At 31.8% G+C, this 57,671-nt stretch carries 57 protein-coding genes and 2 riboswitches (1 of these 59 only partly in view); of the genes, 47 read left to right on the top strand and 10 right to left on the bottom strand.

The window, feature by feature from the left end; genetic code table 11:
- Window position 1: 1 nt before the first annotated feature.
- The 9 genes from BMX03_RS01205 to BMX03_RS01165 all read left to right on the top strand — a co-directional run bounded on the left by BMX03_RS01205 (window position 2) and on the right by BMX03_RS01165 (window position 8,813).
- Window positions 2-952 carry an ABC transporter substrate-binding protein gene (locus BMX03_RS01205; RefSeq protein ID WP_022228673.1) on the top strand — a complete coding sequence of 317 codons (951 nt, stop codon included), beginning with the start codon at window positions 2-4 and terminating at the stop codon, window positions 950-952.
- Window positions 949-1,689 (top strand): ABC transporter ATP-binding protein, encoded by a 741-nt coding sequence (locus tag BMX03_RS01200; protein WP_022228672.1) that lies wholly within the window; start codon window positions 949-951, stop codon window positions 1,687-1,689. The genes BMX03_RS01205 and BMX03_RS01200 overlap by 4 nt, the downstream gene beginning before the upstream one ends.
- A complete protein-coding gene (locus tag BMX03_RS01195; protein ID WP_091693302.1) occupies window positions 1,679-2,425 on the top strand; it encodes an ABC transporter permease in 747 nt (248 codons plus the stop codon). The genes BMX03_RS01200 and BMX03_RS01195 overlap by 11 nt, the downstream gene beginning before the upstream one ends.
- A 522-nt stretch (window positions 2,426-2,947) precedes the next feature.
- Complete coding sequence (locus BMX03_RS01190) at window positions 2,948-3,550, top strand: cytidylate kinase-like family protein (protein WP_015562438.1); 603 nt, start codon at window positions 2,948-2,950, stop codon at window positions 3,548-3,550.
- Between the two features lie 109 nt (window positions 3,551-3,659).
- The gene (locus BMX03_RS01185) at window positions 3,660-5,084 is read left to right on the top strand and encodes a glycoside-pentoside-hexuronide (GPH):cation symporter (RefSeq protein ID WP_091693299.1); all 1,425 of its coding nucleotides are present in this window, start codon (window positions 3,660-3,662) and stop codon (window positions 5,082-5,084) included.
- Window positions 5,085-5,383: 299 nt separating this feature from the next.
- Complete coding sequence (locus BMX03_RS01180) at window positions 5,384-5,983, top strand: cytidylate kinase-like family protein (RefSeq protein ID WP_022228669.1); 600 nt, start codon at window positions 5,384-5,386, stop codon at window positions 5,981-5,983.
- A 48-nt stretch (window positions 5,984-6,031) separates the two neighbouring features.
- Window positions 6,032-7,444, top strand: a complete 1,413-nt coding sequence (locus BMX03_RS01175; protein WP_022228668.1) for a glycoside-pentoside-hexuronide (GPH):cation symporter — start codon at window positions 6,032-6,034, stop codon at window positions 7,442-7,444.
- Between the two features lie 172 nt (window positions 7,445-7,616).
- Window positions 7,617-8,123 (top strand): hypothetical protein, encoded by a 507-nt coding sequence (locus BMX03_RS01170; RefSeq protein ID WP_022228667.1) that lies wholly within the window; start codon window positions 7,617-7,619, stop codon window positions 8,121-8,123.
- Window positions 8,124-8,267: 144 nt separating this feature from the next.
- Window positions 8,268-8,813 carry a flavodoxin family protein gene (locus BMX03_RS01165; protein WP_075554576.1) on the top strand — a complete coding sequence of 182 codons (546 nt, stop codon included), beginning with the start codon at window positions 8,268-8,270 and terminating at the stop codon, window positions 8,811-8,813.
- Between the two features lie 53 nt (window positions 8,814-8,866).
- Here BMX03_RS01165 and hcp read toward each other — a convergent pair whose 3' ends face one another.
- The 3 genes from hcp to BMX03_RS01150 all read right to left on the bottom strand — a co-directional run bounded on the left by hcp (window position 8,867) and on the right by BMX03_RS01150 (window position 12,651).
- Complete coding sequence (gene hcp, locus BMX03_RS01160) at window positions 8,867-10,501, bottom strand: hydroxylamine reductase (protein ID WP_091693297.1); 1,635 nt, start codon at window positions 10,499-10,501, stop codon at window positions 8,867-8,869.
- Between the two features lie 165 nt (window positions 10,502-10,666).
- Window positions 10,667-11,716 (bottom strand): YeiH family protein, encoded by a 1,050-nt coding sequence (locus tag BMX03_RS01155; protein WP_091693294.1) that lies wholly within the window; start codon window positions 11,714-11,716, stop codon window positions 10,667-10,669.
- Between the two features lie 113 nt (window positions 11,717-11,829).
- A complete protein-coding gene (locus BMX03_RS01150; protein ID WP_091693291.1) occupies window positions 11,830-12,651 on the bottom strand; it encodes a carbon-nitrogen hydrolase family protein in 822 nt (273 codons plus the stop codon).
- Window positions 12,652-12,745: 94 nt separating this feature from the next.
- Here BMX03_RS01150 and BMX03_RS01145 point away from each other — a divergent pair, with 94 nt between their 5' ends.
- From BMX03_RS01145 to BMX03_RS01065, 17 genes are all read left to right on the top strand, one after another.
- Window positions 12,746-13,435, top strand: coding sequence for a DUF305 domain-containing protein (locus tag BMX03_RS01145; RefSeq protein ID WP_022228662.1), 690 nt, complete (start codon window positions 12,746-12,748; stop codon window positions 13,433-13,435).
- Between the two features lie 119 nt (window positions 13,436-13,554).
- Window positions 13,555-14,496 (top strand): 50S ribosomal protein L11 methyltransferase, encoded by a 942-nt coding sequence (gene prmA / locus BMX03_RS01140; RefSeq protein ID WP_008538154.1) that lies wholly within the window; start codon window positions 13,555-13,557, stop codon window positions 14,494-14,496.
- Entirely contained in the window at window positions 14,493-15,233 is a 741-nt protein-coding gene (locus BMX03_RS01135; RefSeq protein WP_022228661.1) for a 16S rRNA (uracil(1498)-N(3))-methyltransferase, read from the top strand. The genes prmA and BMX03_RS01135 overlap by 4 nt, the downstream gene beginning before the upstream one ends.
- A 127-nt stretch (window positions 15,234-15,360) precedes the next feature.
- Window positions 15,361-16,662 (top strand): tRNA (N(6)-L-threonylcarbamoyladenosine(37)-C(2))-methylthiotransferase MtaB, encoded by a 1,302-nt coding sequence (mtaB, locus tag BMX03_RS01130; RefSeq protein WP_091693289.1) that lies wholly within the window; start codon window positions 15,361-15,363, stop codon window positions 16,660-16,662.
- A gap of 191 nt (window positions 16,663-16,853) precedes the next feature.
- The gene (locus BMX03_RS01125) at window positions 16,854-17,201 is read left to right on the top strand and encodes a histidine triad nucleotide-binding protein (protein WP_015562422.1); all 348 of its coding nucleotides are present in this window, start codon (window positions 16,854-16,856) and stop codon (window positions 17,199-17,201) included.
- 132 nt (window positions 17,202-17,333) lie between these two features.
- On the top strand, window positions 17,334-17,516 hold the full coding sequence (gene rpsU, locus BMX03_RS01120) for a 30S ribosomal protein S21 (RefSeq protein WP_008538150.1): 183 nt from the start codon (window positions 17,334-17,336) through the stop codon (window positions 17,514-17,516).
- A 26-nt stretch (window positions 17,517-17,542) separates the two neighbouring features.
- Window positions 17,543-17,992, top strand: a complete 450-nt coding sequence (locus BMX03_RS01115) for a GatB/YqeY domain-containing protein (protein WP_091693286.1) — start codon at window positions 17,543-17,545, stop codon at window positions 17,990-17,992.
- A 79-nt stretch (window positions 17,993-18,071) separates the two neighbouring features.
- Window positions 18,072-19,436 (top strand): MATE family efflux transporter, encoded by a 1,365-nt coding sequence (locus BMX03_RS01110; RefSeq protein WP_091693285.1) that lies wholly within the window; start codon window positions 18,072-18,074, stop codon window positions 19,434-19,436.
- Between the two features lie 125 nt (window positions 19,437-19,561).
- Window positions 19,562-20,194, top strand: coding sequence for an NfeD family protein (locus tag BMX03_RS01105; protein WP_018998978.1), 633 nt, complete (start codon window positions 19,562-19,564; stop codon window positions 20,192-20,194).
- A gap of 23 nt (window positions 20,195-20,217) precedes the next feature.
- On the top strand, window positions 20,218-21,216 hold the full coding sequence (gene floA / locus BMX03_RS01100) for a flotillin-like protein FloA (protein WP_018998979.1): 999 nt from the start codon (window positions 20,218-20,220) through the stop codon (window positions 21,214-21,216).
- 45 nt (window positions 21,217-21,261) lie between these two features.
- Entirely contained in the window at window positions 21,262-21,726 is a 465-nt protein-coding gene (locus BMX03_RS01095) for a hypothetical protein (protein ID WP_091693282.1), read from the top strand.
- 214 nt (window positions 21,727-21,940) lie between these two features.
- On the top strand, window positions 21,941-22,954 hold the full coding sequence (locus BMX03_RS01090) for a PhoH family protein (RefSeq protein WP_091693280.1): 1,014 nt from the start codon (window positions 21,941-21,943) through the stop codon (window positions 22,952-22,954).
- A 47-nt stretch (window positions 22,955-23,001) separates the two neighbouring features.
- Window positions 23,002-23,466: an rRNA maturation RNase YbeY gene (gene ybeY, locus BMX03_RS01085; RefSeq protein WP_022228655.1), complete on the top strand. Its 465-nt coding sequence runs from the start codon at window positions 23,002-23,004 to the stop codon at window positions 23,464-23,466.
- Between the two features lie 15 nt (window positions 23,467-23,481).
- Window positions 23,482-24,378, top strand: coding sequence for a GTPase Era (gene era, locus BMX03_RS01080; RefSeq protein ID WP_008538141.1), 897 nt, complete (start codon window positions 23,482-23,484; stop codon window positions 24,376-24,378).
- A 20-nt stretch (window positions 24,379-24,398) separates the two neighbouring features.
- Window positions 24,399-25,076 carry a DUF502 domain-containing protein gene (locus tag BMX03_RS01075; RefSeq protein WP_008538140.1) on the top strand — a complete coding sequence of 226 codons (678 nt, stop codon included), beginning with the start codon at window positions 24,399-24,401 and terminating at the stop codon, window positions 25,074-25,076.
- A gap of 26 nt (window positions 25,077-25,102) precedes the next feature.
- Complete coding sequence (gene recO / locus BMX03_RS01070; protein WP_008538138.1) at window positions 25,103-25,843, top strand: DNA repair protein RecO; 741 nt, start codon at window positions 25,103-25,105, stop codon at window positions 25,841-25,843.
- A 129-nt stretch (window positions 25,844-25,972) separates the two neighbouring features.
- Complete coding sequence (locus BMX03_RS01065; protein WP_015562408.1) at window positions 25,973-26,395, top strand: universal stress protein; 423 nt, start codon at window positions 25,973-25,975, stop codon at window positions 26,393-26,395.
- Between the two features lie 75 nt (window positions 26,396-26,470).
- Here the strand turns inward: BMX03_RS01065 and priA are convergent, their stop codons facing one another.
- Window positions 26,471-28,897: a primosomal protein N' gene (gene priA / locus BMX03_RS01060; RefSeq protein ID WP_091693277.1), complete on the bottom strand. Its 2,427-nt coding sequence runs from the start codon at window positions 28,895-28,897 to the stop codon at window positions 26,471-26,473.
- A 240-nt stretch (window positions 28,898-29,137) separates the two neighbouring features.
- On the opposite strand from priA, the gene BMX03_RS11080 reads away from it, so the two are divergent.
- Window positions 29,138-29,278: a hypothetical protein gene (locus BMX03_RS11080; protein ID WP_022228652.1), complete on the top strand. Its 141-nt coding sequence runs from the start codon at window positions 29,138-29,140 to the stop codon at window positions 29,276-29,278.
- Window positions 29,279-29,327: 49 nt separating this feature from the next.
- Here BMX03_RS11080 and metK read toward each other — a convergent pair whose 3' ends face one another.
- The 3 genes from metK to clpB form a co-directional block, all read right to left on the bottom strand.
- Window positions 29,328-30,512 carry a methionine adenosyltransferase gene (gene metK / locus BMX03_RS01055; protein WP_091693276.1) on the bottom strand — a complete coding sequence of 395 codons (1,185 nt, stop codon included), beginning with the start codon at window positions 30,510-30,512 and terminating at the stop codon, window positions 29,328-29,330.
- Between the two features lie 96 nt (window positions 30,513-30,608).
- Window positions 30,609-30,713: riboswitch (SAM riboswitch) on the bottom strand.
- A gap of 139 nt (window positions 30,714-30,852) precedes the next feature.
- Window positions 30,853-32,739: a type I glutamate--ammonia ligase gene (locus BMX03_RS01050; RefSeq protein WP_091693273.1), complete on the bottom strand. Its 1,887-nt coding sequence runs from the start codon at window positions 32,737-32,739 to the stop codon at window positions 30,853-30,855.
- Window positions 32,740-33,110: 371 nt separating this feature from the next.
- A complete protein-coding gene (gene clpB, locus BMX03_RS01045; RefSeq protein WP_091693271.1) occupies window positions 33,111-35,699 on the bottom strand; it encodes an ATP-dependent chaperone ClpB in 2,589 nt (862 codons plus the stop codon).
- A 248-nt stretch (window positions 35,700-35,947) separates the two neighbouring features.
- On the opposite strand from clpB, the gene BMX03_RS01040 reads away from it, so the two are divergent.
- Window positions 35,948-36,460, top strand: a complete 513-nt coding sequence (locus BMX03_RS01040; protein ID WP_091693269.1) for a DNA-deoxyinosine glycosylase — start codon at window positions 35,948-35,950, stop codon at window positions 36,458-36,460.
- Between the two features lie 58 nt (window positions 36,461-36,518).
- Here BMX03_RS01040 and lepB read toward each other — a convergent pair whose 3' ends face one another.
- Both lepB and rplS read right to left on the bottom strand, forming a co-directional pair.
- Complete coding sequence (gene lepB / locus BMX03_RS01035) at window positions 36,519-37,055, bottom strand: signal peptidase I (protein ID WP_022227885.1); 537 nt, start codon at window positions 37,053-37,055, stop codon at window positions 36,519-36,521.
- 75 nt (window positions 37,056-37,130) lie between these two features.
- The gene (rplS, locus tag BMX03_RS01030) at window positions 37,131-37,472 is read right to left on the bottom strand and encodes a 50S ribosomal protein L19 (RefSeq protein WP_008538128.1); all 342 of its coding nucleotides are present in this window, start codon (window positions 37,470-37,472) and stop codon (window positions 37,131-37,133) included.
- Between the two features lie 163 nt (window positions 37,473-37,635).
- Window positions 37,636-37,742, top strand: a riboswitch (TPP riboswitch).
- A 65-nt stretch (window positions 37,743-37,807) separates the two neighbouring features.
- Here rplS and BMX03_RS01025 point away from each other — a divergent pair.
- The 12 genes from BMX03_RS01025 (at window position 37,808) to BMX03_RS00970 (ending at window position 52,310) form a co-directional block, all read left to right on the top strand.
- Window positions 37,808-39,034, top strand: coding sequence for a cytosine permease (locus tag BMX03_RS01025; protein WP_091693267.1), 1,227 nt, complete (start codon window positions 37,808-37,810; stop codon window positions 39,032-39,034).
- 320 nt (window positions 39,035-39,354) lie between these two features.
- Window positions 39,355-40,233, top strand: coding sequence for a glycine--tRNA ligase subunit alpha (glyQ, locus tag BMX03_RS01020; protein WP_008538126.1), 879 nt, complete (start codon window positions 39,355-39,357; stop codon window positions 40,231-40,233).
- A 2-nt stretch (window positions 40,234-40,235) separates the two neighbouring features.
- The gene (glyS, locus tag BMX03_RS01015) at window positions 40,236-42,293 is read left to right on the top strand and encodes a glycine--tRNA ligase subunit beta (RefSeq protein WP_091693264.1); all 2,058 of its coding nucleotides are present in this window, start codon (window positions 40,236-40,238) and stop codon (window positions 42,291-42,293) included.
- A 136-nt stretch (window positions 42,294-42,429) separates the two neighbouring features.
- Complete coding sequence (gene cas6, locus BMX03_RS01010) at window positions 42,430-43,134, top strand: CRISPR-associated endoribonuclease Cas6 (protein ID WP_022227882.1); 705 nt, start codon at window positions 42,430-42,432, stop codon at window positions 43,132-43,134.
- A 167-nt stretch (window positions 43,135-43,301) separates the two neighbouring features.
- Window positions 43,302-43,742, top strand: a complete 441-nt coding sequence (locus BMX03_RS01005; protein ID WP_008538123.1) for an FHA domain-containing protein — start codon at window positions 43,302-43,304, stop codon at window positions 43,740-43,742.
- Between the two features lie 5 nt (window positions 43,743-43,747).
- Window positions 43,748-44,455 (top strand): Stp1/IreP family PP2C-type Ser/Thr phosphatase, encoded by a 708-nt coding sequence (locus BMX03_RS01000; RefSeq protein ID WP_091693262.1) that lies wholly within the window; start codon window positions 43,748-43,750, stop codon window positions 44,453-44,455.
- The gene (locus tag BMX03_RS00995; protein WP_018999003.1) at window positions 44,452-45,696 is read left to right on the top strand and encodes an FtsW/RodA/SpoVE family cell cycle protein; all 1,245 of its coding nucleotides are present in this window, start codon (window positions 44,452-44,454) and stop codon (window positions 45,694-45,696) included. The genes BMX03_RS01000 and BMX03_RS00995 overlap by 4 nt, the downstream gene beginning before the upstream one ends.
- A gap of 2 nt (window positions 45,697-45,698) precedes the next feature.
- Window positions 45,699-47,120, top strand: coding sequence for a peptidoglycan D,D-transpeptidase FtsI family protein (locus BMX03_RS00990; protein WP_091693260.1), 1,422 nt, complete (start codon window positions 45,699-45,701; stop codon window positions 47,118-47,120).
- Between the two features lies 1 nt (window position 47,121).
- Complete coding sequence (gene pknB / locus BMX03_RS00985) at window positions 47,122-48,930, top strand: Stk1 family PASTA domain-containing Ser/Thr kinase (RefSeq protein ID WP_091693258.1); 1,809 nt, start codon at window positions 47,122-47,124, stop codon at window positions 48,928-48,930.
- Window positions 48,931-48,982: 52 nt separating this feature from the next.
- Entirely contained in the window at window positions 48,983-49,708 is a 726-nt protein-coding gene (queC, locus tag BMX03_RS00980; RefSeq protein ID WP_022227878.1) for a 7-cyano-7-deazaguanine synthase QueC, read from the top strand.
- A gap of 4 nt (window positions 49,709-49,712) precedes the next feature.
- Window positions 49,713-50,501: a GTP cyclohydrolase FolE2 gene (gene folE2, locus BMX03_RS00975; protein WP_008538116.1), complete on the top strand. Its 789-nt coding sequence runs from the start codon at window positions 49,713-49,715 to the stop codon at window positions 50,499-50,501.
- 162 nt (window positions 50,502-50,663) lie between these two features.
- On the top strand, window positions 50,664-52,310 hold the full coding sequence (locus tag BMX03_RS00970; protein ID WP_091693256.1) for a glycoside hydrolase family 36 protein: 1,647 nt from the start codon (window positions 50,664-50,666) through the stop codon (window positions 52,308-52,310).
- A 1-nt stretch (window position 52,311) separates the two neighbouring features.
- Here the strand turns inward: BMX03_RS00970 and BMX03_RS00965 are convergent, their stop codons facing one another.
- Window positions 52,312-53,157, bottom strand: coding sequence for an AraC family transcriptional regulator (locus tag BMX03_RS00965; RefSeq protein WP_015562384.1), 846 nt, complete (start codon window positions 53,155-53,157; stop codon window positions 52,312-52,314).
- A gap of 181 nt (window positions 53,158-53,338) precedes the next feature.
- Between BMX03_RS00965 and BMX03_RS00960 the strand changes: the two genes are divergently transcribed.
- The 7 genes from BMX03_RS00960 to BMX03_RS00930 form a co-directional block, all read left to right on the top strand.
- Window positions 53,339-54,202 carry a PHP domain-containing protein gene (locus tag BMX03_RS00960; protein WP_022227876.1) on the top strand — a complete coding sequence of 288 codons (864 nt, stop codon included), beginning with the start codon at window positions 53,339-53,341 and terminating at the stop codon, window positions 54,200-54,202.
- 154 nt (window positions 54,203-54,356) lie between these two features.
- Window positions 54,357-54,518, top strand: coding sequence for a rubredoxin (gene rd / locus BMX03_RS00955; RefSeq protein WP_008538112.1), 162 nt, complete (start codon window positions 54,357-54,359; stop codon window positions 54,516-54,518).
- Window positions 54,519-54,608: 90 nt separating this feature from the next.
- Window positions 54,609-55,394: a metal ABC transporter ATP-binding protein gene (locus BMX03_RS00950; RefSeq protein WP_022227875.1), complete on the top strand. Its 786-nt coding sequence runs from the start codon at window positions 54,609-54,611 to the stop codon at window positions 55,392-55,394.
- On the top strand, window positions 55,394-56,239 hold the full coding sequence (locus tag BMX03_RS00945; protein ID WP_091693253.1) for a metal ABC transporter permease: 846 nt from the start codon (window positions 55,394-55,396) through the stop codon (window positions 56,237-56,239). Before BMX03_RS00950 ends, BMX03_RS00945 begins: the two co-directional genes overlap by 1 nt.
- 93 nt (window positions 56,240-56,332) lie before the next feature.
- Window positions 56,333-56,971 (top strand): endonuclease III, encoded by a 639-nt coding sequence (nth, locus tag BMX03_RS00940; protein ID WP_008538108.1) that lies wholly within the window; start codon window positions 56,333-56,335, stop codon window positions 56,969-56,971.
- A gap of 26 nt (window positions 56,972-56,997) precedes the next feature.
- Window positions 56,998-57,450, top strand: coding sequence for an N-acetyltransferase (locus BMX03_RS00935; RefSeq protein WP_018999012.1), 453 nt, complete (start codon window positions 56,998-57,000; stop codon window positions 57,448-57,450).
- A gap of 165 nt (window positions 57,451-57,615) precedes the next feature.
- On the top strand, window positions 57,616-57,671 hold the beginning of the coding sequence (locus tag BMX03_RS00930; protein WP_255361382.1) for a DUF262 domain-containing protein. It continues 1,651 nt past the right edge of the window; only the first 56 of its 1,707 coding nucleotides appear in the window; the start codon lies at window positions 57,616-57,618; the stop codon falls past the right edge of the window.

The following is a 57,671-nucleotide window of genomic DNA, read 5'->3' as shown; positions in this document are numbered from 1 at the left end:
TTTGAAAAAATTATTATTAGTAGCAATTTGTATTTTATCCATGCTATGCATAGCTTGTGGTTCAACTACAGATGAAAAAGAAGTAGCAGATAATACAAAAACAGAAACTTTAAAAATTGGATTAATGCCAGACATTGATTCCATACCATTTATTATTGCTCAAGAAAAAGGTTATTTTAAAGAAGAAGGTGTAGACGTAGAGTTACAGTATTTTAAAAGTGCTATGGATAGAGAAAGTGCCCTTCAAAGTGGCAATTTAGATGGTGGCGTATCTGATATGTTAGCAGCAGGATTTGCTAAAGCTGGAGGATTTGATGTAAAAATAACTTCTTCTACTAATGGCAATTACTGTTTGATTGCAGGTACTGGCAATACTGCTAAATCTTTAGCGGAAATGAAAGGTCAGAATATATCCGTATCTAAAAATACTATTATTGAATTTGTTTTAGATGAAATGCTTGCACAAAACAATATGACTGAAGCAGATATCAATAAAACAGTAATTCCACAGATACCTACAAGATTAGAAATGTTACAAAATGGTAAATTAGATGGTGCAGTACTTCCTGAACCTATGGGCAGTATCGCTATAAAAAATGGCAGTTATTTAGTAAATTCTTCTGAAGCTATGAAAATAAATCCAGGCGTAATGGTATTTACAAATGATAGCGTAGAAAATAAAAAAGAAGCTATAAAAGCTATGTATAGAGCTTATGATAAAGCTATAGAATATCTAAATTCTACTCCTCAAGAAGAATACATGGATTTAGTTATTGAAACAGCAGGATTACCACCAGCAACTAAAGATGCTTTAGTTATGCCAAAATATATGAAAGCTGCATTACCAGAAAAATCTGATTGGGATAAATCTATAAATTGGCTCAATAAAAAAGAATTAGTAACTGAAAAATATAATTATGAAGATATAGTAAGTGATATTTTAACGAAATGATTACCGTAGATAGACTTTATGTAAGATATGATGATACAAATATATTAGAAGATATTAATTTAAATTTGCCAACAGGGATAACTTGTGCAGTGATTGGCCCTTCTGGTTGTGGGAAATCTACCTTATTGAATGTTTTGGCAGGACTACAAAAAAATTATCAGGGTTTAGTGCAAATAAATGGAGAAAATCCTTCCCCTAAAAAACAAACTATAGGTTTTATTCCTCAAAATTATGGATTATTGCCATGGCTTACTGTAAAAGAAAATATTTTATTAGGTTTAAAAATAAAAAAAGAAGCTAAACAAGGTTTGCCTCGAAATTTAGTAGATAATTTAGGATTAAGTAATTTACTAAATCGTTATCCTAATAATTTAAGTGGTGGTCAACAACAACGCGTAAGTTTAGCTAGGGCTTTTGCTTTAAAAGCTGATTTATTATTAATGGATGAACCTTTTTCTGCTTTAGATGCTATTACAAGGGAAGAAATGCAAGATGTATTCATTGATTTATGGCAGAAGCAGAAAGTTTCTACTATATTAGTTACGCATTATGTAGAAGAAGCTTTATATTTAGGGCAAAAAATAATAGTGATGACTAGTGCACCTGGAGGTATCTATAAAATAATCGATAATCCTTTATTTAGTGATAAGAATTTTCGTGATAGAGAAATCTTTAGTTCACTAAGTAAAGAAATAAGAAATTATTTAAAGAAAGCAGGTAGTAAAAATGAAAGATAAATCATGGCATTTTTATTTACCTGCAATGATATTATTGCTTATTTTATGGTATGTTATATCTATAATCGTACATTTGCCAATTATTCCTTCGCCTGTTTTGGTAATGGAAAGATTGGGCAATATTTTTACACAAACAATAGCTATTCATGCACTATATAGTCTTTGGCGAATTATAGCAGGAGTATTTTTAGCTATAATAACTGGTGTACCAATAGCAGTGATGATGGGATATTATAAAAAATGTGATAAGATTTTAGCTCCTATTGTTTATCTGACATATCCTATTCCTAAGATTGCATTATTGCCTATCTTGATGCTTTTAGCTGGTATTGGAGAATTACCAAAAGTTATTATGATATTTTTGATTGTGATTTTTCAAGTGTTAGTTGCTATTCGCGATAGTATAAAAACTATACCAAAAGAAATGTTTTTTCCTTTATATAGTTTAGGTGCATCTTTTAGACAAATTTTCTTAAATATACTATGGCCAGATGTATTACCAAATTTTATTACATCTTTACGTGTAGCAATGGGGACAGCTATATCAGTATTGTTTTTTACAGAGACATTTGGCACTAAATATGGTATGGGATATTTTATAATGGATTCGTGGCTTCGTGTAAATTATCTAGATATGTACGCAGGTATTGTAGTTTTAAGTTTAATAGGTCTATTTTTGTTTGGTTTTTTGGACTTAGTAGAAAATTATTTTTGCAAATGGAAGAAAAAAGTATAAGAAGATATGGTTCTAGTAGCGATATTAGAACCATATCTTTTTTGTAATTAATTTTAATTTTTTATATAATTTTTTGAAAATTGTATATTGACTTTATATAGGGAGATGGGTATAATTAAACCATAACAAGATTGTAAATTTGTTGATGTAAACGTTTGTTTTTTGTATTTATGTTGAGATTTTTATTAAATTCTAGCTTGTTATATAAAATTTTTTGAGAAATATATATTGACTTTAAGTGATGAGAATAATATAATGAAGCTGAGTTAAATGAAAATTTGTAAAAATAAAAACAAACATTTGTTCGAGAACTTTAAGATATGTATAAAATAAGTTCGTATTTTGACAAAACGTGTAAACGTTTTCCATTTTCAATTTTATGAAATTGAATTTTCTAAAAAATCATATGGTTTTATTTATTGATATAATATTGCATTTATAAATAAAAAATATGGTATTTTGAAATATTAACTCGTTATCAATTTCATATTGATAATAAAATAAATGAGTAGGTGATTTTTAATGAAGGAAAACACAGTAATCACGGTTAGTAGACAGTATGGTTGCGGTGGTCGTGAATTAGCTAAAATTTTAGCTAAAAAGCTAAATGTAAAGTTATATGATAGACAAATTGTTCATATAGCAGCAGCTAAATTAGGTATCAATGATTTATCTGAACAGGATTTATTAGAATTAGAAAATACTGTTCATCCATTGACATTGACATTCATGCCATTCCATTCTTTCGGTACTCGCATGGGCGAATCCAGCAGAGGTATGTTCTTATCTGAAGCTAGTGTAGTAAGAAAACTTGCTAACGATGGAGCATGTGTTATCTTAGGTCGTTGTGCTGATTATGTATTAGAAGATATGCCAAATCATTTCTCCATTTTCGTTTGTGCAGACGATGAATATAGAGAAAAAAGAGGTAAAGAAGTTTACGAAGGTAAAACTTTAAAAGAATTAAACGAAGAAAATGAAAAAAGAGCTAGATACTACAATTATTATACAGGTAAAAAATGGGGCGAAGCTTCTAACTATGATTTAATTGTAAATACTAGCAATGCATCTTTAGACAAAATAGCAGATGCTATCATTGAATATATTAATAAAGTTCAAGAATAAAAGAACTAAAGAATATAGAAGGGTAACAGCATAGATGCTGTTATCTACATAAGTTTTGTTAATAATTTTTTTATTAAATATTTATAATTTTATTTAGGAGGACTTATAAATGTCAGGTAATAATGGTAATAAACTTATGCAACGCATATCATATGCTTGTGGTACTTTCGGACATGATATCTTCTATATGATGGTTAGCACATACTTTATCATGTTCATCACAAGTAATCTTTTCAACACAGAAGATCCAAGTCATAATGAATATATGATCGGTATCATCATGACAGTAATCCTTGTAATTCGTGTAGCAGAACTTTTCATTGACCCATTCATTGGTAACACTATCGATAAAACAAACACTAGATGGGGTAGATTTAAACCATGGGTTATTGTTGGTGGTTTCGTAGCAGCTTTAAGCTTAGCAATTTTGTTCACTGACTTAGGTGGTTTAACAACATCTAATCCATTACTCTACTTAATTATCTTTGCTATTTTATACTTAGTAATGGATATCTTCTATTCAGCAAAAGACGTTGCTATTTGGTCTATGGTTCCAGCAATGTCCTTCGACTCTAAAGAACGTGAAATTACAGCAACATTTGCTCGTATTGGTTCCGTATTTGGTGCTCAGCTCGTAACAGTAATGGTTATTCCTATCGTATTATTCTTCTCCAAAGACGCTAACGGCGGTGTTGGTGATGCTAATGGTTGGTTAGCTTTTGCTTTAATCGGTGGCGGTGTATCCTTATTAGGTGCTGTTATCCTTGGTCTTGGTACAAAAGAACAAGCTTCCGCTCTTCGTGAAAACAAAAAAGAAACAACTTTCAAAGAAGTATTCTCTATCTTAGGTAAAAATGACCAGTTAATGTGGATCGCTATTACATTCCTTATCTTCTGCTTCGGTCAGGACTTAGTAAACTCCTTTCAGATGTACTATTTCGCTTACATTTTAGGTGATTCCACTTATTTATCCTTCTTAGGTATTATCAACGTTATCATTGGTTTATTAGCAGTTGCTTTATTCCCTATATTAACAACTAAATTCAAAAGAAGAAACTTATTCTTCTATTCTGTCGTAATCATGATCATTGCATTGATCATCTATGCTTTCGCTGGTACAAACTCTGTATTAGTATTAATCGCAGCTGGTTTATTCAACTTACCACAGCCACTTATATTCTTAGTAGTATTAATGACAATCACAGATACTGTTGAATATGGTCAGTTAAAAATTGGTCACCGTGATGAATCCCTTATTCTTTCCATCAGACCATTAGTTAACAAATTATCCGGTGCTGTAACAAGTGCTATCGTTGGTTTCACAGCTGTTTGGGTTGGTATGTCTGGTAAAGCTACAGCTGATAGCATTACTGATAGCAATAAAATGATGTTCGAATTAATCATGTTTGCTGTGCCAATCGTATTCATGCTCATCGCAACATTACTTTACAAAACAAAAGTTACTCTTACTGAAGAAAAACATGCTGAAATCGTTAAAGAACTTGAACGTACTTGGAAAGATATCAGTAAATAATATATAAATATGAAGATAAAAGAACTGTACTAAATTTTAGTACAGTTCTTTTTTTATAATTTTACATAATATACAACATTTAAACAAATTTTAGCAACATAAAACATTGCTATTGGTAACGATATAAAATATAATAATAACAAAGCTTTTAGATAGAAATGTACATTTCAGGTTAATTGTAAACGTTTTCGAAATAAAAATTTTCGAAAAAATCATATACTTTTATTTATTATTATATATTTGATAAGTTGAGCATTTTCTTATTTATTATATTTTAATATTAAAGAGAGGGATTTAATGTGAACTCAAATACAGTAATTACAATAAGTAGACAGTATGGTTGCGGTGGTCGTGAATTAGCTGAAATTTTAGCTAAAAAATTAAATGTAAAATTGTACGATAGACAAATTGTACATATCGCAGCAGCTAAATTAGGTATTAATGATTTATCTGAACAAGATTTATTGGATTTAGAAAATACTGTTCATCCATTGACATTGACATTCATGCCATTCCATTCTTTTGGTACTCGCATGGGTGAATCTAGTAGAGGCATGTTCTTATCTGAAGCTAGTGTAGTAAGAAAACTTGCTAATGATGGACCATGTGTTATCTTAGGTCGTTGCGCTGATTATGTATTAGAAGATATGCCAAATCATTTCTCTATCTTTGTTTGTGCAAATGATGAATATAGAGAAAAAAGAGGTAAAGAAGTTTACGAAGGTAAAACTTTAAAAGAATTGGACGCAGAAAACGAAAAAAGAGCTAGATATTACAATTATTACACAGGTAAAAAATGGGGCGAAGCTTCTAACTATGATTTAATTGTAAATACTAGCAATGCTTCTTTAGATAAAATAGCTGATGCTATCATCGAATATATTAACACAGTTAAATAATTTTAGTGTAGTCATTAAATTTTTAATAACATAATGGGAGGCCTTTATATGTCAAGATTTTTATCACGTGTGGCATATGCGTGCGGTACCTTTGGGCATGACTTTTTCTATGCAATGATTGGTACTTATTTTATGATTTTCGTAACAAGTAATTTATTTAATACAGATGATACAAGTTATAATGAATATATGATAGGTCTTGTAACAACAGTTATTCTTGTTATTCGTGTTGCGGAACTTTTCATTGACCCATTCATTGGGAATACTATCGATAAAACAAAAACTAGATGGGGTAAATTTAAACCTTGGGTTCTTTCTGGTGCAGTTATTGCCGCAGTTACTTTAGCTATCTTATTCACAGATATTGGCGGTTTAGCTGAAACAAGCCCTATAATGTACTTAATTGTTTTCGCTATCTTATATATAATTATGGATATTTTCTATTCAGCAAAAGACGTTGCTATTTGGTCCATGATACCAGCACTTTCTTTTGATTCTCGTGAACGTGAAATTACAGCTACTTATGCACGTATTGGTTCTGTATTCGGTGGTCAACTCGTAACTATCATTGTTATTCCAATTGTTTTAGCTTTCTCTGAAAATAGCAATGGTGGTGCAGGTGATGCTACAGGTTGGTTCGCATTTGCTGCAATTGGTGGTTTAATTGCTACTGTAGGTGCTATTATTCTTGGTATTGGTACAAAAGAACATGACTCTGCTCTTCGTGAAAACAAAACAGATACATCTTTTGGACAAGTTTTCTCTGTATTAATGAAAAATGACCAGCTCTTATGGATTGCATTTGCTTATCTTATCTTTGGTTTAGGTCAAAACCTTATCAATAACTTCAACCTTTACTATTTCATTTATGTATTAGGTGATTCTTCTCAGTTCTCCTTCTTAGGTGTAATCAACGTTATCATTGGTTTAATGGCAGTTGCTTTATTCCCATCATTAACTAAAAAATTCAGCAGACGTAATTTATTCTTCTATTCTATCGCTATTATGTTAATTGCAGTAGTTATTTACTACTTTGCAGGTCAAAATGTATATTTAACATTACTTGGTGCTGGTTTATTTGCATTACCACAGCCACTTATCTTCCTTGTTGTATTAATGACAATCACAGATACTGTTGAATATGGTCAATTAAAACTTGGTCATCGTGATGAAGCACTCGTACTTTGTGTACGTCCTTTAATTGATAAATTAGGCGGTGCTATCACATCTGCTATAGTAGGCTTCACAGCTGTTTGGGTTGGTATGTCTGGTAATAAAGTTACAGCAGAAAGCATAACTCCTGATGATTTACTCAACTTCCAAATTATCATGTTTGCAATTCCATTTATCTTACTCATCATTGCAACATTCATTTACAAAGCTAAAGTTAAATTAACAGAAGAAAAACATGCTGAAATTGTTAGAGAACTTGAACGTACTTGGGGTAAAGATAATAAATAATTGATGTGAAAGTTATAAAAAGGATATTCTTTAAAAAGAATATCCTTTTTTTTGTTTAAATATAATTATTAAAAATTAAAATTTTATTGAATTTTCATTTAAATAGACGTTTTATAAATATAATGGTATTATTATTAATAGAAATTTGAGGAGAAAAGAGGCCTGGCACTAAATGAAAGTTTATCTCTATATTAATAAACAAGGGTTTAAAGAAAATACTTTTAGAGTAGCTTTTAAAGAATTGGTAAAAGTTGTGAAAGACGAGCAAAGTAAGCCTACTGCTTATTTAGTAGGTAAGTATGAAGTAAGGGATTATGAACATAGTTACGATGTGCCTTATAATAAAAAATACGAAAATAGATATTTTGCTATACCTATCAGCGACAGAGAAAAAGGTTTCTTTAATTTAACAACTATTTTTTGCAATAATGATTTGAGCGATTATGAAGTAATTAATGAAGCAACTTTAAATGCAGTGATTAATACTTTACTTAAAGAAACAGATGAAAGATTATCTAGTAGCATTAGCTTAGAGTATGTAGGTGGACGTTCTAAAGAAAATCAGAATATCATTGAAGATATTTCAGCTTCTTCTTTTATTGCTATGATTAATATGTTAAATACTTGGGCAAAAGAAGAAAAACAGGAAACTGAATTTAAATTACAAATTGAATTTTAATAATATTAATAATGGAATTATATTTAAGGGATTGGCTTTATGCTTAATCCCTTTTTATTTTTGTTTGATTAGTTGTAAAAACAACAGAATTTATATCTTTTTTATTTATAATAATAATTAATTTATAAGAAAAGAGTGTGTATAATGAAAAAATGGTTGATAGTTTATTCTAGTGTAACTGGAAATACAAAACAAATAGCAGAGGCTATTTATGATGGTTTTGGTGAAGATATGGCAAATATTTTTGCTATACGAGATGAATTTAATCTTGAGGATTATGATAATATTGCTGTAGGATATTGGCTTACTCGTGGCGAACCAGATAAAATGGTACAGGAATTATTGAAAAAATTAAATAATAAAACAGTAATTTTATTTCAAACACAAGGGGCAGAATTAAATAGTGAACATTCTATAACTGCTTTTGCTAGAGCTGCTAGTTATTTAGGAGAAAATTGCAAAGTATTGGGAACTTTTGCCAGCCAAGGAAAAATAAATCCAGCAATGCTGGAAAGACGTAAAAATGCTGATAAAAATGATCCTCATGCAGCGACACCTCGTAATCTTGAACGTTGGCAAAAAGCTTCAATGCATCCTAATGAAGAAGATTTTTCTCGAGCAAAAGAATTTGTTAAGGCCATGCAACGAAAAATAGCTTTGAGAGAAAAATATTTAAATATGAAAAAATAAAGAAAATAAAAAAAGACGGTTTTAATACCGTCTTTTTTGTTGTGTTTTAAGTTTTAGATAAGAGATTTAATATCTTCCTCTACACTATTGATACCAGAAATACCGAAGTTATCCACAAGAACTTTAGCTACATTTGGAGATAAGAAAGCTGGGAGTGTAGGGCCAAGTTTTATATTTTTAACACCAAGATAAAGAAGTGCTAAAAGAACGATAACAGCTTTTTGTTCATACCATGCGATATTATAAGCGATTGGTAATTCATTGATATCATCTAAGCCAAATACTTCTTTTAATTTTAAGGCAATCAAAGCGAGTGAATAGCTATCATTACATTGACCAGCATCTAAAACGCGAGGAATACCACCGATATCGCCTAGATTTAATTTATTGTATTTATATTTTGCACAGCCAGCAGTTAAAATAACTGTATCTTGAGGGAGTGCTTTAGCAAAGTCAGTATAATAATTTCTAGCTAATTGACGACCATCACAGCCTGCCATAACTACAAATTTTTTGATAGCACCAGATTTTACGGCTTCAACTACTTTATCAGCAAGAGCTAAAACTTGATTATGGGCAAAACCACCTATGATAGAGCCTGTTTCAATTTGTGTTGGTGGTGGGCATTTTTTTGCATGTTCAATAATAGCAGAAAAATCTTTAGTTTCGCCGATTTCACCAGAAATATGTTTGCAACCTGTAAAGCCAACAACACCTGTAGTATAAATTCTGTCTTTATATTCAGCTTTTGGTGGTACGAGGCAGTTAGTAGTCAATAAGATAGGGCCGTTGAAGGATAAAAATTCTTCTTTTTGTTTCCACCAAGCATTACCATAGTTACCTGCGAAGTTTTTATACTTTTTAAAGAATGGATAGTAATGTGCAGGAAGCATTTCGCTATGTGTATATACATCAACACCAGTTCCTTGAGTTTGTTCAAGAAGCATTTCTAAATCGCGTAAATCATGACCAGAAATCAAGATTGCTGGATTATTGCGAACACCGATATCTACAGATGTGATTTCTGGATTACCATAGCGAGAAGTATTTGCTTCATCTAAAAGTGCCATGACTTTTACACCAAAAGCACCAGTTTCTAAAGCAAGAGATGTTAATTCTTCTCCAGATAAATTATCATCAATTGTTTTAGCTAAAGTAGCTTGCAAAAATGCGTCAATTTCATCATTGAATTTACTAAGAGCATTTGCATGTTTATTATATGCTGCCATACCTTTTAAACCATAAGTGATTAATTCGCGAAGACTGCGAATATCTTCATTTTCAGTAGCTAAAACGCCGATAGTAGCACCTTTTACTAGGTAAGTATTTTCATCATTAGTAGTCCAAAGAGCTACAGGGGATAAATTATCTTTATTTTGTAATTTTGCAAGTAGTTCTTGTTTATAAGTTAAAGTGTCTGTGATGCGTTTTTTGATAATATTATCATCAAAATTAGCGTTAGTGATAGTGATAAAAAGATTTTCACAGATGAATTGATTTAATTTACGACTGATATCTTGTTTTTCTTGACGAAGTTTAGTAGTGATTTCGCAAAGACCTTTAGTTGCATAAATTAATAAATCTTGCAGTGTAGCAGTAGTGGCAGATTTTCCACAAACACCTACACAAGTACAGCCTGTACATTGAGCTGTTTCTTGACATTGAAAGCAAAACATTTTATTTTCCATAATTATCTCTCCAATAATTTTATTTGTGATTTAATTGATATACTTATTATAATTAGCCTTAAATTAAAAGTATGTTGTAAAAACAACAGATTTAAAGATAAAAATAAAAAAGCTAGAATATATCTAAAAAGATGTATTCTAGCTTAATTTTTTTGATTTTATTTTTTACCACAAGCCTAAAAGATGTTGAACTAATAAACTTACACAAGCAATAGCTACCCAACAGCAAAATCCCATGATGATAGGACGACCACCATTTTTTATTAAATCAATAATATCTGTGTGAAGACCGATAGCTCCCATTGCCATGATAATGAAATACTTGCTACAGAATTTCATTAAGGCAAAGAAAGATAAAATAGCAGAAGATATTTCAGTAGAAAAAATATTTCTATCCATAAAATAATTTAAGAAAGTAGTGATAATAGAAGCAATGATAAAATATAAAATAAACATTGGAAATGCAGATTTTACACTAGCTTTGTTTTGACCAGAAGCTTTTTTAGCTTGATAAAAACCTAAAATTAATGTGATAGGAATGATGGCAAGTGTTCTAGTGAGCTTTACGATAGTAGCACTGTCTAAAACTTCTGTACCAGTGTTATGCATGCTATCCCAAGAAGAAGCTGCTGCTGTAACAGAAGAAGTATCATTGACTGCAGTACCTGCAAAGATAGCAAAACCATGATCAGATAAACCTAAAAAATTACCTAAAGTAGGAAAGATTAAAGCAGCGATGATATTAAATAAGAAAATAACAGAAATAGCTTGAGCGATTTCTTTATGATTAGCATCAATGACAGGTGCTGTTGCAGCGATTGCAGAACCACCACAGATAGAAGAACCTACACCGATTAAGATAGAAGATTTAGCAGGAATATTGATTAATTTAAAAATTATGTAGGCTGTAATTAATGAAGTGGCAATTGTAGAAATGATGATTGGCAAAGATGTAGCACCTACAGCGATGACAGTGCTTAAGTTTAGACCAAAGCCCAATAAAATAACAGCATATTGTAAAATTTTTTTAGAAGTGAATGTAATACCACTTTTTAAGATATCTTTTTCGCGAACAAATTTTGATAATAGCATACCAAGTAAAATGGCAAAAACAGGACCGCCAATGATTTCAAATTCTTTACCTAAAAAATAAGCAGGTAAGGCTAAGACGAAACAAAGAAATACTCCTTGAAAGCGGTCTTTAATTAATAACATATAATAATACCTCCTATATTTAATTACCTATTAAATATTTATTTTTAATTGGTAATTTTTATAACAAGGAGATATTTTAACTTATTTTTTTATTTTGTGCAAGTTTATAAGTTTTATTTTTGTGTTAATTCATAGATATCTAAACGACGATGTCTTAAAAGTGGTATCTGTTCACGAACGAGATTAATTTCATTTAAATTTATAGTTGTAAATAAAGCTGTTTCTTCAAAATCTGCTTGATTTAAAATTTTTCCCCATGGTGAAACAATAATGCTATGACCATAAGAATGATAAGAAGCATTTAAATTTCTAGCAGGAGCTGTACCAATGGTGAATACTTGATTATCTACAGCACGACTTTGGAATAATAATTCCCAATGAAGTGGGCCTGTAGTCATATTGAAAGCAGCGGGAACAAGGATAATTTTTGCTCCTAAATCTACCATTAATCGAGCGAGTTCAGGGAAGCGGAAATCATAACAAATGCACAATCCCATTTTGCCCCATTTCGTATCGAAAACAGTGATACTATTTCCAGCAGATAAAGTATCTGATTCTTTAAAACGTTGACCATTGTTCACATCAATATCGAATAAATGCATTTTTTGATGCTTAGCGATGCAATTACCATTATTATCAAAAACATAAGCTGTATTAAATAAATGGTTTTGGGCATCTTTTTCAGGAATAGAGCCTGCACTTAAATAGATATTATATTTTTTAGCTAGATTTTGACAAAATTTGTAAGTAATATCTTCTTCAAATTCAGCATATAAAGGAAAAGATTTATTATCATAAGGGCAGTTAAACATTTCTGGTAAGGTTACAATATCAGGCTGAAGATGAAGAAATTTTTTGAGATAAGTTTCAATGTAATTTAATGTTTGTTCCTTTGAAGATAAGACTTTTGTTTGTAATTGTAAAATATTAAGCATAGATACCTCCAAGAATATTATTGTTATATTGACAATTATAAAGCCAAATCATATAATTTCACTATGAAATATTAAATGATAAGAGGTTGGAAAAATGAAAAAAATAATTTTAGCTATAACTTGTGCGTCAATTATTAGTAGTGTAAATAGTTTTGGTGTGGCAAATGCACATTATCATGATTATCATGGACATCATGATATGAATATAAATACGCAGACAAATCGTCTAAATTTTGACCCATTAATCAATAATGAAATTGTAGATAGTATGCATATGCCGATGATGAATGAAGAATTTGTACAAAGTGGCAATGTGGATAAAGATTTTATTGCTAATATGATACCACATCATCAAGGTGCAATAGATTCTGCAAAATTAATTTTAGAATATGGCAGTAATGAAGAAGTAAAAGCAATAGCTCGTAATATCATAAAGACACAGACAAAAGAAATTGAAGATTTCAATGAGCTTTTAGCTAATGAAGATTTTAGCAATAGTAATTTGAGTGAAAAAGCTTATACTGAATTTGTGGCTAAAGAAAAAGAAAATATGGCAGAAATGATGAATAAAATGATTGCTGTAACTAGAACTCGCGATAAAAAAACAGCAGATTATACTTTTGTTTTGGCAATGAAATATCATCATGAAGGTGCGCTAGAAGCTAGTAAACAGATTTTAGCATATACAAAAAATCCGCAAATAAGAAAAATTGCTAAAAATATCATTAAAGACCAAGCAAAAGAAATAAAACAATTTGATAAATTAATAGAGCAAGGTTTATAATAAATGAGAATGTAAATTAAATATATTTTTTATAATGAATGGTTTACATTTGTCAAAGCAAAACGTATAATAATCTTTATGTGTTTTGATTTAGTATTTATTTAAGGAGGAATTTACCTGTGAAATGGGCTGAAATTAGCATTCAAACTTCACATGAGGCTACTGAAGCTGTAGCAGAGATTTTTCATGAACTTGGAGCATCTGGTGTATTGATTGAAGACCCAGAACTTGTGAATACTTATATTCATTCTGGAGCTTGGGATTATACAGATATACCGCTTGCTGAAGAAACAGAAGTTGTTACAGTGAAAGCATGGCTTCCTACTGATGAGGATTTACCAAGTAAATTAGAACAGTTGCGTTTGCATATTGATGAAATGAGCCAATTTTTAGATAAGGGTTCAGGCGTGATTAATTGCAGTGAAATCCAAGATGAAGATTGGGCTAATAATTGGAAGCAATTTTTCCATCCAGAACGCATTGGTGAAAAAATTGTAGTAAAGCCATCTTGGGAAGAATACACTCCATTAGATAATGATATAGTAATTGAATTAGACCCTGGTATGGCATTTGGTACAGGTACACATGCTACAACATCTATGTGTATTCAATTATTAGAAGAATATGTAAAACCAGAAATGAAAGTTTTCGATGTTGGTACAGGTAGTGGTATTTTAGCAATTGCTGCTTCCAAATTAGGAGCAAAAGATATCGAGGCTGCTGATTATGATAATGTAGCAGTTGATGTTGCCAGAGAAAATATCGAAAAAAATCATGAATGTGAAAATATTAAGATTTTCCAAAGCGATTTATTAAAAAATATGAATGGCAAAGCTGACTTAATTATAGCTAATATTATAGCAGATATAATTATTCGCATGTTTAATGATGTAGATAATTATTTAAATCAGCATGGTGCTATTTTGACAAGTGGTATAATTGCTGACCGTATAGCAGATGTTACTAAAGCTGCTGAAGAACATGGTTTTATGGTAGAAAAAATGAATGAAAAAGCTGGTTGGGCTGCAATTATTTTCCGTCGCAAGGAAGATATGCAATGAGGCGTTTATTTATAGATGAATGTCTAAGTGAAGATATCACGATTAAAGGCGATGATGCCAAGCATCTTCTTTATGCTATGAGGGTAAGACCTGAGCAAGTTTTTACTATTGTTGATAAAGAAAGTAAAGTAGCACAAGCAAAAGTCATCTCTTGTACTAGCGATACAGTACAATTAAAATTATTGCAGTATATAGAAGATGCTGATACAGAAGCACCTATAGAAGTAGTCGTTGCACAATGTTTGCCAAAAGGCGATAAAATGGAATTCATCGTACAAAAAGCGGTGGAATTAGGAGCAGCAAGTGTTGTTCCTGTAGTCAGTCGTCATTGTGTAGTGAAATATGATGAGAAGAAAAAATTAGCTCGTCAACAAAAATGGCAAAAAATTGCTGATGAAGCAGTAAAACAGTGCGGTAGAACAATAAAACCGACAGTAGAAGCTATTGTGAGTTTAGAGCAATTAGCACAAGATTATACAGATTATGCTCGTTTTATTTGCTATGAAGCAGAAGATGAGCAAAGTTTTAAAGAAATGTTACAATCAGCAGATAGTAAAAAATATCTTATCTTGATTGGCCCTGAAGGTGGATTCGCCCCAGAAGAAGTGCAATTATGCAAAGATGCTGGATTTAAAAGTATATCTATGGGAAAACGTATTTTACGAGCTGAAACTGCATCAATTGCAGCACTTACTATCGTCATGTATGAAAAAGGCGATTTAGGTGGCATTTATTAATTTTTGATTTAGATTTAATATTAAAGATTTTTGTTTAGTATAACTATTTTATGGGAAACTATAATTTAGTTATACTAATTTTATATTAGTAGTTTTTTTATTTTATTTTAATTGAGGAAGTGAAATTTTGCCAAAAGTTGCATTAACAACACTTGGTTGTAAAGTTAATCAAGTAGAAACAGAAATAATGGAAGGTCTATTTCGCAATCGTGGCTATGAAATAGTGGATTTTTCTGAGCCTGCTGATTTTTATATTATAAATACTTGTTCTGTTACTCATTTAGGTGAGCGAAAATCTCGTCAATTAATTCGCAGAGCAAATCGTTTAAATGATAATGCTATCATAGCTGTAACAGGGTGCTATGCACAGATTGCTTCTGATGAAATCAGTAAAATTGAAGGTGTTCGCGTAGTAATCGGTACTAAACAGCGTGATAAAATAGTTGATTTGGTGGAAAAAGCAGCTCGTGAAGATGGTTTATTTAATGAAGTAAATGATGTTATGCATATGCATGAATTTGAAGATATTCCTCTTTATGGTACACCACATCGCACAAGAGCTTTCTTAAAAATTCAAGATGGTTGTTGTAATTTCTGTTCATATTGTATTATTCCATATACTAGAGGGCCTATTCGTTCACGTAAATTGGAAAGTATAAAAACAGCAGTAGACCAATTAGTAGAAGAAAATTTCCATGAAATAGTATTTACTGGTATTCATTTAGGTGCTTATGGCAGAGATTTTAAAGGTGAAAATATTTCTTTAAGCGATGCTGTAGAAATTTGTTTAGCTAATGAAAATTTAAAAAGATTGCGACTAGGTTCTTTAGAGTCTATTGAAATATCTCCTAGATTATTAGAATTAGTGAAGACTCATAAACGCTTTACTAAGCATTTACATTTACCACTACAAGCAGGTAGTGATGAAATCTTAAAAGCAATGAACCGCCATTATACTACTGACGAATTTGCTAGATTGATAGAAAATATTCGCCGTGAAGTACCAGATATTGCTATTTCTACAGATATCATTGTCGGTTTCCCTGGAGAAACAGATGAATTATTCCAAAAATCTTTGGAATTTGCTAAATCTATGGGATTTATGAAAATGCATGTATTCCCTTATTCTAAACGAGCAGGTACTCCAGCTGCCAAAATGACAAATCAAGTTGATGAAGCAGTGAAAAAACAAAGAGTTCATTTGATGCAAAAGATGGCAGAACAATCAGCAACTGAGTTTTATCAAAGATTTTTGGGTCGCAAATTAGAAGTTTTATTTGAACAAGAACAAGATGGATGTATGGAAGGTTTAACTTCAAATTATATAAGAGTATATATTAAAAATGATGGAGAAATAACTTCTGGGGATATTCGCTTTGTAAAATTAGTTAAATTATTTAAAGATGGTATTTTAGGTGAATTAATTTAAAATTTGTCTAAATAAAAAAGGATTTTATTAATTCAATAGCGAATATATATAAAGTTATAGAGTTAGTATTAAAGTTTAGGTAAAATTTAAATGAATTATTTTAGATTTTATTTAAATTGAGGTATATGTTAAATATTTATTTGATATATGTCAATTCTATACTAATTAAGCTATAAAAGGAGGTGCCTTATATGTCAGATTGTATTTTTTGTAAAATAGCAAATAAAGAAATTCCAACTCAAGCTGTATATGAAGATGATATGGTCATTGCTTTTAATGATTTAGAGCCACAAGCTCCTGTTCATGTATTAGTTATCCCTAAAAAACACATTGCTAGTCTTCTTGCAACAACTGCTGAAGATAAAGAACTTTTAGCACATATCACTTGTGAAGTAATTCCTATGCTTGCTAAAAAATTGAATATTGCAGAAAACGGCTTCCGTACTGTAGTAAATACAGGGGAAGAGGGTGGCCAAACAGTTCAGCACCTTCATTTCCACTTACTTGGCGGTCGCTCTATGCAATGGCCACCAGGCTGATAAAAAAATCATATCAAATTTGTATATAATTGCAGGTTATGGTTGACAATGCACTTATAAGCAAGGTATAATATTTGGGTATGATTATTAAGTACAACACTCCCGTGTTAGGTGGAGGGGAGGGAAATATAAATGTCATCTGAAATCAAAGTTGGTAAAAACGAAACAATTGATAGCGCTCTCCGTAGATTTAAACGTACTTGCCAGAAAGCTGGTACTTTAGCTGAAGTTAGAAAACGTGAGCATTATGAAAAACCAAGCGTAAAACGCAAAAAGAAATCAGAAGCTGCTAGAAAACGCAGATACAGAGCTTAATTAGCTCACAAACGGAGGTAATTCATATGTCACTTAAAGCCCAGTTAATGGACGACATGAAAGCTGCTATGAAAGCCAAAGAAGACGGAAAACAGAAACTTGCTGTTATCCGCATGGTTCGTTCAGCTATTCGTCAGACTGAAATTGATGGTCAAAAAGAACTTGATGATAACGATATAATTGCACTTATTAGCAAAGAAGTAAAAATGCGTAAAGATTCTATAGATGAATTTAAAAAAGGCGGTCGTGAAGATTTAGTCGCACAGACTGAAGCTGAAATTGCCGTTTTAATGCCATATTTACCAGAACAGTTATCAGAAGAAGAAGTTAGAGCATTGGTTAAAGAAGCAATTGCTGTTACTAATGCAACAACTCCTAAAGATATGGGTAAAGTCATGGGACAGCTCATGCCTAAAGTTAAAGGACGCGCTGACGGAAAAATGGTTAATACCATCGTCAAAGAATTACTAGGTTAATTATGAAAACAGATAAGATTACTAGATAGTGGTCTTATCTGTTTTTTTATATAAATTTATTAGGTGTAGGTGAAGGAATATGCAAGAAAAACAAAACGATTTTACTAAAAATAGTATGGCATATAATATTATGAGTTTAGCTATTCCTATGACCATAGCACAGTTGATAAATGTTTTATATAGTCTTGTTGATAGAATGTACATAGGGCATTTGGCACAAAATTCTACTTTAGCTTTGACGGGATTAGGAATTACTTTTCCTATTATTATGTTAGTTACAGCAGTTACTAATTTATTTGGTATGGGTGGTGGAGCACCACTTTGTTCTATCGCTAGAGGTAGAGGCGATGATGAACGGGCAGAAAAAATAATAGGTAATTCTTTTGCCATGCTGATTATCTGTAGTTGTATTTTAATAATTATTGGCTTAGTGATGAAAAAGTCCTTATTATATTTATTTGGGGCAAGTGATGAAACATATCCTTATGCTAATGAATATTTCTCTATTTATATTTGGGGAAGTATTTTTGTAATGGTAGGACTAGGCATGAATACTTTTATTAATGCTCAAGGTTTTGCCAAAAAAGGAATGCTCACTATATTAATTGGTGCGATAATTAATATTATCTTAGACCCTATTTTTATCTTTGGTTTAGATTTAGGTATAAAAGGTGCTGCTATCGCTACTGTCATTGCACAATTTATTTCAACATCATGGGTATTACATTTTTTATTTAGTGATAAGGCGATTTATCGCATTAAAAAATCTTGCATGAAATTAGATTTTAAATTGATAAAAGAAATTGTTTCTCTAGGATTTTCAGGCTTTGTTTTTGCCACTACAGGAAGTTTAGTGCAGATTGTCTGCAATAATGTATTGTTATTTTGGGGCGGAAATATCTATGTAGGCATAATGACCGTATTAAATTCTATACGTGATGTTTTACAAATGACAATAGAAGGCATTCGCTCAGGTGCTCAACCTGTTATCAGTTATAATTATGGTGCAGGGCAATATTTATGTGTAAGACAGGGCATAAAATTTTTGACAAAGATAGCACTATTATATACAAGTATAGCTTGGTGCATATTAGATTTTTTCCCAGAGTTTTTTATTCATCTATTTAATAGTGAAGAAGAAATGTTATTGCTTGGCGTGCCAGCATTACATATATATTTTTTAGGATTTTTTATGATGGCTTTTCAATCTGCTGGACAGACAACATTTATATCGTTAGGTATGGGAAAATATGCAACATTTTTTTCGCTATTTCGTAAAGTTATTTTAGTTATTCCATTGACGATTTTTTTACCAAATTTATGGGATTTAGGTGTATATGGAGTCTTTTATGCTGAAATGATTTCAAATTTTGTGGGCGGTATAGCATGCTTTTCTACTATGATGGTGGTCGTCTGGAGACGATTAGGAAAATTAAATAAATAAGTAAGAATAAGTAATTTAAACTATTGTTTAGATTACTTATTTTTTTATAAAAAAAGGTTTATTATGAGATATTGTCGAATATATTATTTATATTGCTGAATAGAAAAATAAAAGGAAGTGATAATATGGACTTTATTATAGATTCAAGTATATTGCAATCATTGCTTTTGAGTGTTATATTTCTAGCTATTTTAGTAGAGATAAAAACAGGAGGTACAGGCATAGGGGCATTACTAGGTATCATAGCAGCTGGCGTATTTTTTGGCAGTAGTTATGTGAAAGGCTTAGTCAGTTTATATCAGATTGCAATATTTATTGTGGGGATTATTTTTATCATAATTGAAATATTAACCCCAACAATAGGATTACTTGCAGGACTCGGAGTAGTAGCCATATTATATAGTTTGATTTTAGCTATGGGTGGCGATATTGATGCAATGTTGATGATGGCAATTTCTTTTGTTATTGCGATAATAATTTTTGCATTGATAATAAAAAAATTACCTACGAGCAAATTATGGAGTAAAATAATTTTGACAAAGACATCTTCTAGTGAAGAAGGTTATGTAAGTAGCGTAGATTATTCAAGATATTTGCATAAAGAAGGGATTGTTTTGACAGAACTAAGACCTTCTGGAAGTGTGAAAATTGATGATGATGTATTAGATGTTGTATCTGAAGGTAGTTATATCAGTAAAGGCGAAAAAATTCGTGTAGTAAAAATTGAAGGTATGCGTATTATTGTACGTAAAATCTAAAATAAATTTAAGGAGGATTAATCATGGAAGCGATTATCGGTTCTGGTTTTATCGTAGTAATTGTCATTGTGGCGATTATGTTATTTTTGCATTTTGTACCTATAGGATTGTGGATTTCAGCATTAGCATCAAATGTTCATGTAGGTATATTTACATTAGTTGGTATGAGAATGCGTAGAGTTCCGCCACAAAAAATTGTATTGCCACTAATCAAGGCAAATAAAGCAGGATTAAGTGTCAATGTAAATCAACTTGAAGCACATTATTTAGCTGGCGGTAATGTGGATAAAGTAGTCGATGCACTTATTGCTGCTCATAGAGCACAAATACCACTTCCATTTGAACGCAGTGCAGCTATTGACCTTGCAGGTCGTGATGTATTAGAAGCTGTACAAATGAGCGTAAATCCAAAAGTTATTGAAACCCCTGTTGTATCTGCTGTGGCTAGAAATGGTATTGAATTAAAAATTAAAGCAAGGGTTACAGTTCGAGCTAATATTGATAGATTAGTCGGAGGTGCTGGTGAGCCTACAATTATTGCTCGTGTTGGTGAAGGGATAGTAACGTCAGTTGGTTCTTCAGAAGCTCATACAGATGTACTTGCTAATCCAGACGATATATCTAAAACTGTACTTGGCAAAGGGTTGGATGCAGGAACAGCTTTTGAAATTTTATCCATTGATATAGCCGACGTTGATGTAGGCAGAAATATCGGTGCAGAACTTCAGACAGACCAAGCAGAAGCTGATAAACGTATAGCTCAAGCAAAAGCCGAAGAAAGACGTGCTATGGCTGTGGCTAAAGAACAGGAAATGAAAGCATATACTCAAGAGATGGAAGCTCGTGTAGTTGAAGCTCAATCAGAAGTTCCACATGCATTAGCAAAAGCTCTTCGTGAAGGTAAACTTGGTGTAATGGATTATTATAATTTAAATAATATCAATGCTGATACGCAAATGCGAGAAGCAATAAGTAAAACAGGAGATAGTACAGTCCCACAAGGACAAGTACCAATAAAATAATTTATCATGGAAGGATTAGCACCTTTTCTGCTCTTTTTGTTTTTTATGATAATAAATATCTATACTGGTCAAAAACGTAGAGAGCAAAAGAAGAAACAAAGACAAGAATTTCCTGATATATATGATAATCCACCACCAAGAAAAAATAGAAAAAGAAATCTTGATTATATGATGGCAAAGCCAAGGGGGAACAATGATAATATTGAAATTGTGGCAAATGATTTACAACAAGAAAAAATAAATGATTTAGCACAATATATCGATAAATATGAACAGGATTTGCAAAATAGATATCAAGAAAAATTAAAGCAAAATAGAACTAATCTACAGGCAAAAGATTTTATTCAACAAACAGAGATAAAAGCTGTAGATAAGGATAAAAAAATACAAATAGATATTGAAAAAGAGCATATAATAAAAGCAATAACGTATGCTCAAGTTTTAGAACAACCAAAATCACTGCAATATTTAAAGCGATTTGGTATAAAACGCGTAATTCATAAAGATTAAAATAAAGCTATAATCATTAGGAATTTTAAGAAAAATAAAATTTTGTAATGGTTATAGCTTTTTTATTTATATAATTTATAATAGAAAAGGATTGATTTTCATAAAAGTTGAATAAGAAGTCTTTAAGTAATTTTTTGGTAAAAAGATTTAGCACTATAGAATGAATATGTTATAATGAGAATATGACTATTACTTTAAAAATAATGGAGGGCGAATGCTTTTGCCAAATTTTGCAGAAATAAAAATACCTTTTCAAGACAGAGCAGAAACAATTGGTATTCTTGGTGAAAATGATGAATTTTTGCGAGTTTTAAATGATAGTTTTGCCTGTCGTATTGTTGGTAGAGGTACAGATTTATCAATCAATGGTGAAGAAGGAGAAGTAAATGCTGCCAGTCAAGTCATTGAAGCTTTGTTTTTATTGTATAGACAAGGTACAAAGCTTACAATGCATGAGGTTCGATATAGTATAAAACTGGTTAAAGCAGGTCAATCTAATGAATTAAAATCTTTATTTACAGATGTATTGACTGTTACTTCAAGAGGAAAATGCGTTCGACCAAAGACTATTGGACAGAAAATTTATATTGATGCTATTCGTCGTCATAGCATAACTTTTGGTTTAGGTCCAGCTGGTACAGGGAAAACTTATTTAGCTGTAGTTATGGCTGTTATGGCACTTCGCAATAATGAAGTAGATAAACTTATTTTGACTCGTCCAGCAGTTGAAGCAGGAGAACGTTTGGGCTTTTTACCTGGTGATTTACAAGAAAAAATCGATCCATATTTAAGACCGCTATATGATGCATTACAAGATATTTTAGGTTTAGAAGCTTATCAAAAATTATTAGCTAGAAATATCATTGAAATAGCACCGCTTGCATATATGCGTGGTCGCACATTAGAAAGAGCTTTTGTCATCTTAGATGAAGCTCAAAATACTACACCTAGACAGATGAAAATGTTTTTAACTCGTTTAGGTTTTGGTTCGAAAATGGTAGTAAATGGTGATTTGAGTCAGATTGATTTGCCAAGAGGTAGTGGCTCAGGTTTGACACAGGCGACAAAAATATTAGATGGATTAGAAGGTATTTCTGTGATACATTTTGATGATAGAGATGTTATTCGTCATGATGTTGTTGCACGAATTATTAGAGCTTATGATGCTTATGAAGCTGCTAATCCGCCTAGTGAGAATAAAGATAAGAATTTCTATAAACATAGTTGATAAAGTAATAAATAGCAAAGTTAATTTACTAAATGGGAGATTTTATTATGGAAATAATTTTAAGCAATTTACCTGAAAATCTTGAAGTAGATGAAAAATTAAGTGATACAGTGAAAGAAGCTGTAGAAAAAGTTGGTCAATTATATGCTTTAGATAATGCAGAAGTGAGCATTACGTTTACAGATAATGAACATATTCATGAAATAAATCGTGAATATAGAAAAGTGGATAGACCAACAGATGTAATATCTTTTGCTTTGAATGAAGGTGATGAACCTAATATTGAAGGAGAAATTCCTGTAAATATGTTAGGTGATATCATTATTTCTGTAGAAAAAGCGATAGAACAAGCTGGCGATTATGGTCATAGTATTCGTCGCGAAATAGCATTTTTGACAGTTCATGGTATGCTTCATTTGTTGGGATATGACCATATAGAAGAAGCTGACCGTGTAGAAATGCGAAAAGAAGAAGATTTTGTTATGGAACAATTAGGAATAAGTAGAGATTAAAAAGGAGTTAATTTTTTGGAGAATAAACATTTTAAATCAGGTTTTGTAGCAGTTATTGGTAGACCAAATGTAGGAAAATCTACATTGATAAACAGTCTTATTGGACAGAAAATAGCGATAATGTCTGATAAACCACAGACTACACGCAATAAAATTATGTGTGTATTGACTACAGATAATGAACAAGTAATTTTCTTAGATACGCCAGGTATTCATAAACCTTTGCATAAATTAGGTGAATACATGGTAAAAGCAGCAGAAGGCACATTAAAAGAAGTTGACGCTATTTTATTTGTTGTTGATGCTACTGAAGATTTAGGTGGTGGTGAACGTTACATTATGGAACGTTTGCAAGCTACAAAAAAACCAGTTATTTTGATTGTAAATAAATTAGATTTAATTGATAGACAATCCGTATTGCCGATAATTGAAAAATATACAAAAGCATATGATTTTGCAGGTGTAGTGCCAATTTCTGCTAAAGAAAAAATGAATTTGGATAGTTTACTTGCAGAATTAAATAAATATTTACCAGAAGGGCCACAGTATTATCCAGCGGATACAGTAACTGACCAACCAGAACGTTTGATAGCTGCGGAAATGATACGTGAAAAGGTACTTCATTTGACTCGTGATGAAATACCCCATGCTATAGCTGTAGATATTGAGGAAATGAAATCCCGTGCTAATGATAAAGTTTATATTCGTGCAACTATCTATGTTGAACGTGAATCACAAAAGGGAATTGTCATTGGTAAACGTGGTGCATTATTAAAAGAAATAGGGGCATTAGCTCGCAAAGATATCGAGACAATGCTTGGCTCTAAAACTTATTTAGATTTGTGGGTAAAAGTCAAAAAAGATTGGCGCGACCGCAGTAATGTGCTTCGTGAATTAGGTTTTAGAGATTGATAAAGGAAGACGTGCTTAACATGATGAATAGATTATCACATTATTTTATTAATGGGCTTATAGTATTAGTACCAATTGTTATAACTTACTTTGTAATTGCTACAGTATTTGCCTTAGTAGAAGGTATAGTAGAAAGTTATATACCACTTAAATTTCCAGGTGCAGGTGTAGCCTTATTAATTATCGTTATTTTAGTTGCTGGCTGGATAACATCAACTTGGTCATGGGCTTCTCAGCGAATTATCAGCTATTTTGAAACAGTAGTAGATAAAATTCCAGTTGTAAAATTTATTTACAATAGTGTTAAGCGTGTTTCTACAATGTTATTTGAATCAAAAACGATGTTTAGTCAAGTCGTTTTAATTCCTTATCCACATCCAAATGTAAAAACTATTGGATTTTTAATGCCAAAACCATCATCATTACTTGCTCCATATTTAAGTAAAGATGAAGAATATGAATCTGTATTTTTACCATGGAGTTTAAATATGACTTCTGGATTTAATGTATTTGTACCTAAAAAAGATATAATTTATGTGGATATCTCTGTAGAAGATGCTTTTCAATATATATTGACAGCTGGTGGTGTAATGCCAGGTGCTGATGTAAAAGCAGATTTAGCAAAAATACAAGAAGTTAAGGAAAAAATGGAAAAAGCTCAACAAGAAAAAAATATGGATTCTGTTGAAAACAAGTAAAATATTAAAAGGGAAAATAAACTAATATGGCTATTTATACAACAGAAGTATTAGTTTTAGGTGTAAAAAATTGGGGTAACGCAGATAAAATCGTTACCCTTTTATCACCTACTTATGGAAAAATAACAGCAGCAGCATATGGTTGTCGACGTCCTAAAAGTCCATTAGCAGCATCTATGCAACCTTTTTCATGGTTAGATATTCAATTATCTAAAGGTGAAAAGATGGATACAGTTCGCCAATGTGAACATAAAGGATTTTTTTCTGATTTATATGAGGATTTGACGGCAATGGCATATGCTTCTTTTATTGCAGAATTAGCTAAAGAATTATGCAGTGAAGATGAACCACAAGCAGAGATTTATGAAAAATTATTAAAGATTTTACCTTGTCTAACAAAATTTAATCCTCGTATTTGTGCTTTAGCTAGTGCTTATCAGATTTTTGAATATACTGGCTGTCAACTTCATTATAGTCAGTGTGCATTATGTGGAAGTAAAATCGAAGGCGATTGTCATTTTGATGCTATGCAAGGTGGAGCAATCTGCACATCTTGCAGTCAAGGAAAGCAGATAAATTATCCAGCTTCAGTAAGATTATTTATAGAGCATCTTTTACATTTAGATTGGGATAATCCACCTAAATTTCAAGTAAAAGGTATTGATTTGATAAATGCTGAAAAAATTCTATTAGATTATATACAATCTTTAATTGGCAAGCCTTTTAAATCGCTCACTTTTATTAAGCAAGTTACAAGTTTATCGTAAATAAATTTTATAAAAATATTTGCAAAATTTATTCAAAAAAGCAGGATTTTTAGCCACATATGCAGAATATAATTAATATAAAATAACTTGAAAATATATTATAATTAAGGCACCAAGGAGGGTTTGGTTATGGATAACGTAAAACGTATTTTAGTTCCAATCGATAGTTCTGAAATTGCTGAACGTGCTATGCAACAGGCTATAAAAATTAATCGCCTTAATGAAGCAGAAGTTCATATTTTATATGTAGCAGATATTAATAAGTTAGCAATTAATGCTTATTTATCTGATAACGTATTGATTGAAATTGAAAAATCAGGTCAATGTATTTTAAATGCAGCAAAAGAATTGTTCCCAGAAGGAATGAAAATTGTTTGTGCATATAGAACTGGAGACCCAGCTGAAGCAATTAGAGATTATGAAAAAGAAATTTCTGCAGATTTAATTGTTATGGGTAGTAGAGGTTTAGGTCTTGTACGAGGTGTATTGCTTGGTAGCGTAAGTAAATATGTGTTAGAACATGCCAAATGCCCAGTTTTGATTGTAAAATAATATAAATATTAATTAAAAAATTAACCCCAATAATTAGTACATTCTAGTTATTGGGGTTTTTATTTTATATTGAATTTAATTTGTATTAATAGGGTTAATATCCACTGTTATATTTTTATCAATATCTACTTTACATTCACGCAAATAATTTCGTAAGGTATCCAAATCATTTGTTTTTAATAGTAAATTAAAGCGATACATTCCTTTGAAATTTGCGATTAAAGATGGAGCAGGGCCCATGACAATAATATTTTTATTATCTTGGAATTTATCTTTGATGAGTTTTTTTAAATTTTGTGCTTTAGTTAAAGCATTTTCTTCATTTTCGTCTTGAATTATTAATTTTATGAGCTGACAAAAAGGTGGATAATACATAGCTTTACGCAATAAAATTTCTTCATTATAAAAATGACTATAATCTTGTTGAATACCGCATTGTACAGCATAATGTTCTAAATTATATGTTTGTACGATTACTTGTCCACGTTTATTTTTTCTACCAGCACGACCAGCTGTTTGAGTTATTAAACCAAAACAACGTTCGCTTGCTCTAAAATCTGGTAAGTTTAGGCTAGAGTCTGCACTTATGATGCCAACAGCTGTTACAGTAGGTATATCATGACCTTTAGCGACCATCTGCGTACCTAATAAAATATCATATAGACCAGCTTTAAATTGCTTTAAGATATCTAGATGAGCGAATTTTTTGCCAGTAGTATCTCTATCCAAGCGAATTATTCTAGCTTGAGGAAATAAAGTGGATAATTCTTCCTCAAGTTTTTCTGTTCCTGAGCCGAAAAATTTGATATATTTACTATTACATTTTGGGCAGATAGTAGGAACGGTTTCTGTGATATCGCAATGATGGCATTGTAAGATACCACGACGATGATAAACAAGTGGTAAATCGCAGTATTTGCATTTGATAACATGACCGCAAGCTCTGCACATTACAAAAGTGGAAAAACCTCTGCGATTTAACATGATGATAATTTGTTCTTTTTTAGCTAGAGTATCTGCAATTAATTCTTTTAATTTTAAAGAAATGATTTTTCGATTGCCCATGCGTAGTTCTTCACGCATGTCCACTCCTTCAATATATGGTAAGGGAAGATTATCTATACGATTAGGCATTTTTAATAAAACATATTCGCCTATTTGCGCTTTATAATAACTCTCTAAAGAAGGTGTAGCACTACCCATGATTAAAGTAGCATGATAAATTTCAGCCATTTTTTCAATGATGTCATGACTGTGGTATCGAGGTGATTCATCTTGCTTATATGAAGGGTCATGTTCTTCGTCCATTACAATTAAGCCTAAATCTTCAAATGGAGCAAATAATGCTGAACGAGCTCCAATGATGATACTTACTTGTTTCGTACGAATTCGCCAAAATGTATCATTTCTTTCCCCTATAGATAATCTACTGTGAATAACAGCGACATCATCAGCAAAATATTCTTTAAAAGAAGTTACTAATTGCCCTGTAAGGACGATTTCAGGAACTAATATAAGGATTTGTTTACCTAAAGCACGTGCTTTTAAAGCCATTTCTATATAGATTTGAGTTTTGCCACTACCTGTAACGCCATATAGTAAAAATTTTTGTTTTCCTTGATGTTGAGCTATTTCTATATTTTTTAAGGCTGTCATTTGCTCTGATGTCAGTTTTTTATCTGCATTTTGTTTAGTAGTTATTTGATGATAACTATCTCGCAATATTTGTTTCTTTTCTAATTTTATATAGTCTAAATCAGCAAGTGCTTTTAATGTAGGTAGAGAGATTTTTTCATTTGATAAATCTTTAGTGGAAGCTTCTTTTATTTTAGCTAAATATAATAAAGCTTTTTTTTGAGCTGGTTTATTTTTTAAAGTTGCTAAAATATCATCATTAACTGTTACATTTAAAGAAGCATAAGTGATATAAATTTTATTAGCTTTTGTTTTATAAGTATAATCTCGGATAATTAGTTTTTTGGAGATGAGTTTATCTAGTAAAGAAGATAAATTATCAATTGTACTGAATTTATGTTGTAAAGTCAATAAATCAGTATTTTTTTGTAGAGAAAGATATTCAAGCAAAGATATTTCAATTGCTGATAGTTTATTTTTAGGGAATAAATCATATTTTTGTTGGTTAATATTAAAAATAGGGCGAATTTGTATACTATTTTTTCCGGGGATAAATAACCGCATAGTTTCGCCTAAAGAACATAGATAAAAATCAGCCATCCATTTGGCGGTAGTATACATTTGAGGTGTAAACCAAGCTTCCGTATCAATAATATCTTTGATTTCTTTTAATTTAGTTATATCTATATTATGTTCGTTATTTGCATATATTTTAATAATAAAGCCTTCCATAATTCTATTGCCGAAAGGCACTAAAACACGACAACCTTCTTTTAAAATATCAAATTTCTCAGGAATTATATAAGTGTAAGCCTTAGCAATACTTTTAACGGGAATATTAATATATATATCTGCAAGTTTTTTCATATAATCACGTACCTAATCAAGTAATATGTTTATATTATAATATATCTATTTGATTTTAGAAAATATGAGAAAGGATATTTTATATGTATTACAGAATTTTATAATTAGAATAATTTGCGTGAAGGAGAATTTTTATGAATCCATTATTAAGAAGATTATTGCTAATTATATTGGGAATATCAATAGCATTTTCGTTTTTATCGTTTTTTTCGGCAAAATAGATTGAAAGGAGATTTTAGAATGTTAAAAAACAGAATTAAAAAATCTATTGGTATTTTAACTATGGCATGTTTCTTAGCAACACCTATTAGTTATGTCATAAGTGCAAATACAACAGAGGCTGCTCCGCCACCTTCACCTAGACATGGTCGTCATAGATAAAGAAAAACCTCTGATAAATTATTTATCAGAGGTTTTTTATATAATATTATTATAAGCCAGCTTGTTTTCTTAATGTTTCAGCTTTGTCAGTATGTTCCCAAGGAAGATCTACATCTGTACGACCGAAATGACCATAAGCTGCTGTTTGAGCATAAATTGGACGACGTAAGTCTAATTCTTTGATGATACCTGCTGGACGAAGGTCAAAGTTATCATTTACAAGTTTTGTGATAACGTCTTCAGTTACTTTATTAGTGCCGAAAGTATTGATGCTGATAGATACAGGTTTTGCAACACCAATAGCATATGCTAATTGGATTTCACATTTATCAGCAAGACCAGCAGCTACGATATTTTTAGCTACATAACGAGCTGCATATGCTGCAGAACGGTCTACTTTTGTTGGATCTTTACCGGAGAAAGCTCCGCCACCATGACGAGCCATACCACCATAAGTATCAACAATGATTTTACGACCAGTAAGACCAGTATCACCTTGTGGACCACCGATAACGAATTTACCAGTAGGATTGATGAAATATTTTGTTTCAGATGTTAAAAGTTCAGCAGGAACAACAGGTTTAATTACTTTTTCCATGAGGTCTTGTTTAATTTGTTCTAAAGTAACATCTGGGTCATGTTGAGTAGAGATAACAATAGTATCTACAGCAACAGGTTTACCATCTTCATAAACAACTGTTACTTGAGTTTTACCATCTGGACGAAGATAAGAGAGTTCACCAGATTTTCTAACTTCAGTAAGACGACGAGCGAGTTTATGAGCTAAAGCGATAGGAAGAGGCATATATTCAGGAGTTTCATTTGTAGCATAACCGAACATCATACCTTGGTCACCAGCACCAAGATCTGTTTTGTCTGCTTCGCCTTCTTTTGCTTCTAAAGATTTATCGACACCCATAGCAATATCAGGGGACTGTTCATCAATAGATAAAGAAATACCACAAGTATCGCAGTCTAAACCGAATTTTGCACGAGTATAACCGATATTGCGGATAGTTTCACGAACGATAGATGGAATATCTACATAGCAATCGGTGGATATTTCACCAGCTACATGGATTTGACCAGTCATAGCGAAAGTTTCACAAGCTACACGACCATTTGGATCTTTGGCTAAAATTGCATCTAAAATGCTATCAGAAATTTGGTCTGCTACTTTATCAGGATGACCTTCAGTAACAGATTCAGAAGTAAATAATACTTTGTTGGACATTTAGGAACCTCCTAGTATATTTTTTTATATCTTAACAATTAAAAAATAACATAAAAAAAACTCTCTAAACTTAAACGCGAGAGAGTTTATATCCATCTCTCATCTTCTAAGTAAAACTTAAAGGATTTGGCACCGTTTGATAAATGCTCAATGGTTGCCGCAACGTCATTGGGCCAGTCCCTCAGTTGCTCTTGATGAGTTATTCTATATAATTGCTAATCATTATCATATAGAAAAAATAGATTTTTGTCAATATCTTTGTTATAAAAATAATTTATTATTCTAATCTAAAATATAAATAAGAAGGCTCCTAAAATAGAAGCCTTCTTGGAGATTTTTATTAAATCATATTGTTTCTATAAGTTGCATAGAGTTCTTTTAATTCTTCCATTTTATCGTACATTTCTACCTGTAAGCTAGAAGCTGTAGCAAAATCTCCAGAATTTAAAGCATTGATTAACTGAGTGAATAAGGATTTATTATCGATGCTGTCTTTAGCAAGATAATAACGAATGCGGTTGAGTTTATTCCAGTTGTAAGAATCTTCATCAGTTACATATGCAGATTTAATTTCTTTAAATTTGCTGATAAGCATACGATTTTCAGGAATAATACGGCTGATAAGTTCAGTTTTCCAACGAATTAATTCACCTTCAACAAATGCATCAATAATTTTATCGCTGAATGCTTTACCTTCAGTTAAAACTGCACGTTTTTCAGGATATTTTTTCAAGTTAGAGAAGTTTTCCCAAACTGTTGCAGGATGTACACCAAAACGTTGATGACGTTCTTCTTCAGTGTAATCTTCAAATACATCATCTTCAGCACGATAAGCACGGTCTTTTTCTAAGTAACCAGCATCATCACCTACATCTTTGGAGATTTCAGCAAGTAATTCAGCAGTAGTTTTAGTAACAGCGTATATAACACCATCAAGGATAGATGTATAAATAGCAGCAAGTACAAGATAAGTGTTTGTATATGGATTACAAGCGCGAAGTTCAAAACGAGTAGCTTTTGGATTGTTAACATCACGAATAAGACCAGCTAAGATTGTACGGTTACGAGATGGAACTTCTGGTTTATGACCTAAGGAAGTAACGATACATACAGGAGCTTCAAAACCTGGTTTTAAACGATTTAAGGAGTCATTAGTTGCGGATACGAATGGGTTGATAACTTCATAGTTTTTAAGTAAGCCCATGATAGCACCATAACCTACAGCACTCATGAAGTCTTTTTTCATATCAGTTGGAGCAAATAAGTTTACGAAAGAACCATCATTCATGATAGCACCAATACCGAAATGAGTATGTTCACCATTACCAGCAAGACCGATCATAGGTTTTGCTTTGAAGTTTACTTCAAGACCATTTTCACGGAAGATTTCTTTTACAAGGATACGAACAACGAGTTCATTATCAGCAGCTTGAAGTGCATCAGCGAATTTCCAGTCAATTTCTACCTGTTCGCAAACATGAGTCATATTACCATCAGTATCCATATGACCTTTCATACCACCAACTTCTTTATGACCCATTTCAGGGGAAAGACCATAAGCTTCAAGAGCTAACATGCACTGTTCAAGAGCTGTACGAACAGCACCGCGTGTACGTTGCCAATATTGTTCTTGCATAACCTGAGATGCGGACATTTCAGGGATATCTGCTTCACTAAGTGGAGTTTTTACCCAGAATTCAAGTTCAGTAGCGGAAGTAAATACGATATCTTTTACATCTGCGCCATTGATGTGTTCTAAGCCGGAGATTTTAGCATTATTTTTAAAGAGATCTAATAAACCTTTTTTTACATAAGTTAAAGTGTTAGCTAAGATGGAACGGGAGTCTACAGCTTTGCCATCATGAATAAGAGCTGCAGGAATACGGAGAGTACCAACTGGTTTACCGAGTTCATCATCATAGCTTTCGATATTGTAATCAACGAACCAATTAACAGTAGGATCAATTGGCATATCTACTTTAGCATTATTTAATGTAGCAATACCTGTTAATACTACAGAAGAACCATCTGTTTGAACAGCAGAGCCATTATAGAAAGAGTCAATATCTTCAAGAAAAACTCTCATAGGAATTTTTTCATCAGTATCATTACCAGCTAAATCGATACCTACTAAAGAAACAAATTTAATTTCAGGATGTTGTTTCAATGTAGCAATAATATCTTCTTTTTTAGAATTTGCAGGAATAACATATAATAAATCGTTCATTAAAAGACCCACCTTTTATTAACAAAATTTATGTAGCAACTAAAAAAAGCCGTATGAAAACAAACCTGACTGCATTAATGTCATAAAAACCTATTAATAAAAATATATTGAATAGATATATTAATGCACAGATGTTTCATATGGCTCCATTGCCTTTGCTGTTCTATTTTACGAGATTTATAATATCATATTCAAAAGTATTTGTCTAGTAGTTATTTTTTTATTTTTAATGTAACAGTGTATTTTTATCATTGGCTTTTTATTAAAATTTGTTAAGACTTTTCGATAATATGATATTCTTAACTAACTAAAAAATAAAATAGCACCCTAAAATTAATCTTATTTTAGAGTGCTATTATTTAATTTAAAATTTATGCTTCCATTTTGCGAATTGGATTAAATGTGAATTCTTCACCGTTTACGTTAATATCTACAGTGTCGCCTTCTTTGATATTACCTTTGATGATTTCTTTACTTAATTGAGTTTCTACAGTATGAGATAATAATCTACGAAGTGGACGAGCACCGAAGTTTGGTTCAAATCCTTCATCTGCAAGTTTAGTCAAAGCTTCATCAGACCAAGAAAGTGAAATATTAACTTGATGTTGTAGACGTTTATTAAGATTTTCGAGCATGATGCGAGCAATTTGACGTACTTGTTCTTTAGCTAAAGCTTTGAATACGATAATATCATCAACACGATTTAAAAATTCAGGACGGAAATAATCTTTTAAGATATCGCGTACTAATTTTTCAGCTGTAGCAAAATCTTCTTGATTTAAGATTTCATGACTACCTAAGTTTGATGTCATAATGATAACAGTATTTTTGAAGTTTACAACTCTACCTTTACCATCAGTTAAACGACCATCATCTAAGATTTGTAATAATACATTGAATACATCACGATGAGCTTTTTCAATTTCATCAAGTAAAATTACGCTATATGGACGACGGCGAACTGCTTCAGTGAGTTGACCACCTTCATCATAGCCAACATATCCTGGAGGAGCCCCAATTAAACGAGCTACAGAATGTTTTTCCATATATTCGCTCATATCGATACGAATAATACTGCGTTCATCATCAAATAGACTTTCAGCTAAAGTTTTTGCAAGTTCAGTTTTACCTACACCAGTAGGGCCGAGGAAAATGAAAGAACCAATTGGACGATTAGGGTCTTTGATACCAGCACGAGCACGAATAATAGCTTCACTTACGGCTTTTACAGCTTCATCTTGACCGACAACACGTTCATGGAGAACATCTTCTAGATGTACGAGTTTTTCTCTTTCACCTGTGAGCATTTTAGTAACAGGAATACCAGTCCAACGACTTACTACTTGGGCAATATCTTCTTCAGATACTTCTTCTTTTAAGAGACGATTGCCTTCTTCATCATGAACAGCTTTTTCCATTTCTTCAAGTTCTTTTTGAAGTTGTGGTAATTTACCGTATTTGATTTCAGAAGCTTTGGCATAATCGCCACTGCGTTGAGCTTTTTCCATTTCCGTATTGGCACTATCCATTTCTTTTTTGATAGCACGTAAACGAACAATACCTTGTTTTTCTTTATCCCATTTTGCTTTTAATTCATTTTCTTCATTTTGTAATTTAGTTTTTTCGTCAATGAGTTTGGCAAGTTTTTCTTTAGATGCTTCATCAGTTTCTTTATTTAATGCTTCTTCTTCTATTTGTAATTGCATGATTTTACGACGCAATTTTTCAATAGGTTCTGGCATAGATTCGATTTCAGTACGAAGTTTGGCAGCGGCTTCATCAACTAAGTCGATAGCTTTATCTGGTAAAAATCTATCGGAGATATATCTATCAGATAATACAGCTGCAGAAACAAGTGCATTATCACGAATTCTTACACCGTGATGAACTTCATAACGTTCTTTTAAGCCACGCAAGATAGAAATAGTATCTTCTACAGATGGCTGACCTACCATTACAGGTTGGAAACGACGTTCAAGAGCTGTATCTTTTTCAATATATTTACGATATTCATTTAAAGTAGTGGCACCAATACAACGGAGTTGTCCACGTGCTAACATTGGTTTTAATAAGTTACCAGCATCCATGGCACCTTCAGTTGCACCTGCACCTACTACAGTGTGAATTTCATCGATGAATAATAAAATCTGTCCATCGGATTTAGAGATTTCATTTAATACAGATTTTAGACGTTCTTCGAATTCACCACGATATTTAGCACCAGCGATTAATGAGCCCATATCGAGAGAATATAATGTTTTATTTTTTAGCGATTCTGGAACATCACCTGCTACGATACGGCGAGCTAAACCTTCAACGATAGCAGTTTTACCAACACCAGGTTCACCGATTAATACTGGGTTATTTTTAGTACGACGAGATAAGATTTCGATAGTACGGCGGATTTCTTCATCACGGCCAATAACAGGGTCGAGCTTACCAACTCTTGCCATAGCTGTTAAATCACGACCGTATTTTTCAAGTGATTTATAACCACTTTCAGGATTATCACTATTTACATTTTGTTTACGTTCTGATTTAATTACAGATTGGATTTTATTTTGATGTAGATTGAATTCTCTACATAGTGCTTGCATTTCATCATCGCTATCGCTGACAATAGCTAATAATAAATGTTCTGTACTTATATATTCATCATTCATGTTTTCGGCAAGTTTTGCTGCTCTGCCTAATACACGAACCATTTCAGTGCTCATACCTAGACGGCTTTGACCTTTTACACTAGGAATTTTTTTGAGCATTTGTTCTAGTTTTGCTTTGAGCATAGGTAAATCTACTCGACATTCAGCAAAAATAGTAGCGAGTAAACCTTCAGGTTCTTTGATTAAGGCTGAAAGTACATGAGCTGATGTGATTTCTTGATGATAGCGAAGTGCTGCTTCTTGCTGTGCGGATTGCATAGCTTCTAAAACTTTTTGTGTATATTTTTCTTCACCCATGATGTATACCTCCAAGTCATGATGAGTAGTATTCAAATTAATAAAAGTATAAATTCATTGAAGTAGTTATTATACTAAAATAATAAATTATATTTTACTTTAGTTTTAATATCTGCTTACAAAACATATTATAAAAGCTAAAAGTCAAATTGTCAAACATTATTTTTGACTTTTTGACTTTTCCTTTAAAAAAATTTTAGCTACACTGAAAATCTTTATATTATAATAGGATAGAGGTGATTTTATTTATGGAAAGACTCATAGGTTTTGCTCCATCTATTGATGAAAATTGTACTACTATTATTTTAGGTTCAATGCCAAGTGTAAAATCTTTGGAACAACAACAATATTATGCACATCCTCAAAATAGATTTTGGAAATTAATGGCTATATTTTTTAATGAAGGAATAATACCAACTATTTATCAAGAGAGACTAGATTTATTGAGAAAAAATCATATTGCTCTTTGGGACTCAATAGATTCTTGTATTCGAGAAGGTAGTTTAGATAGTGCCATTTGTGATGAAGTACCAAATGATTTTAAAGCTTTATTTGCTAAATATCCTAAAATAAAAACTATTTGTTTTAATGGCGGAAAATCTTTTCAGTGCTTTAAGAAATATAATAAAGATATTTTAAAAGATGAAACATATACTTTTTATACATTACCATCTACAAGTCCAGCCAATGCTAAATTTCGTTTGCCAATGCTTCAAGAAGTTTGGCAACAAGCTTTAGCTAGACATATAAACAATAAATAGATTTTATAAAATAAAAAAGGTACCTACAAAATATTTCATAGGTACCTTTTCGTTATTATCATGGTAATGTTTTTATTTTATCGATTGGCCAGAAGATTAAAACAGCTTTACCTTTGATTAAATCAAATGGTACCATGCCTACATCAGCGAAACGACTATCTTCGGAATTGTTGCGGTTATCGCCCATTACAAAGATATGTCCTTCTGGTACAGTAGCCAGTGGATAATCTCCTCTAGTTGTGCTTAAGATATATGGTTCATTTTTTAATTCCCCATTTACATAAACATGACCATCTTTAATTTCGATAGTATCTCCAGGAATTGCAATTACACGCTTGATAAAATCACGGCTAGGGTCTTTTGGATATTGGAATACTAAAATATCTCCACGTTCAGGGTCATGTAAATTATAAATAAATTTATTAACGACTAAACGTTCTTGATTTTGTAATGTCGGACGCATAGAAGGTCCATCAACTAAATATAATTCTACTACAAAATGACGAATGAATAAGGCTAAGACAACAGCGATAGCTATGGAAATAACCCAATCTTTAATTTCACTACCTAAAGATGACTCTTTTTTATCAGCCATGATAATCCTCCCTCTACTAGAACATACTAATAAAACAAAAGGGACTTGCCATAGGCAGTCCCTCTTATGAAGATATTAGCGTCTTTCTTTAATACGAGCAGCTTTACCAGTAAGGTTACGAAGATAATAAAGTTTTGCTCTACGAACAATACCTCTACGAGTAACTTCGATTTTTGCAAGGCGTGGGGAATGTACTGGGAAAGTACGTTCAATACCAACACCATAAGAAATTCTTCTTACTGTGAAGTTTTCACGAACGCCAGAACCTTGGCGAGCGATTACAACACCTTCGAACATCTGAATACGTTCGTTGGATCCTTCAACTACTTTTACATGTACGCGAACGCTATCGCCAGGGATGAATTTAGGGATATCGTTACGTAATTGTTCCTGTTCTAAAGCCTGAATAATATTCATTATTTTTCCTCCTTAATTCAAACGTTCATATAAGAATATCTCACAGCGGACCGTTTGTTGCATACTAGGCTATTTTATCATATAAAAATGGGCTATGCAATATATTTTTTGGAGATTTTTCGAGAATTTGACAAATATTTTAGGATAATTTATATTAAAGGCAGAATATGAAAAAGGGAGCTTGTAGACAGGCTGAGAGGAAGTTGTGAACTTCGACCTATGACCTGATTTGGATAATGCCAACGTAGGGAAATATTAGTTTGATTACGTATTTTCAAGGAAATGGCAGGGCTATTTCCTTTTTTTAATATTTTTATTTTTTATGAGGTGATTTTTTGTCTACATTTTTTACATCAACAAATAACTCTAGTTTTAATGTATCATTGATTTGGTTTGGTACAGCAGTTTCTGTGGCTGAAATCATGACAGGAACTTTTTTAGCACCACTTGGCATGAAAGATGGATTTTTAGCTATTTTAGTAGGTCATGTAATTGGCGGAATTATTCTTTACTTAGCAGGGATTATCGGTGCTAATAAACGTTGCAGTGCTTCTGAAAGTATTAATTTATCTTTTGGTAAGTTGGGTTCTGTTAGTTTCTCTCTATTAAATACTATTCAATTAATAGGTTGGACTTCTATAATGACCATCATTGGGGCACAAGCTTTCAATAAATTAATGGCATCTTTATGGAATATGGGAGAAAATACTATTTTATGGACAATTATCATAGGTCTTTTTCCTTGCATTTGGATTTTTAGTACAATGGATTTTGTAAGTAAGATAAATAAAGTAGTAATGCTTTGTTTATTGCTTGCTTCTTTATATTTAGGTTTTGGGGCTGTAGTTTCTGCAAATGAAGTGGTAACTTCTTTAGATGAAAGTATGAGTTTTGGCATGGTGGTAGAATTAAATATTGCTATGTGTTTATCATGGATGCCAGTTATTTCAGATTATACAAGAACACTTAAAAATCAATCTACAGGTACATTGAGCTGTGTAGTGGCATATTGTTTTGGCAGTATTTTAATGTATACAATTGGCTTAGGTAGTGCTGTTCATTATGGGATAACAGATATTTGTGATATTTTCATGTTATCTGGATTAGGTGTTATTTCTTTAGTTGTTATTTTATTATCTACAGTAACAACAAATTTCATTACGATAAATTCTTCAAGTATTTGTTTAAATCATATCAGTAATCAATTAGATGTAAAATATACAGCGTTTTTTGTATGTATAATTTCTACATTGCTTGCTATTTTCTTATCCATGGAACAATATGAAACTTTCCTTTATTTTATAGCAGCAACTTTTGCACCGTTATTTGCTATTGCTTTTTCTGAATATTTCTTTAGCCATAATATTTATCATCAAAATTCACTTATCACTGGTAAAAATTGTCTTTTATGGTTAATTGGTTTTATAGCTTATGAATTGTTGATTGATTATAGCACTTTTATTGGGATTACTGTGCCAGTTATGTTAGCTATAGCCATTATTAATATTTTTGTTAATCAATTGATTGGGGCAAAAAGATTTAGTTTGAATAAGAGATATTAAAAGTATTTTATTATTTAGCCATAAATCTAAAAGTAAACAACATAAATATATTGACAAGGATTTTTTCTTTTGCTAGACTTTATGTACAGCAATGAACTAGAAAAGTAACTTTAATCAGCGAGTAGTGATGGTGTAAGACTACAAAAAGTGAATGGCACTAGGGAGCTTTATAATAATAAATAACATTCTAAAGAGGACTTAAATATATTTAAGTCAATCAGGGTGGAACCGCGGGAATACATCTCGTCCCTGTAACATTTTGTTGTTACATGGGCGAGATTTTTTATTTTGTCGCCCATGAATATCAAGGAGGTATATTTATGACATTTCAGGAAATTATCCTGACTTTGCAGGAATTTTGGTCTAAGCAAGGCTGTATTTTAGCTCAACCTTATGACGTGGAAAAAGGTGCAGGTACTATGAACCCTTCTACATTTTTACGTGTACTTGGCCCTGAACCTTGGCATGTAGCATATGTAGAACCATCTCGCCGTCCAGCTGATGGTCGTTATGGTGAAAATCCTAACCGTTTATTCCAACATCATCAATTCCAGGTAATTATGAAACCATCTCCTGATAATATTCAGGAACTTTATTTACAGAGCTTAGCAAAACTCGGTATTAATGAAAAAGAACATGATATCCGTTTTGTTGAAGATAACTGGGAATCTCCAACACTTGGTGCTTGGGGTCTTGGTTGGGAAGTTTGGCTTGATGGTATGGAAATCACACAGTTTACTTATTTCCAACAAGTAGGTAGTGTTGATGTAAAACCTGTAGCTTCTGAAATCACTTATGGTCTTGAACGTATTGCAATGTATATTCAAGAAAAAGAAAATGTTTATGATATTGATTGGAATGGCACATACACTTATGGTGATGTATTCCATCAAAATGAATTTGAACAATCCACTTATAACTTTGAACTTGCAGATACTGCTCTTTTATTTGACCTTTTCGATAAATACGAAAAAGAAGCTGTTCGCGTAATTGAGCTTGGCTATGTTCATCCAGCATATGATTATGTATTGAAATGTTCTCATACATTTAACTTGCTTGATTCTCGTGGAGCAATCAGCGTATCTGAACGTACAGCGTTTATTTCTCGTGTACGTAATCTTGCTCGTCTTTGTGCTCAATGTTATTTAAAACAGCGTGAAGAACTCGGCTATCCTCTCTTGAAGAAAGGAGCAAAATAATAATGGCTAAAGATTTATTATTAGAAATTGGTACAGAAGAAGTTCCTGCTCATTTTATGCCAGGAATTTTAGCTCAATTAAAAGAAAAAGCAACTGCAAAATTTCAAGAAATGCGTCTTGATTTTGATGAAGTAACAACTCTTGGTACACCTCGCAGAACTGCACTTTTAGTAAAAAATCTTGCAGAAACTCAACAAGGTGCATCTAGTGAATATAAAGGCCCATCTACTGCTATCGCTTTTGATAAAGATGGCAATCCTACAAAAGCAGCTATTGGTTTTGCTCGTGGTAAAAAAGTAGATGTTGCTGATTTAGTAGTAAAAGATGGTTATGTATATGCTGTTTCCAGCGAAGAAGGCAAACAGACTGTAGAACTTTTACCTACTTTATTAAAAGAATTAGTAGAAGGTTTGAACTTCCCTAAAAATATGCGTTGGGGCGATTTAGATTTCCGCTTTGTACGTCCACTTCGTTGGCTCGTAGCTTTGTATGATGAAGAAGTAATTGATTTTACAGTAGCTAATGTAAAATCTGGTCGCGTATCTCGTGGTCATCGTTTCTTAAGTGAAGGCGATTTCACAATCAATAAAGCAAGTGATTATGAACAAGCTTGTAAAGATGCATTTATTATTGTAGACCAAGAAAAACGTCGCGATATCATCAAAGCACAGATTGAAGAAATTGCAAAAGCTCATAATGGTCATGCAGAAATCACTGAAGATTTATTAGAAGAAGTAATTTATCTTGTAGAATATCCAACAGCACTTTGTGGAACTTTTGAAGATAAATATCTTAAATTACCAAAAGAAGCAGTAATGACTCCAATGAGAGATCATCAGCGTTATTTCCCTGTTTTAGATGATAATAACAATTTATTACCATTATTTATTACAGTTCGCAACGGTGGCGATTATTGTTTAGATAAAGTACAGCATGGTAATGAACGTGTACTTCGTGCAAGACTTGCTGATGCTCAATTCTTCTTTGATGAAGATAGAAAGCATAGTCTTTATGATTATGTAGAAAAATTAAAAACTGTAGTATTCCAAGAAGGTCTTGGTACAATTTATGATAAAGCTAATCGTTTAGCAGAACTTTCTGCTTTCATTGGCGAAAAAGTAAATGCTACAGAAGCTGAAATAAAAACAACTAAACGTGCTGCAATCTTAGCAAAAGCTGACCTTGTATCTGCTATGGTTTGTGAGTTCACTGAACTTCAAGGTATTATGGGTCGTGAATATGCACTTTTAGATGGTGAAGGTCAAGAAGTAGCAACTGCTATTTATGAACATTATATGCCACGTTTTGCAGGTGATGCAGAACCAGCTAGCGTAGCAGGTCGTCTTGTTTCTTTAGCTGATAAAATGGATAATATCGTAGCTACATTCAGTCGTGGACTTGTACCAACAGGTTCTCAAGATCCATTTGCACTTCGCCGTCAAGCTCTTGGCATTGTGCATACAATCATTGAAGCAAACTACACTATTTCCATCAGTGAAATTGCAGATAAAGCAATGGATTTACTTAATATCACTGATAGTGAAAAACGTGCTGAAATCCAGAAAAATGTAGCAGAATTCTTCACTTTACGTCTTAAAAATGTACTTGGCGATAATGATGTTCGCTATGATATTATTGACGCTGTACTTGAAAATGCAGATGAAGTTGCAGGTACTTATGCTAAAGCTTGTGTAACAGCTCAAGAAATCGCTTCTGGTGTATTAAATGATGCAATTCAAGCTTTTGTACGTGTAGGTAACATCAGCAAAAAAGCAGAAAATAATGTTATTAATGAAGCATTATTTACATTAGATGAAGAAAAAGCTCTTTATAATACTTATGTAGCAGTAGCTAAAGATGTAGAAACTGCTTTAAATAATAAAGATTATAAAACAGCTATTGATAAAATGCAGGAACTTACTGCACCAATCAATAATTTCTTTGATAATGTAATGGTTATGGATAAAGACGAACAAATTAAAAATAATCGTCTTGCACTTCTTAAAAATATTGATACACTTATTAAATCTATTGCAGATTTCGGTAAAATCGTATTATAAGAATGATTGATAAAAGGCTAGGTAGTTAAATGTTAGGTTTAACTATCTAGCTTTTTTGTTATAATTATTGATCTATCAGCATTTTTGCATAAAGATGAATATATCACTTGGTAAATTCAAAGAAAGGGGCATTTTGATGAAAGTTTATCAGATACGCATAAAATTATATTTATTAAAGGATATCATGGCACAAGATGTGCAAATTATGTTGACTAGATTTATTGATAAAAGTTTATTTGCAAAAGAAAATCTAGGAAAATTACATAATACAAATACATATAAAAATTATTGCTATGATTTATTATCGCCATTGGAAAAAGATAAAATCTATAAAAAAGGCAAGATATATACTTTGACCATCAGAACTATTGATGAGGATATGGCAGAATTTTTCTATGAAGTTTGTCCAAATATAAATACTAGAGAATTTAAAGGGCTGACAGCAGAAAAAAGAGTTTTGCCACGAAAGATAATAGAATTTATCTATACTTTGACACCAATGATAATTAAGGCAGAAAATGGTTATTGGAAAAATTGCATGAGTCAAGAAGAATTTGAACAGCGATTTATTATTAATTTAACTAAGAAAATAAATAATTTCAAAGGCGATATAAATGATAAAGATGAAATAAATATGGAAAAATTTTATTCCACTATAGAATTTTTAAATAAAACACCTGTGCCAATGAAATATAAAAATATAAAACTTCTCGGCGATAAAGTGCGTCTTGCTGTCTTAGATGATGAAAAATCTCAAGAAATGGCATATTTATCTTTAGGCGTGGGCTTAGGTGAGATGAATTCACGAGGAGCAGGTTTTGTGAATTATCGTTGGCTATAAATTCAAACTAGATGATTGAGGAAAAAACTTGATTATCTAGTTTTTTTATAGAAAGATTTATATATATAATTAGGAAAAAACTTTATTATAATAATGGTTTTGAAGTTGCTTTATCTAGGATTTATGCCTATAATAAAGTATTGATATATCTTTGATGAGGTGGTCAAATGGCAAGTAAAGCTTTTTTAGTAGCACTACAGTATGGAATGCTTCTTTGTATCTGTGGTTATATTTTTGTAACTGTAAAATCCATGTTCAAAGATTTGAAAAGTACTTCCAGCTTAAAGCCAGTGAAAGAAGAATCTGCACAAAATGAAGTGGCTTTAATAGTACTAGAAGCAGCAGATCCTAAATTGGCTAATAAGAAAATATCTTTTTCTGGTCAAATCTCTATCGGTAGAGGTAAAGAAAATGATATTGTATTAGATGATATTTATGTATCACATCATCATGCTGTTATTAGTCCAGTTCGCAATCTTTATCAGATTGAGGATTTACAAAGTCGAAATCACACCTATATAAATGGTAATATTCTTAATGGCAAAGAATTTTTACAAAATGGTGATGTTATAAAAATAGGTTGTGTATCATTCCGTTTTGAGAGGTGAGAGCTATGATAATTACTCATGCTACTGATATTGGTTGTGTACGTACTACAAATGAAGATAGTTATCTTTGTATTGAACCACATATTTATGCAGTTGCAGATGGCATGGGAGGACATGCAGCTGGAGAGATTGCCAGTCGCATAATGGTGGATACTATAAAATTTCATTTGGAGAATAAAAATCCTGATGAATGTAGTGAAGAATGTTTAAAATCTGTTGTCTTAGAAGCGAATAAACAAATTATGAGAGCTTCTAGTGAAAATCCTGATTATAATGGCATGGGGACTACGATTAGTTTATTTTATGTTCATTATGGTTATGCCACATGGGCTCATGTAGGTGATAGCAGGATTTATTTATTGCGTAATGGTCAAATTTATCAATTGACAAATGACCATTCTTTGGTGAATGAATTATTAAAACAAAATAAAATCACAGCACAGGAAGCTGAAAATTATCCACATAAGAATATTTTAACAAGAGCAGCTGGTGTTTCTGTGAATTTAAATGTAGATACAGGTTATTGTGATATTTTACAAGCGGATAAATTCCTTATTTGCTCTGATGGTCTTACAAATATGGTGGATAATGAGGAGCTAAAAAATATCTGTTATGATAGTAATATAAAAGATAAAGCTCAACATTTAGTACAAAGAGCTATTAATTATGGTGGAAAAGACAATATTACATGTATCGTGGTGGAAATATCATGATAAAAAAGGGATATATTACATTAGTATTTTCAATTTTATTATTATTTTTGGGTACATTATTAATCAATATCAAAAATAATACTTTGACTAATGAAGCATTTATTCCAGCCGGAATATTATCTGTTATTTTTATCGTAGTACAGATAATAAGCGTCAGATTGCGAAAAAATGCGGATAATTATTTATTATCATTAGTCATGTTTATGTCGAGTATCAGTGCTATCATGATTTTGCGATTGAAGCCAGATTTATATATGCATCAGATAGTATGGATATGTATAGGGCTTATTGTATTTTTGATAATTGTAACAGTATCTGATAGGTTGTTAGAATTATTGGATTATCCTTATGTACTAGGATTTGGGGCTTTGATAATTATTTGTTCTGTACTTATATTTGGTACAGATATCGGTGGTAATCGTAACTGGATTATCTTAGGGCCTATTCAAGTACAGCCTTCAGAATTTGCGAAATTATTGATTATAGCCTTTTTATCTTCGTTTTTATCCGAAAATAAAAATGTCTTAGTATTGCCTAGCCGTGGCTGGAAATTCATTCATTTACCGCCATTTAGATTTTTAGCTCCATTGTTATTGATATGGAGTGCATCAATTTTGATGTTTGTAAGTCTTCGAGATTTAGGCTCAGCATTATTATTTTTTGGCATAGTTGTCATCATGACTTATGTAGCTACAGGTAAAAAATTATATGTAGCGATAGCATTATTTTTCTTTTCATTATCTTCATATATAAGTTATTTATTGTTTGCTCACGTGCAAACTCGTGTAGCTATTTGGTTACATCCTTGGGACGACCCGATGGGCAGTGCTTATCAAATAGTACAATCATTATTTGCTTTTGGTTATGGCGGAGTTTTCGGCACAGGATATACATCTGGCTTTCCTCGTTTAATACCAGAAGTTCATACTGATTTTATTTTTGCTGCTATTGGAGAAGAATTTGGTTTAATAGGTGTAACCTTTTTATTGTTGGCATATTTATTATTATTTATGCGAGGCATAAAAGCTGCTTTACTTTTGACTAATGAAAAATATAAATTGATGGCATTTGGCTTAGCTATAACTTTATTATTACAGACATTTATCATATTAGCTGGTGTAACTAAGCTGTTACCACTCACAGGTATTACTTTACCTTTTATTAGTTATGGTGGTAGTTCTATGGTTTCATCTTTCATTTCACTAGGGCTATTATATGCTCTCAGTAGTAAGGAGAGATAAGTTTGCATAGACAAAATAGTATAGATAAACATATATATACAATCGTAAAAGTATTTATTGGCTTATTTGCAATAATCTTTATTAATCTAGCATATATTCAAATATATCAAGCTGAAGATTTATTAAAAGATAGTCATAATTCACATGTAGCAGAAAAAGCATTACAAGTACAACGCGGTAAAATTTTAGATAGAAATGGCGTGGTGCTTGCAGATACTACAGTGGAAAAAGATGGATTTAAAAGGGTATATCCTTATGGCGAGATTTTCGCTTCGCCAATTGGTTATGTAAGCGATAAATTAGGTTATGCTGGCATAGAAAGTACGCAAAATACTTATCTTGCTGGTAATAATTTAGTATTGCATGCATTAGGGCCTATTTCTCAAATTTTTGAACAAAATGTGGGAAATGATGTTCATTTAACACTCAATGCAGACTATCAACAAGCAGCTTATGACGCTTTAGGTAATCGCAAAGGGGCAGTTGTAGTTTTAAATCGTAAAACTGGTGAAGTATTAGCAATGGTTAGTAGACCAATGTTTAATCCCAATACGATTGATGAAGATTGGGATAATCTTCGTGTAGATGAAAATAGTCCTTTATTAAATCGTGCTAGTCAAGGTTTATATCCACCAGGTTCAGTAATCAAGCCTATGATAGGTGATGGTGTATTGACAAGTGGAGTAGCGACTACAGATACTGTGGTTAATTGTACAGGGGCTTTACAATTAAGCGGAGGATATTCTCTATCAGATAGTAGTGGAGAAGTTCACGGTGGTGTGAATTTAGCCAAAGCTATAGAGGAATCTTGTAATAGTTATTTTGGTACAATGGGTATACGTTTAGGTAGTGATGGTTTAAAAGAAACTTTCTCTCGTTTTGGTTATGACCAAGAACTTGATACAGATTTCATCAACAATAAACCACAATTACCTGATTTTGATAATTTAAGTGATGGAGAATTTGCTCAAGTAGGTATTGGGCAATCTACTTTACTCGTAACACCGCTTCGCATGGCTATGTTAGCTGGAAGTATAGGGAATGAAGGTATCATGATGAAACCTTTCGTAGTAAATGCCATTACAGCTCCAGATAATAGTATTTTAGAACAACATCAACCGATGACTTGGCGACAAGTATCTTCACCAGAAACAATAAATATCATCTATGAAGATATGAAAAATGTTATTAATCATGGTACAGGTACAAGAGCCAAAGTTTCTGGTATTGAAATGATAGGTAAAACAGGTACTGCTGAAAATTCTACAGGCAAAGACCACGCTTGGTTTATTGGTTGTGCAAATATGCCAAATGAAGATATTGCATTTGCTGTTATCGTAGAAAATAGCGGATTTGGTGGTAGTGAGGCTGCACCTATTATAAAAAATATACTCACAAGTATTTTAGCAAAGGAAGGGAAGTAAAATGTCTACGCTCTTAGACAATCGTTATGAATTAATTGAACGTATAGGCGACGGTGGTATGGCAGAAGTTTATCGCGCTCATGATAAGATGTTAGACCGTTTCGTGGCTGTTAAAATTTTACATCCGCAATTTACAAGTGATGAATCATTTGTAACAAGATTTCGTCGTGAAGCTCAAGGAGCTGCTAAATTATCACATCCGAATATTGTTAGTATTTATGATGTAGGCTCTTGTGATGGTAAATACTATATAGTAATGGAATATATAAAAGGAGAAACTTTAAAAGATAAAATAAATCGTGAAGCTCCTTTACCAATAGATGTAACACTTAAAATTGTACAGGAAATAGCAGAAGCTTTAGAAAATGCCCATGCAAACCATCTTGTACATTGTGATATTAAACCGCATAATATCTTGATTAATGAAGCAGGTCATGTAAAAGTAGCTGATTTTGGTATAGCTAGAGCTACATCATCATCAACAATAACATATACAGGTACAATTGTAGGTTCTGTACATTATTTTTCTCCAGAACAAGCAAAAGGTCATACTATTAGCCCAAAATCAGATATTTATTCTTTAGGTGTAGTAATGTATGAAATGCTTACAGGTAAAGTTCCTTTTACAGGTGAAACTGCTGTTAGTATTGCGATAAAACATCTTCAAGAACCACCAATTCCACCACATGAATTGCGTCCTGATATACCAGCAATTGTTGAAGCTATAGTATTAAAAGCAATGGATAAAAATCCAGATAATCGTTTCTCTAGTACAGAAATGATTAAAGAAATTGAACAGGCAAAAAGAAAACCATTTGCAAAGGTTAATGTACCAACAGAAGACCCGTTTGCAACAAGAGTGCTTACTAGTGAAGAAATAGAACAATTACAAAATATTGAACCTAAGAAAACTACAGTAATACCAAATTATAGTCAGCCTGTATACCAAGAAAATAAAGTAGAACCACAGAAAAAATCAAAGAATTCGTTTAATAAAACATTTATTATGGGCTTGATTTTTATTCTAGTGTTAGGTTTTGGTGTAGGTGCATTTTTATCCTATGGTGATTTTTGGAGCAGTAAAACTGTAGAAGTGCCAAATGTAGTAGGTATGAGTCAAGCACAGGCTGAAGAAACTTTGAAAGCAGAAAACTTGCGTGTAGAAGTAGCAGAAACCTTTGATGAGTCAGTGCCAGTGGGAAAAGTTGCTTCACAAACTCCAGAAGCTGGTAAAACTGTAAAAGAATCTCGCTTAGTTACTATTTATATAAGTAAAGGCGGAGAAGAAATCAATATGATTAATTTAGTAGGTTTGAGCCAAAGTGAAGCAGAAAATCAACTTGCTAAATTGAAATTGAAGATTGGTCAAGTTACAGCAGAGTATTCTGATAAACCAAGTGGAACAGTATTAAAACAATCTATATCTGCTAATAATAAAGTTAAAAAAGGTGCTAATATAGATATTGTAATAAGTAAAGGTAAAGAAGTTAAAAAAGTATCTGTACCAAATGTAGTTGGACAATCTGTAGATTCTGCAAGAGCTACGCTAGAAGCGCAAGGATTTAATGTAAGTGCAAGTGCTTCATCTGGTAGTGTAACAGCACAAAGTGTATCAGCTGGTTCTCAAGTAGAAACAGGCACTACTATTGAATTGACTGTATCTTCTGGTAGTGCAGATAGACATGAAAATAGCACAAATACAAATGTACCAGATAAAAATGAACAAACAAATACTACTAATACGGGAACAACTAATACAACAACGCCAGAAAAACCAGCGATAGAAGTTCCACAAAGACAAAGAGATTAGTATAATAGAATTAAATTAGTTTTATGAAATAAATATTAAAGGAGGATTTTTAATGAATGCTGTTATTTTATTATCAGGTGGATTAGATTCTACAACTTGTATGGCAGTGGCAAAACAACAAGGATATGATTTATATCCTATAAGTTTTAACTATCATCAACGTAATAAAATTGAATTAGAAGGTGCTAAGGAAATTGCTAAATTCTTTGGTGCTAAAAGACATTTAATTATTGATACAAATATGAATGCTATTGGCGGTTCAGCTCTAACTGATGAAAATATAAAAGTTCCAGAAGGTAATGTTGAGAGAAAAGATAATGATGTTCCAGTAACATATGTACCATCAAGAAATTTGATTTTCTTAAGCTATGCTTTAGGTTATGCTGAAGTAGTAAAAGCTGATGCTATCTTTATCGGTGTCAATGCAGTTGATTTTTCCGGATATCCTGATTGTAGACCAGAATTTATTCAAAAATTCCAGGATATGGCAGATTATGCTTGCAAAACTACAGCTGTTGACGGCAAAAAAATAAAGATTGTAACACCTCTACAATCTTTATCTAAAAAAGAAATTATTCAATTAGGTACAAAATTAGGAGCACCGTATCATTTAACTCGCAGTTGCTATAATGGTAGAGAAAAAGCTTGTGGTGTTTGTGATAGCTGTAAACTTCGTTTAAGAGGTTTTGCTGAAGCAGGAATAAAAGACCCTATAGCTTATGAAAAAAATTATAATGATGTAACTAAAAATCATATTGCTTATGAAAATGGAGAGTGAAAATTTGCAAGATGTACAAAATAGAGTAGATAAACGAGGCATTGCCATTCAACGAGTGGGTATTAGCGATGTTTATTTACCTTTACAAATAAAGCAAGAACAGCATAGCCAGCCAGTTATGGCTAGATTGAAATTTACTGTGGATTTGCCTATGGAATATAAAGGTACACATATGAGCCGTTTTCAAGAAATTTTGACAAAATGGCATACCAATCCTATTGGGCAAGCTGAAATAGGCAATATTTTAGATGAAGCTATCACTAAATTAAGTTCTAATTCAGCACATTTGTCCATGAGTTTTAAATATTTTATAGAAAAAACTGCTCCTGTTAGTGGCAAAAAATCTTTATTAGATTTAGATTGCAAAGTAAGTGCTGTAAAAACAGCTAGTAAAAACTCTATGCCATTTACACTAGCTATAAAAATACCAGTAACATCTCTTTGCCCATGCAGTAAAGAAATTTCAGCATATGGGGCACATAATCAACGCAGTATTATTTCTGTAAAAATAAATTATGATGGCAAAAAAACAGCTATAAATATAAAAGATATTGTAAGCTTGATAGAAGCACAAGCTTCTTGTCCATTATATCCATTATTAAAACGTGAAGATGAAAAATATGTAACAGAAAAAGCATATGAAAATCCGAAGTTTGTAGAAGACATTTTACGTGATTGTGTTTTAGCACTTAGAACATTAGATGATATTCATTATTTCTCTGTGGAATGTGAAAACTTTGAGTCCATTCATAATCATAATGCTTATGCTAGTCATGTAGAATATTTAAAATAAAAATTAAAGCTAAAGCCTAGATTATAGTTTTATAGTCTAGGCTATTTTTTTATAAAAGACATTTAGCAATGTTTATAATTTATGCAATCATGGTATTTTTGACTTTTAAAGTATATAATTTTCTCATAATTAATAATAAAACAAAAATTATGAGGTGAGTTTATGTTAAAGAATATATTGAAAGTAAATAGACCGGATTTTATTGAGTTGACTACAGAAACAAAAGCTGTAACTGCTAAATGGGAAAATGATGATTATAATTTAGATGATATAAATGTTAAGCTAAATCAGGATAATGAACATTTAGCTATTTTTCTTACTGCTCAAACTTCAAAAGTAAAATGGATAAAATTGAGATGGAATAATTTGAGTTGGGATAAAAATGTTCGCTTTTTAGGTGATGCATGGGAACGTGGATATGGTGATATGGAATGGAAAGGTATGAATCCTAATCGTTTTATGCCATGGTATTTCTGTGCTAAAAGTGAAGCAAAATCTATTTGTTATGGGGTAAAGGTAAGACCTTCAGCAATGTGTTTTTGGCAAGTGGATTCTTTAGGTATGACTTTATTTTTAGATGTTCGCTGTGGTGGTAGCGGTGTAAATCTAAAAGGTAGAGTGATTAAGCTTGCTGATGTTATAGCTTGTGAAATGCGTGATTGCACTAGTTTTGAAGCTATGCAAGAATTTTGCGGTCAGATGTGTGAAGACCCAATTTTGCCTAAATATCCTGTTTATGGTAGCAATAACTGGTATTATGCTTATGGCAAAAGTTCAGAAAGTGAAATTCTAGCTGATTGTGATTATATTTTAAATTTAACAAAAGATATAGAAAATAAACCATATATGGTTATTGATGATTGTTGGCAAGAACATCACCGTTTAAATGAATATAATGGTGGTCCATGGACAAAAGGAAATGAGAAATTCCCAGATATGAAAGCTTTAGCTGAGAAATTAGTGCAAAAAGGTGTGCGTCCAGGTATTTGGGTAAGATTATTATTAAATGAAGATGAAAATATAAAAAATGAGTGGAGATTATCACACAATAATTGTATTGACCCAACTAATCCAGAAGCACTCAATTATATTAAAGAAGATATCAAGAGAATTTGTAATTGGGGATATACTTTAATTAAACATGATTTTTCTACTTTTGATTTATTTGGCAAATGGGGCTTTCAAATGAGTCCACTTGTAACAGATGATGGTTGGCATTTTTATGATGATAGTTTGACAAGTGCTGAAGTAGTGAAATTATTATATAAAGCTATTTTAGATGCAAGTGTGGAAGCTTCAAACGGAGAGACTTTGATACTTGGCTGTAATACTATAGGTCATTTAGGTGCAGGTTATATGCATATCAATCGTACAGGTGATGATACAAGTGGAGTAGATTGGGAAAGAACTAGATTTATGGGTGTGAATACATTAGCTTTCCGTCTACCTCAGCATGGTAAATTTTATGAAATTGATGCTGATTGTGTAGGTATTGATGGCGGTATTTCATGGTCAATGAATAAACAATGGGCAGATGTATTAGCGCAAAGTGGAACACCTTTATTTATTTCTGTTAGACCAAATATTTTAGATGAAACAGAAAAACAAGAATTACATGAGATTTTAAAAGTAGCATCTAAGCAAGAACATCATGTAATTCCTGTTGATTGGGAAGAAACTACTTGCCCAGAGCATTGGCAGGATAAAGACCATGATATAGATTGTAAATATCAATGGTTTGAAGAAACTGGCTTGAAATTCAATCCAAATACAATACGTTATCAAACTTTTTTATCCATGACAGAATGATTTAATATTTTACTAAATCGTTTGGTTGGAGATAGTGTTGACGATATTCTCGTGGAGAGATATTCGTAACTTGTTTAAATGCACGTGAAAAAGCAAAAGCATTTTTATAGCCACATGATAAAGCTACGCTATAAATAGGGATTTTCGTTTTGCTTAAAAGTTCACGTGCATTTGCTATTTTAGCATTAGTTAAAAATTGCTGTGGCGAAGTATTTAATTCTTGTTTAAATAATGCATATAAATGACTTCTGCTGATATTGAGATATCTAGCGATATCATTTACACTTAGATTAGTAAAAGTATTTTTTTCGATATATTCAATTGCTTTGGTTACATAAAAACTATTATTTAATTCGATCTTGTTATAAACACTTTGTAAAGCCTCATGAAGTTTAGCAAAAATGAGATATAATTTACTTTGTAGATAACATTCATTTGCAGGTGTGAGTTGATGATAAGAGAGCATTTCTTTGATTATTTCATAGATGGTTTGATTGCAAGATAGATTGATGATGGGATTATCTGTATTTAAATTTGATTGTTTAAGTAAGTGGGGTACATAATCGCCATTGAAACAAATCCATGTATAAGTCCATGGGTTTGTAGGTTCTGCTTTATATAAAGTTACTGTTCCAGGTTCTGTGAGAAAACATTGATTTTCATTTAATTTATAATGTTTATTATTTAAATAATAATGACCTTGACCTTTCAAGATAAAATGAAGCATATAATAATTGCGAACAGCTGGTCCATAAGAATGTGTAGCACCACATTTTTCCCAGCCACAGGATACTAAATATAAATCTTTAGAACTAGTTTTATATTCCATAATTGCAACATCAGCCATAAGTACACCTCATTTTTAAAATATATTTATATTATTTATCCTAAAGTTAACGAGAGATGATGTCAATTAAAAGAATTGGGAAAATATTTTATTTAATTGGCTTTAATTATAATGAAAATAAGTGTAAGATTAATAATATGATTAATTTTTGTAAATAAAATATATAAGGGAGGACAATAATGTGATTGATTTGCATGTACATTCTACAATGTCTGATGGAACGTATACTCCTAGTCAATTGATAAAATTGGCTAAAGATAAAGGGTTAAAGGCTATAGCCTTGACTGACCATGATACTATATATGGTAATAAAGAAGCCTATGAGGCTGCTAAAAAATATGATATGGAATTTATTCATGGTATGGAACTTAGCTTGAATTATAATAATCATCAAATCCACGTAGTAGCTTTAGGTTTTGATGAAGAAAGTAAGGCTTTTAAAGATTTTTATCATGAATTAAGACAGAAAAAACAATCTTCTATAGTATCTGTTATTGATTATTTACAAAAACAAGGATTAGATATTTCAGTAGAAAAAGTAGAGCCTTTTATAGCTGGCGGTGCATTAGATAAATATGCTATTTTGCGATATTTAGTATCTGATAAATCGAAAGCCGGCGATATTCAGTATTTATGGGATAGATACATTGACCCTGCTTTTAATAATTTGAATTTGAAGATAACAGAAAATCCAAAGGCAGAAGATGCAATCCAAGCTATGAAAAAAGCTGGGGCTGTTACATCTTTAGCTCATTTTCATAAAAAGATAGGTTTTAAAAATTATACAAGAGAAGAACAAGAAGCAAATATAAAGTATTTACATGAAATTGGTTTAGATGGTATGGAAGCATATTATCCAAATTATAGTGAAGATGATGAAAAATTTGCTCATTATTTGATTGAAAAATATGGTTTAGTGCCAACTGGTGGTACTGATTTTCATGGTGCTAATCGACCATCTGTAGATTTAGGCAGTGGTACAAATAATAATTTAGATGTACCATATGAATTTTATCAAAATATTTGTAAGTTAATAAAGCGTTAGTTTTAATAGATATTTAAAATATAATTATTTGTGGATAATAATTAATATTAATAGTTGACAAAGAGAAGTATTAATTATATTATATAAATATAATATGAAATGAATTTAGTATATAAAAGCTAAGACAAATAAAATATATTGGAGGCTATTAATTATGAAAAAATGGGTTTGTACTGTATGCGGTTGGGTTTATGATGAAGAACTTGGAGATCAAGATTATGATTTAGCTCCTGGTGTAGCTTTTGAAGATTTACCAGAAGATTTTGTATGCCCATTATGCGGTGTTGGTAAAGACCAATTTGAAGAAGAAGCTTAATTAAATTTTATAAAATTAAGACATTAACGCAGTATTGCCAATTTTTAGTTGGTATACTGCGTTATTTAGTTTATCTAGTGAGGTGTAATTTTGTTTAAAAGAAAATATCATCATAATGCTTCATCAGAAGATTGTAATAAACTTTGTTGTACCAAAATAGAAAATTTTTCAGCTCATGCTGGAGATACAGAAATATTTACAGATGTGAATATGCATATTCATTGTGGACAATTAACAGCTTTAATCGGACCAAATGGAGCAGGAAAATCTACATTATTAAAATGTATTTTAGGGCAAGTACCTCATAGTGGGAAATTACATTATGTAGATGCTAAAGGAAAACATACAGGAAATCCCATTATAGGTTATGTACCACAGTATTTGCGTTTTGACCGTACTTCGCCTACTAGTGTAATGGATTTTTTTGCAGCATGTTTATCAAAATATCCTGTATGGCTTTGTAGTATGAAAAAATTAAGACCAAAAGTTTTGGAAAGTTTGTGTAGGGTAAAAGCTGAACATTTGATTGATAGAAGATTAGGAGCTTTATCTGGCGGTGAAATGCAACGTGTATTATTATCTCTAGCTTTAAATCCAATGCCTGATTTATTATTGTTAGATGAGCCAGTATCTGGGGTAGACCACAATGGTTTGAAATTATTCTATGAGATTGTATCTGAGCTTAGAGAAAAAGAAGATATGGCAATTGTTTTGATATCACATGACTTACCACTTGTAGCTCAATATGCTGACCAAGTTGTTTTGTTGAATAAAAAAGTGATTTGTAAAGGAACACCACAAGAAGTATTCAATCGTAAAGAAACAAAAGCGTTATTTGGTAATATTGTAGCTCCATTAGAAGAGGAGGCAGAATAATGTTAGATATTATTTATAATGGTTTAGATGTGATTTTGCCTTTTGCCTGGATAAATCATGTATTTATGAAAAATGCTTTTTTGGCAGTGTTGATGATTACACCACTTTTGGGAATTTTAAGCACTATGGTTGTCAGCAATCGCATGGCATTTTTTTCTGATTCATTAGGTCATGGAGCATTTACAGGTGTTGCTGTAGGTGTACTATTAGGCAGTGGTGAGCCACTTGTTTCGTTGATTATATTTTCGATAATTTTTGCGGCTCTAATCACATATATTAAACATCGCAGTAGTGCTTCAACAGATACAATTATTGGTGTATTTTCTTCGGCAGGTATAGCAATAGGTCTTATCTTGATGTCGCATGGCGGTAATTTTAGTAATTATACTTCATATTTTATTGGTGATATTTTAAGCATTACAGCTAATGAACTTGTATATTTATTCATAACTTTTATTGTCGTTGTGATTGCATGGTGTTTCTTGTTCAATAAGATTTTGATAATTAGTATAAATGATGGTTTTGCTGCTAGTAGAGGTATTAAGACTTTATATATTGAAATGATTTTTGCAGCTATTGTAGCTGTAGTTGTTTCTATAAGTATTCAATGGGTAGGATTGTTGATTATAAATTCATTGTTGATTTTGCCAGCGGCAGCGGCTAGAAATATAGCAGTTAATGCTAGACAATATCATGCTCTATCTATTTGTTTTGCTATTTGTGCAGGGCTTTTAGGTCTTGTGATTTCTTATTATGCTGATATTGCAACTGGGGCAACCATTGCTATTTTTGCGGCAATTATATTTTTCATTACATTATTTTTACGCCCATATTTTCAAAATTGATATATTTAGTTTGTAATTTTACTAGATTTAATATTTTTATTGTGATATACTTAGGTTTACAAGTTTACTTTAATGTATAAAAATGAGGTTTTTATGAAAATAACTAAAAAAATAAAAGATGAAATGTTGGAGATTTTAGAAACGACGTATAAAGATGCTAAGCCAGCTTTAATTTTTAATAATCCTTTTGAATTGTTGATTGCAGTTATATTGTCAGCACAATGTACGGATAAACGCGTGAATATAACTACAGCTCGTTTATTTGCTAAGGCAAATACTCCAGAAAAGATTTTGGAAATGGGTGTTACTGCTTTAGAAGAAGAAATACGTGATTGTGGATTATTTAGAAATAAGGCAAAGAATATAATAGCTACTTGTCATAAATTATGTAGTGATTATAATGGTGAAGTGCCTGAGCAATTCGAAGAATTATTAAAGTTGCCAGGTGTGGGAAGAAAAACGGCGAATGTTGTTTCAAGCATTGCGTTTAATCGTCCTGCTATAGCTGTGGATACACATGTATTTAGAGTATCCAATCGTTTGAAATTGGCTGTAGGTAATACACCTGATGAAGTGGAAAAAGGATTGCAAAAGGCAATACCGATGGAAAAATGGTCAGATGCACATCATTGGCTTATTTGGCATGGTCGTAAACTTTGTAGAGCAAGAAATCCTCTATGTGGTGATTGTCCACTTAAAGATATTTGCCCTTCTGCATTATTGCAAGCTTGATATAATTATATTGAGGAGATGTTTTAATGATTTATCGCAAGGCTACATTTAACGATGTTGAAGAAATATATAATTTAGTAAATTTATATGCTCAAGAAGGAGTAATGTTAGCACGTTCTCGAAATACTTTATATGAAACTTTGAGAGATATGTATGTTGCTGAAGAAGATGGTGAAATACTAGGTGTGGGAGGTCTGCATATAGTTTGGGATGAATTGGCAGAAGTTCGCACTTTAGCAGTAGCTAAAAAAGCTTTACGTCGTCATATTGGTGCAAATATCGTGGAACATCTCATTGAAGAAGGAAAAGCTTTAGGTATAAGAAAAGTTTTCACATTGACATATCAAGATAAATTTTTTGGCAGTTTAGGATTTAAAGTGGTAACAAAAGATGATTTGCCACAAAAAGTTTGGAAGGATTGTATAGATTGTCCCAAATTCCCAAATTGCGACGAAATCGCCATGGAGATGTATATTTGATAGATTAAATAAAAGCTGGCTATTGAGTCAGCTTTATTTTTTTGTCTTTATAAAAATCAAGGTTTAAGCTAAAATTGAATTATAAATTATGGATATTTGAAATTGATACATAATATAAATTTAAGATATAAATTTTTCGGTGATTTTTATATAGGAGATGATTTTTTGCAAGCAGGAGAAACAACTTTAAATAAATTATTAAATACATCTCGTCAGTTTAT

Source organism: Megamonas sp. Calf98-2, from assembly GCF_900110235.1.
In the GTDB taxonomy this organism is placed as follows: Bacteria; Bacillota; Negativicutes; order Selenomonadales; family Selenomonadaceae; genus Megamonas; species Megamonas funiformis.
This window is presented reverse-complemented; position numbering and strand designations above follow the sequence as displayed.

Coding starts and splice junctions, on each gene's coding strand:
- hcp (WP_091693297.1), bottom strand. CDS start 10,501: ATGGAAAATAAAATGTTTTGCTTTCAATGTCAAGAAACAGCTCAATGT.
- BMX03_RS01190 (WP_015562438.1), top strand. CDS start 2,948: ATGAAGGAAAACACAGTAATCACGGTTAGTAGACAGTATGGTTGCGGT.
- BMX03_RS01185 (WP_091693299.1), top strand. CDS start 3,660: ATGTCAGGTAATAATGGTAATAAACTTATGCAACGCATATCATATGCT.
- recO (WP_008538138.1), top strand. CDS start 25,103: ATGGCTATTTATACAACAGAAGTATTAGTTTTAGGTGTAAAAAATTGG.
- BMX03_RS01150 (WP_091693291.1), bottom strand. CDS start 12,651: ATGCTTAATATTTTACAATTACAAACAAAAGTCTTATCTTCAAAGGAA.
- BMX03_RS01135 (WP_022228661.1), top strand. CDS start 14,493: ATGAGGCGTTTATTTATAGATGAATGTCTAAGTGAAGATATCACGATT.
- BMX03_RS01175 (WP_022228668.1), top strand. CDS start 6,032: ATGTCAAGATTTTTATCACGTGTGGCATATGCGTGCGGTACCTTTGGG.
- cas6 (WP_022227882.1), top strand. CDS start 42,430: ATGAAAGTTTATCAGATACGCATAAAATTATATTTATTAAAGGATATC.
- BMX03_RS01090 (WP_091693280.1), top strand. CDS start 21,941: ATGCTTTTGCCAAATTTTGCAGAAATAAAAATACCTTTTCAAGACAGA.
- BMX03_RS00995 (WP_018999003.1), top strand. CDS start 44,452: ATGATAAAAAAGGGATATATTACATTAGTATTTTCAATTTTATTATTA.
- BMX03_RS01065 (WP_015562408.1), top strand. CDS start 25,973: ATGGATAACGTAAAACGTATTTTAGTTCCAATCGATAGTTCTGAAATT.
- BMX03_RS01005 (WP_008538123.1), top strand. CDS start 43,302: ATGGCAAGTAAAGCTTTTTTAGTAGCACTACAGTATGGAATGCTTCTT.
- BMX03_RS00935 (WP_018999012.1), top strand. CDS start 56,998: ATGATTTATCGCAAGGCTACATTTAACGATGTTGAAGAAATATATAAT.
- metK (WP_091693276.1), bottom strand. CDS start 30,512: ATGTCCAACAAAGTATTATTTACTTCTGAATCTGTTACTGAAGGTCAT.
- BMX03_RS01145 (WP_022228662.1), top strand. CDS start 12,746: ATGAAAAAAATAATTTTAGCTATAACTTGTGCGTCAATTATTAGTAGT.
- BMX03_RS01125 (WP_015562422.1), top strand. CDS start 16,854: ATGTCAGATTGTATTTTTTGTAAAATAGCAAATAAAGAAATTCCAACT.
- BMX03_RS01165 (WP_075554576.1), top strand. CDS start 8,268: ATGAAAAAATGGTTGATAGTTTATTCTAGTGTAACTGGAAATACAAAA.
- BMX03_RS01155 (WP_091693294.1), bottom strand. CDS start 11,716: ATGTTATTAATTAAAGACCGCTTTCAAGGAGTATTTCTTTGTTTCGTC.
- pknB (WP_091693258.1), top strand. CDS start 47,122: ATGTCTACGCTCTTAGACAATCGTTATGAATTAATTGAACGTATAGGC.
- priA (WP_091693277.1), bottom strand. CDS start 28,897: ATGAAAAAACTTGCAGATATATATATTAATATTCCCGTTAAAAGTATT.
- queC (WP_022227878.1), top strand. CDS start 48,983: ATGAATGCTGTTATTTTATTATCAGGTGGATTAGATTCTACAACTTGT.
- glyS (WP_091693264.1), top strand. CDS start 40,236: ATGGCTAAAGATTTATTATTAGAAATTGGTACAGAAGAAGTTCCTGCT.
- lepB (WP_022227885.1), bottom strand. CDS start 37,055: ATGGCTGATAAAAAAGAGTCATCTTTAGGTAGTGAAATTAAAGATTGG.
- BMX03_RS01095 (WP_091693282.1), top strand. CDS start 21,262: ATGATAATAAATATCTATACTGGTCAAAAACGTAGAGAGCAAAAGAAG.
- floA (WP_018998979.1), top strand. CDS start 20,218: ATGGAAGCGATTATCGGTTCTGGTTTTATCGTAGTAATTGTCATTGTG.
- BMX03_RS01115 (WP_091693286.1), top strand. CDS start 17,543: ATGTCACTTAAAGCCCAGTTAATGGACGACATGAAAGCTGCTATGAAA.
- BMX03_RS00970 (WP_091693256.1), top strand. CDS start 50,664: ATGTTAAAGAATATATTGAAAGTAAATAGACCGGATTTTATTGAGTTG.
- BMX03_RS01200 (WP_022228672.1), top strand. CDS start 949: ATGATTACCGTAGATAGACTTTATGTAAGATATGATGATACAAATATA.
- BMX03_RS01050 (WP_091693273.1), bottom strand. CDS start 32,739: ATGAACGATTTATTATATGTTATTCCTGCAAATTCTAAAAAAGAAGAT.
- BMX03_RS11080 (WP_022228652.1), top strand. CDS start 29,138: ATGTTAAAAAACAGAATTAAAAAATCTATTGGTATTTTAACTATGGCA.
- glyQ (WP_008538126.1), top strand. CDS start 39,355: ATGACATTTCAGGAAATTATCCTGACTTTGCAGGAATTTTGGTCTAAG.
- rplS (WP_008538128.1), bottom strand. CDS start 37,472: ATGAATATTATTCAGGCTTTAGAACAGGAACAATTACGTAACGATATC.
- BMX03_RS00965 (WP_015562384.1), bottom strand. CDS start 53,157: ATGGCTGATGTTGCAATTATGGAATATAAAACTAGTTCTAAAGATTTA.
- BMX03_RS01040 (WP_091693269.1), top strand. CDS start 35,948: ATGGAAAGACTCATAGGTTTTGCTCCATCTATTGATGAAAATTGTACT.
- BMX03_RS00945 (WP_091693253.1), top strand. CDS start 55,394: ATGTTAGATATTATTTATAATGGTTTAGATGTGATTTTGCCTTTTGCC.
- ybeY (WP_022228655.1), top strand. CDS start 23,002: ATGGAAATAATTTTAAGCAATTTACCTGAAAATCTTGAAGTAGATGAA.
- clpB (WP_091693271.1), bottom strand. CDS start 35,699: ATGGGTGAAGAAAAATATACACAAAAAGTTTTAGAAGCTATGCAATCC.
- BMX03_RS01195 (WP_091693302.1), top strand. CDS start 1,679: ATGAAAGATAAATCATGGCATTTTTATTTACCTGCAATGATATTATTG.
- BMX03_RS01170 (WP_022228667.1), top strand. CDS start 7,617: ATGAAAGTTTATCTCTATATTAATAAACAAGGGTTTAAAGAAAATACT.
- BMX03_RS01000 (WP_091693262.1), top strand. CDS start 43,748: ATGATAATTACTCATGCTACTGATATTGGTTGTGTACGTACTACAAAT.
- rpsU (WP_008538150.1), top strand. CDS start 17,334: ATGTCATCTGAAATCAAAGTTGGTAAAAACGAAACAATTGATAGCGCT.
- BMX03_RS01075 (WP_008538140.1), top strand. CDS start 24,399: ATGATGAATAGATTATCACATTATTTTATTAATGGGCTTATAGTATTA.
- BMX03_RS01110 (WP_091693285.1), top strand. CDS start 18,072: ATGCAAGAAAAACAAAACGATTTTACTAAAAATAGTATGGCATATAAT.
- BMX03_RS01105 (WP_018998978.1), top strand. CDS start 19,562: ATGGACTTTATTATAGATTCAAGTATATTGCAATCATTGCTTTTGAGT.
- nth (WP_008538108.1), top strand. CDS start 56,333: ATGAAAATAACTAAAAAAATAAAAGATGAAATGTTGGAGATTTTAGAA.
- rd (WP_008538112.1), top strand. CDS start 54,357: ATGAAAAAATGGGTTTGTACTGTATGCGGTTGGGTTTATGATGAAGAA.